Raw genomic sequence first — 57,671 nt, forward strand, 5'->3', positions numbered from 1 at the left:
AGGTGAAGGCTACCTCATACCAGTCTTCACCTTGTCTAACTAATTCCAGGGTTTTCACCCCCGGGGAATATTCTGAGATTTTATCATAATCATATATCAGATCAATCAAAACGCCGGGTTGGCAATTTACGATAAAACTGCCTCGAAATGAACAGCAGGTATCTGCCTGAATGAATTTATAATCAAATTCCTCATCATTGTATGCAGATAGGATTATAGGCAATATTAATGCCAGGATGAGTATTCTAAGGGTTACTTTCACAATAATAAATTATTAAAAATATTTTATGGCATTCATGATTGCTGATGGTTTCAATTTTAATGTCTGATCTATTTCAGCATAACTTAGATACCCGCAATTCTTACATAGTTCAGGGTTTCCGGGAAATCTGCAGCATTGATATATTTTACCTTCCTCATATACACGACAAATATCTAATGGTCTTTTCCAGTCATTTCTAAGAGCTGATTTCAAACCTGCCTGTGAATTTAAGATTTTATACTTCTTTTTATATTTCAATAAGTTCATCAATATTTGGTTTCTTTCCTCATGATCTATATATAAATCATCTAATCCATAATATGGTGTATGAAAATAGAAAAAGATGCCCTGAATTTGTTTAATACTATCTATAAATTTGCAGAAATCCTCTATTTCAGTTTTATTAATATTATTTATCGTGAAATTGATATACAGGGAAGAATGACTTGATTCCTGCACATTTTTTATTATCCTGTCAAATGATTCACCACGTAAGTAATCATGAGTTTTTTGCAAACCATCTATGCTGACAAAAACAGTAGTTGCCGAGGTCTGTAAGGGAAAGGTGCCATTAGTATAGATAATCGTGGTAAAAAAGCCCTTTTTTCGAGAATATTCGATAATATCTTCCAGACTGTAATCCTTATCATGCCAGACAAAAGGTTCGCCACCTTGAATATAGAGTGTCCGCCCTCCTTCATCATAAAAGGAATCAATTGCCCTCATTACTTCAGTAAAACTGAGACTTTTTTCACCTCGGTCTGGTATCCGGCATTGACGACATCGCAGATTACAATTATTAGTTACCACTAAACCACAAATAAGAGGAGTATGTTTGTTAAAGATTAGATGATCAATTATATATTTAGTGCCGTAAAACAGGTATCCCATGATTAGCCTCCCTAATTTATAAAAAATTATATGCAATAAATCTTTACATTTATCTCTATTGAACTTCAATATAAATATCTTCAGGAATATTTTCTGTCAATATAAAAACTTGTAACAATTACTCACATGTCAATTTTGTAATAACACTCATCCCCCCGAAATTAAAATATACTGAACAAAATTAGAGTAAAATAAATATGTAACAAATAGCATAATATACTTGTATAAAAACATAGCTCCTAATAATATGACATCGACTAAAATAAAATATATAAGGAGCTATGCCATGAACATAGTTAAAGAAAAAGAAGTTAAGAAAATTTTGCAAGGAAAATTATATAATCTGACTTATTATTTAGGTAACAATATGTCTAAACCTCTTACAACATTCATACGACAATCTATTACAGGGATTATTAAATCAAAAGGTTGCATTTTAAGACAAATTGCCATTGAGTTAAAAGAAGATATTACTATCAAAAAAACTACAGAAAGACTAAGAAACCATCTGTCAAAACCGGAATTAACTACTCAACTTCGAAGCAGATTATTGGAAAAAGCAGCTCGAAAACTAAACAATGATTCCATTATTGTAATGGATGATAGTGACATAATAAAATCAAGTGCTACTGAGATGGAAGGGTTAACTTACATTAGAGATGGAAGCGGTGAGCACAAAAATGGATTCGGATACAAATTGATCAATGTTGCTGCCGTCAATTCCAGTGAAGAAACCGGGTGTGAAATAATTCCCATGATGTCTGAATTATATAGTGATGATATTGAGATAGATAGTTGCAAAAATATTCTCTTTGATCAAATCAATGAAATACAAATAGCTTCTGGCAACAAGGGAATATATACCTGTGACCGTTATTATGATGATAAAAAGTTATTTAAAGAGTTATCTGATAATGATGCGGATTTTATTATCAGAGCTAAGAAAAACAGGAAACTGATATATCAGTGTAAACCTATAGACTTTATTGATTTAGCAAAGACAGTAAATCTTGATGTAAGTGTGAAATCCAATGATGGTACAGAATTAGAGGTAGGAGCAATTAGAGTAGAAATTCCTGTTGATCCGCATCCTCGTAAAAAACCGAACACAGTGAGTGTATGGCTGATTGTCGGAAGGTATGTTAAGAAACCTCAAAAAAGAAATAAACGAGAATTTGACAGTGCCGATAAAGGAGGTTATTTCTATCTTTATGCAAGTGTCAGACATCTTAATGATGATAGAGATGAAATCATATTTAAGGGATTAAGTGGTTATAGATTACGCTGGAAAATTGAGGAATTTCACAGACATGTTAAGCAAGATTTTGGTTGGGAAAAGATGCAGTTGATGGACTACACAAGATTAAAAAACATGAATTTATTGTTATTGGCAGCACTGTTTCTTATTTATAGTATGTATGATTTGAGAATGACTTTGTTTAGAATATTTCCAAGATTTATGTGTGACAGGAAACGAGATATGAAGAAGATAGTTTTCATATATTATCGTATTACCAAAGTTGTGAATTATTTATTTAGTAACTGGAAACTAATGGTTAGGAAAAAGTATAAGGGATACTATGCTGAATATTTACAAATGAGGATAAAATTCAAATGAAAAACGGGGGGATGCCAGATTTTGTAATAAATATTGACAACAATCAGTAATGAATTAATTAAATATATTAACGCAAAGGAAGAAACTGAAATTATGGATGAATATTGCATTAGGAGAATGAATCGCAGGGAGCTGGATATTGCTCTGAACTGGGCAGCAGAGGAAGGTTGGAATCCTGGGATTTATGATGGTAATTGTTTTTTTGCCGCAGATGCGGGTGGATTTCTTGCCGGATTTCTGGGAGATAAGATGATTGCCAGTATATCGGCAGTTAAATATGGAAAATCCTTTAGTTTCATTGGATTTTATATAGTTCATCCTGAATATCGCGATCAAGGCTTTGGTGTGAAAATCTGGAAAGCTGGACTTGCTGACTTAGCAGGAAGAACTGCTGGTTTGGATGGAGTGGTTTCTCAGATTGCAAATTATCAGAAATCTGGTTTTGTGCTGGCTCATAATAATATCCGGTATCAGGGAATATCCCAAAAAGAATCATCATCCTGTCCAGGAATGAAGCTTCTGGCAGAAATTCCCTTTAAGACTGTGCGTGAATATGATCGTAGATATTTTCCTGAAAAACGGCAATCATTTTTGCAAAATTGGATCAGTCAGCCCGGAACTATTGCCCTGGGAGTAATTCAACAGGATAAATTATCAGGTTATGGCTGTATCCGTCCCTGCCGGAAAGGATATAAGGTGGGGCCATTATTTGCAGAAAAATATGAGGTAGCAGAGTATTTATTGAGTACATTACAGTCAGCGATCCCATCTGGAACGGAGTTCTTTCTTGATATTCCGGCACCCAATACCTCAGCCAGGATTTTAGTGGAGAAATATCAAATGAAACCTGTCTTTGAGACGGCGAGGATGTTTTTGGGTAAATATCCTGAATTGTCATTATCAAAAATTTATGGTATTACCAGCTTTGAATTAGGTTAAATAAGGGAGAGAAAATGCGTGAATTACGAAGAAAAGACCGCTTAATAAATGAGCAGTCAGCAAACAAGATATTAGTAGAAGGAGAATATGGTGTATTATCTACAGTTGATGAACATGGCCAGCCTTATGGTGTGCCTTTGAATTATGCTTATCAGGATAGATGTATCTATTTTCATGCTGCTCACATGGGTCACAAGATTGATAATATTGCCTATAATGATCGAGTTTCTTTTTGCGTAGTGGGCAAAACAAAGGTAATCCAGTCAGAATTTACCACAAAATATGAAAGCGTGATCTGTTTTGGTAAAGCAGGAATCGTGGAAGGAGAAGAAAAGAAAAAGGGTTTAATGGGGCTGATAGAAAAATATTCCCCTGATTATCTGAACGCTGGCCTGAAAGCTATTGAGAAAAGTCTTAAAAATGTGGCAGTGATCAAGTTAGAAATAGAATATATATCAGGTAAGGCAAGCAAATAGTCAGTAATTTATCAAATTACACTTTACGCAGGTTAATAACGAATATCGTACCTTGAGGTTGATTTGATTTCACAGAGATATTTCCCTCAAATTCCTCAATTGTTTTCTGAACGATATATAATCCAATACCAGTATGACCAGTTTTGCCGTAATGATATCCTTTTTCAAAGATTTTGGGCATAACTTCCAGCGGTATGCCCACGCCATTATCAGTAAAAGTTATCTGGCAAAATTCATCTTCTTCCGATATCTCTATTTTGATCTCATCCGCCTTTCCATGTATTACGGCATTACTGATAAGATTATCAAAAACTGAATACATTGCCTCGTCAGCTTGAACATTTTTCTTTTGATCACCAGAAATAATGATTTTGATCTCAGGATGGTTAACTGTAATCTCATCAATCACCATTTTAAGATCAATTTTCTCCTGGAATTTTACATTTTCAAGATTCACTGTCTGTTTCTGCTGGTTTCTGATAGTATTAATGCATCTGTTGACAACTCTACGCATTTCTGTCAGTAGATGATCCTGCGGTTTATCTAGATAAAGTTCCAGAGCACTATCAATTACTGCCAGATCATTGGCAATATCATGTCTGAGGATAGAATTCATTATTCGTAACCGCTCATGTGCGATCTTTAGTTGCTCCTGTGCTTTCTGGCGTTCAGTCACATCTCTGACGGCTGCAATCCGTATATTTTCTCCGGTGTTTTTTACGTTCTTTGATTCCAGCTCCGCTATGAAAGGTGAACCATCTTTACGGATAGCTGTTACCAGATAAGGCTTTACTTCCTGCTTCTTGGCGATATTATAGATGATTTTGGCTTTATCTTTCATTTTGGGAATATAATCAAGCAGATATTTACCTATACACTCTTCTCGGGAGTAACCGCTAATTTTCAAAAAAGAGTCATTGGCATCAATTATTGTCCCCTTTTTATGGACAACAATACCTTCAAAGGTGGCTTTTGTGAGAAATTTAAATCTTTCTTCACTTTCTTTAAGTTTTCTTTCAGCGTTTTTCCTGGCTGTGATATCCTGAACAGTTATTATACCCGCCTGTTTATCATTATAAGTCGTGGAAGTTCCACTGAGCCAGACCCATTTTTCATTACCGGATTTTGTGATGATCTTAAATTCATAACTATTGATAGTATCCAGACTCTTTTGTCTTCTTATTCCGATAGATTTCACTTTTTCCTGATAATCAGGGTGTACAAAATCCCAAAACCTCATCTGCATTAATTCCTGATTTGAATAACCGGAAATAAGGGATGCAGCTTTATTCGCATAAACCCATTTATCATTTTGATAGATCATTATTGCCATGGGAGAAGTCTCTGAGATAATGCGGAATTTTTCTTCACTCTCGTGGGTAGATGGAATAACCTCACTTCGTTCCTGGACATTGATCCTTGTTCCTGAATGTTCATCACTGTAAGAGATTTTCCACTTTAACCCCCCATCAGATTCATATGTTAATTCTCCCTGCAATTGAAATTCCACTATAGCATAAGCTGTTCTTATACCCATGGAATTCAAAGCCAATAAATCCTTATCAGGGTCAATTCCTACCCCATTATCGCTAATTTCCAGAACAACCAGGTTATTTTCATCGCGATCGAGTTTAATTTTTATTATTCCATCTTTCATCCCGATAAAGGCATGCTTAAAGGCATTGGTAATTAGTTCCGCTAGAACGAGTCCTAATGGAACAGCAGAATCAATGGAAACTTTCACTGAGACAAGATCAAGCTCAATTCGATAATTATTTTCTTTAGTATAAATATTCATCATGTGCTCAGAAAATTCTTTGATGTAGTCCTGCAAATCTATTGAAGAGAGATCCTTTTCCTCATAAAGTTTCTGATGTACCAGTGACATGGAATATATCTTATCTGCAATTTCCTGATTTAATTTGATTATATCCTCGTTCTCAGAAAATTCTGCTGACATTATCAACATCGCTTCAATTATCTGCATATTGTTTTTGGTTCTATGGTAAAGTTCTCGCAATAAGCTTTCTTTTTCTCTTAAACTGCCAACTATCTTCTGCTCAGCCTGTTTATGCTTAATAGCCAATGCCACTTCTTCAGAAACAAAATTGAGTAGTTCCATATCTTCTTCAGAATAGCAATGTTCATCATGATAACACTGCACTGAGATAACTCCAATAACGGAATTATCTATTTTTAGCGGAACTCCAAGCCATAATTTGGGCAGCTTTCCAGTCAGCTTGATAATACCCTTGCTCTCCATGTTTTTCAGTTCATTTTGATTGACCAGCTTTGCTTTACCCGTTTCAATCACGTACTGTGTTATACCTTTCGAATCAAAATACTCCATTGGCTGAGGTTTTTGCTCAAGTTCACTTACAAAATAGGGAAATGCTATCTTTTTGGTTTGTTCATCAATTAGTGCAATATAGAAATTTTTTACATTTACGACTTCACTTAATAACCAGCGGATCCTCTTGAAAAGTTCATCTAGGTCATCTGCCTGGTTGATTGCACTTGAGATATTATAAAGCACCTGCTGTTTAATTTCTGATTTGCGCCTTTCAGTAATTTCTGTCAGCGAGCCGGAGATATATTTAACTACACCATCTTCTAAAATTGGGGTTTCATTTACTTCTACCCGGATTTTTTTCCCGACTTTTGTTATCAATTCAAGTTCATAAACCGGTTGTGTTTCGCCTGTTCTTATAGCTTTCATGGTATTCTCAAATCCAATTTCATTAATGGGATTATCAGTCACTAATTCTGTCCAAATGACCAATGCTTCTTCTTGAGTATATCCTAGCATTTTTTCTACCTGTGGGCTTAAATAAACTATCTGATGATCAGCAGTGTGAATATAGAACATATTTATGCTGTGCTTAATCAGCCATTCATGATCAATGCCATAATTTTGCTGAAATTGAAGTTTATCAGTCATCTAAGTTATTTATCGCTGTTAATAGTTCGTAAAGATTTACAGGTTTAAAAAAATATCCAAGTGGATTTAATTTCATTGCTCTATTTTTATATTCTTCATCAGAATACCCGGTAATAAAAATAATAGGTATATATTGAGATTCAATGATTTTCTCTGCAGCATCAAGACCATTTATATCTCCCTTAAGATTTATATCCATGATGATTAGATCAGGGTGGCACTCGAGGGCTTTATCGATTGCTTCTCTGCCGGTAGTCACATATCCCAGAACATCATATCCTTTGGAGCGAAAATAGATCTCAAGCCTCATGGCAATGATGATCTCATCTTCCACTATCAATAATTTTCGTTTATCTTTTGACATTACAATCTCCTATACTCTACTACCCATAATGTAATGAATTTTTAATAATATTGTCAATAAATAATGTCACAAGTGGCAATGTGCACCAGCCAAAACCTTGCGAATGGTCGATAGACCTCCGCAATGGTTGATCAGAGGTCAGAGTTTTTTAAATCTATAGTATTATGCAATTTAGAAAATAATTATCTTGCTCATATCGGTCAATCATTGCGGAGGTTTGCAACCATCCGCAAGGTCTTAGCAAGGTCAATTTCCCAATATTGACAAATTTGATGCATATGCCCATAAAAATTATGGGCACATAATATTTAAGTGATTATAGTTTGAACGATTTCAACCCCCTTTTTTTTCCAGGTTTTAATATTAGGTTTTCTGATTTATGTCCTGCAAAATGCTACTATTGAAAAAGTATATTTGATAATTATGTCAAGCATTGAGTGTACATCAGCTTTAATTAATGATTATCATTCATTTTTTATTCAGAAATAAAACCCTTAGTAAAACAGGCTCTGGGATCAATTGAGAAGACTCATGAATTTTGTCCTGAATTATACACTTGTTTACTTTAAATATTTCCCATTTCTACCATTATCATAAATAGATCAGTTGTTTTATTTGACTCATATTTAAGGCTTTTTCAGCTAATTTATTGATATATATTAAATTACGTGATATTAATGCCCTAAATAACCACCCTGTACCCTCCCTGTGGGTTACCTGTGGGTTACAAGTGTATCATTTCCCAAATTAGCCTCGTAATCCAGTACAGATGATCTCATATTATATTACAACGTTTTTACTCATAATCAGTTAATTATTTAATGTTCACTTCTTTGAGATCAAATCCAGCTCTTCTGCCTTTTTGGTAATTGTTACATAGCTAAATTAATAAATTTTATCTTGATAACACCCACTGTAGATGTAGATATTTTTGTCTGGCATGGAAATTGCTTTATACTATATGAATAAGCTGTAAATGAAAAGGAGTATATATGAAGAATGGAATTGTTATCTTAATAGTAGCACTGTTTAGTGTTTTTCTTTTTGGTGGTAATGTAGAGTATTCCGTGTCAATGGAATATCCAGAACTTAATATGAATGGAGATGTTCTGGAGATAAATTATAATGATTGTATAGAAATCGGATTAGAGGGAGAGCCATCGCTTCCCTGGAAAGGGATAGATATACTTCTTCCGCAGGATGAGGAAGTTACTAGTGTAAACATTGTGGACATACAATATTATCCAATGGAAGAGAGTGGAGTTATAGCACCGGCAGTTCGTCCTTTCCCGATCAGTCAGCCAGCACCTGCAGATTATCAGGCAGTACCTGATCCCGAAATTTATGAAAGAGACAGCGTATTTCCCCAGCGGAGTATTAGCGATGCCTATACAGGATATTTATCCGGTCATGGTATTGCATCCTTACAGTTTTGTCCTGTAGAATATAATCCGGTTCGCGGAAGTGTGAGATTTATAAAATCCGTTACTATTGATCTGGAAACGCAATATAGTAACAGAGCCCAGGATGTGGAAGCAAATTTGAAGATAAATCCTGCAATAGTAAAGAGAATAGAGAAAATAGTTGATAACGCTGAGGCATTATCAAGCTACAATTATACAGAAAATGGCGGAAGACTGATAGATTATGATATGCTTTTGATCACTAATTCAGAATTAGAGCCTTATTTTCAGGATTATGTAGATTTCAAGAAATCAACGGGATTTTCAGTGGCAGTAGAGCTTGTGGATGATATCTATAGTAATTATACAGGAATCGATGAGGCAGCACAGGTGAGAAGCTGCATCATATCATATTATCAAAGCTATGATATCCAATATGTGATCCTGGCAGGAGATGCCGGAAATCCTAATGAAACAGCGATAGTACCTCACAGGGGCTTTTCAGTCGATGATGATCCATCCTTGCCTTCAGATATGTATTTCTCTAATTTAGACGGCACCTGGGATAATGACGGAGATGGTTACTGGGGAGAACAGAATGAAATAGATCCTTATGCAGAGCTGGCAATTGGCAGGATTTGTGTAGATAGTGCCACCGAAGTTAGTAATGCCACAAATAAGCTGATCTCTTATCAAAACAGTCCAGTAATAGAAGATATTGAAAAGGCTGTCATGGTGGGAGAATCATTAAATGATAATCCACAAACCTGGGGCGGAAATTATAAAGACCAGATAGCTGATGGTGGATATTATGATGGTTACAGTACAACCGGGATCAGTGATAATTTCAATGTGAATTATTTTTATGAAAGAGATATGAACTGGAATAAATATGATCTTTTTGATGAATTTTCTGATGTGGGAATTAATCTCTTGAACCATTTAGGTCATTCCAGCAACACATATAACATGAAAATGGATAATGGTGATCTCACAGAGGGCAATTTTACAAATAACGGTTTAACCCGCGGTTTTGTGATTGGATATTCACAGGGATGTTATAACGGTTCATTTGATAACTGGCATTATAATGGATATTATACTGATGATTGCTTCGCAGAGAAATTTTCTGGTGGAATATCAAGTGGTGAAGTTGCCAGTATTTCCAATTCCCGTTACGGATGGTATATGCCCGGAGGAACAAATAGTTCATCACAATATTATGACCGATTGTTCTTTGATGGTATTTTTGGAGAAGAAGTCAGTGAAATTGGATTGGTGAACCAGTATTCTCATGAATATAATGCGAGTATGATGCAAAATAATAGTAATATGCGCTGGGTATGTTATGAAACTAATCTTTTTGGAGATCCATCGATGGACATCTGGACAGCAGAACCGGAAGATATGATAGTCAATCATCCTGTAACACTGCCTATAGGAATAGATCAGATCCAGATAACATCTGATACTGAAAATGCCAGAATAGCATTAGTTCAAGATGGTGAATTAATTGGTAGAGGAATTACGGATGCCGCAGGTACTGCAAATATTGAAACTTTTGAGCCCATCAGTTCACCTGGACTGATCAGTGTATCTGCAATAGCTCATAATAAGAACCGTTTTCAGGGAAATATTGTGATCGCTACAGACCAGGCATATATCGTTATGCAAGCACTTGAGATTGATGATGTGGCAGGAAATGACAATGGACTTCTGGATTATGGAGAGACGGTAAATCTGGATCTTAGTCTGAATAATGTCGGTAATCAGGCAGCCGAAGGTGTTACTGCAACAATTACAACTTTTAGTCAGTATTTGAATATTGTAGATGGAACTGTAGATTGTGGTGATATTAATGGAGAAAGCATAATTGAACTGATTGGAGCCTTTTGTGTAGAAATATCTGATGATATAGTTGACCAGCAGACTGCAATCATTATGCTCGAAATTACTGATTCAAATGATGGCTCCTGGACATCCAATTTCACTCTGACCATGAATGCTCCTATTATGCAAAGCGGTTATGCCCAGATCGATGACAGCACTGGAAATAATGATGGTGTGCTGGATGCTGGTGAAACCGTGATACTCTCATTCCCAACTATGAATACAGGACATGCTGCAACTGGTGAAGTTGAAGCAATCCTGCTGAGTTTTGATCCCTGGGTAAATGTTGATGTGATGACTGATTATCTGGACCCAATCGCTCCAGGTGGTGAAGCAATTGCAGAATTTACAGTGACCATTGATGAAGATACTCCTGAAGGAACCAGCGTTAGCTTTAATTACAATGCTACCTCTGGTAATTATCTCACAACTGCTGATTATAGTTATACCGTAGGATTGGTACTGGAAGATTTTGAGTCTCAGACTTTTGATACCTATGACTGGGAATTTAACGGTCAGGAATGGACGATAGATAATTATGCCTATATGGGACAATATAGTGCCCGTTCAGCTTCTATCGGTGATAACACATCCACCTCGATGTTAATTGAGACCTGGATTCGTGTAGATGGTGAAATCTCATTTTATAAAAAAGTTTCCTGTGAACAGGATCCTTCAAATCATAATTTTGACTGGCTGGCATTTTATATCGATGGCGTTCAGATGGATAGATGGGATGGAGAAGATCCCTGGAGTCTGGAAACCTATGATGTAGATCAGGGACTCCATACATTTGAATGGCGTTACCGCAAAGATCAGGGTGTTTCAAGCGGTTCTGATGCCGGCTGGATTGATTATATTGTATTCCCACCAATGGGACCTCCACCAGCACCTGAATTGCTGATAGACGTGACAGAATTGAATATTGAACTTATGCCCGACAGTGAGACCAGTGAAGAGATAGGGCTGGAAAATCTGGGAGTAGGTGACATCAATTATTCAGTTCAGGTAATAGAAACCGGAACTGCTATGAGGGATTTAACCGGCAGCGGCATTAGCTGTAATGTAGATAATTATACTCCAGGTGAGACAACCGGTTGGGTATTTGAATTGTCAAATCAATCCAATGATAATGAAGCTATCATTGATGTATATCTTGATTTTCCTGAAGGTATCACAGTAAATATCTCCACAGGCTTTTATGGTGGCAGTAATCCTTTAATGCCTGACAATATTTCTGGTAATGGAGTGGAAATACACTGGACAAGTGATGGTGGTTTATTAGCCGGTGAAGATGCAACTGCCGGAGTGAATGTTACAATAGATTCTGATTATACCGGAGAAGTTCAACTTGATTATGAATTAATGGGAAACGATGGCAGTGTGGAATCTGGAACTATTTATCTCTTCAGCCTGGGAATTGGCTGGTGTAATCTGTCACATAATACAGGCACGATAGGCACGTTTGGCAACGATGAGTTTGATGTGTATTTTAATAGTGCCGGATTAAGTGCTGGAGATTATACAGCAGATATTTTGATCAGTGATGAACGTACTACGTTTACTATTCCCGTAGTTTTAACTGTGGTAAATACTCCCGTTACTGATGATTATCTACCAACAACAACAGAATTGATTGGTGCATATCCTAATCCTTTCAATCCTGAAACGAATATAAAGTTCAACCTGGCACAAAGTTGTAATATTATACTTGACATCTTTAATATTAAAGGTCAGTTAGTCACCAGGTTAGCAAAAGGTAATTATAGTGCTGGCGAACATGTGGTTCGCTGGGATGGAAAAGATAATAGTGGTCGTGCAGCATCGAGCGGAATTTATTTCTGCCGATTTAATGCCCGAGGAGTGTCTGGCAGACCTGAAGGAAACGAGGGTATGCCGGAAGATTACACGACCGTAAAAAAGATCGCCCTGATGAAATAATTCGGGGTTGTTACCAGCACCCGGGCAGCCCCGCCCGGGCCTCCTCCTCTAAAAAGGGTCCCCATCCGGGGACCTTCTTTTTTTGTTCAAAAATGTAATATTTGACAATATGACCACATTTGAGATAAATCAAATCTGAAATAAAAGGAGAAAAAAATAGATTATGTTAAAAGTGAAAATTTTTGTGATAGTAGTGTTATCAATTATGACCTTAATGGGTTCTATTGAAAAAGGTAGTTCTTCATCAGCAAATTTAAACTTAACCTTCACATCAGAAGATTATAAATTGCTGGAGATCAATTATAATGGCAAAGAATTCACCAAAATAATTGCACCAGGAATAGAGAGTCTGCAGCCTGGAGCTCCTGATCTGCCCACTCAAGCCGTATGGATAGCAATACCTGCAGGCAAACAGGCGGTACTAAGAGCAACAAGTATGGACACCGAAACAGTTCAGATAAGCAATCTGGCACCTGTCCCTCAGCCTGCACCTGAAACTAAAGGTGCACCGGAACCACAATATCTGATTGATGATACTATTTATGAAAGAGGTGAAATATTTCCTGCAGAACTGGCAGCATTAGAAAAGGAAAGTGATTATCGAGGTCAGAGCTGTGCTATTGTGCGCTTTTATCCCTATCAATACAATCCAGTAAGTGGGGAACTGTTGATTCATCACAGGATCGAGCTGGAAATCTCATTTACCGGAAGCGAAACAGGGATCATGGGTAACATGTATAACTCCCGGATGGAAGACTTCATTTCCAATAATATGATCAATGGTGCAGAAATACTTGCTGATATAGAAATTATAGAAAATAGAGACTGGCGTAATGAAGGCTGCGATTTGCTGGTTATCTGTCCTGGGATATTTATAGACCAGGCAAATGAGCTTGCTGACTGGAAAGCCCGGAAGGGGATAGCAACTGAAGTAGTAAGTACTGCTGTAGCGGGAGAAACCTGCTATGGTATTGGGAATTTCATTAATCAATATTGCGAAACAAGTGATATTTGTCCGCAGTCAATCATGCTTTTTGGTGATGCGGAATTTATTCCTCCCTGGTATGTACATGAATTTCCCGGTGAAGGCATGGTGGGCACAGATATCTATTATGCTGACCTGGAAATTGAATTTGACTATCTGCTGGATTTCAGTTTTGGCAGACTGCCAGTGGATACTGTAGAAGATGCTCAGCGAGCAGTAGATAGAATAATTGCTTATGAACAATTCCCACCCACAGACCCGCAATACTATCAAACAGCCTTAATTGCCGGTGCATTTCAGGATGGTGCCTCTGAACCTCCAGACACTTATGCCAACCGCAGATTTGCCAAAACTTCTGAAGATATCAGAAATTTCCTGGATCAGGAAGGGTACGACCCCCAGAGGGTTTATACCGAATATAATGGATATAACAATAGCGAGATATTTCCTACTTACTGGAATCAAAACACCTATATTTTTGAGAATGACACTCCTGGTGGAGAACTTCCAGAAGAACTTCAGAAACCACAATTCCCCTGGAACGGTACTGATAATGATGTGCAGACTATCTTGAATAATGGCTGCTTTCTGCTTACTCACCGTGATCATGGAGGTCGAACAGGCTGGGGAGAACCAAATTACAATAGCAATGATGTGATGCAGCTTGTCAATGGAGCAGAATTACCGATAATATGGTCGATTAATTGCCTTACCGGATATTTTGATAATGAAACCGATGATAATAGCGGCACAGGAATTACAGATGAGTGCTTTGTAGAGCAATGGTTCCGCAATCCTGATGGTGGAGCAGTGGGAGCAGTGGGTTCTACACGCATCAGTTATTCAGGCAATAATGACCGTTTTGTCTGGGGTATGATGGATGCCATCTGGCCCACCTTCCTGGAATGGTGCGGAGCAGATTATCCCGCTAATAATGCCGTCTATCAAATGGGTGATGTAGTGAATTATGGCAAAACATATCTAAGTTTAAATTGCACATTTGAAGATTATCTGTTTATTTCATTTGAGGAATTTGAATGGTTTGGTGATCCCACCATGGAAATATGGGTACAACAACCCCAGCAGATAATTGCCACCCACGATGCTTCTCTGGAATATGGTGAAGATGAATTCATCGTGAATGCCGGAATGCCAGGAGCAGTGTGCACTCTTTGGGATGGAACTCAGGTGATAACAGAAGCGTTCAGTGGACTGGATAATCTGGCAAATCTGTCTTTGAGTGAATATGATTATATTGATGAGCTGATATTAACCGTGTCAGCAAGTCAATATATACCCTATACTGCTGATATAGAGCTTATGGCTCCCCAGTCAGGATTTCTGGAACTTACAAGCCTGATCCTTGATGATGCAGCCGGAAATGGTGATGGCATGGCTGATTATAGTGAAACGATATCATTAGGCATGAACTTGAATAATATTGGCAATGAAGCTCTTGGCAATTTCGATCTGAATCTAAGTTGTGAGAGTGAATACATAACATTAATAAATGACAATTATGAATTTGAGGGTACAATTGAACCACAGCAAAATCAGCAGATAATGGCTGCTTTCCAGATCAGCATCGCTGATTATTGTCCTGATGGCGAGATAGTAACATTGCAATTTGATTCAGGCAGCAACCAATTCAGTGAAGATATCATACTCCATGCACCTCAACTACTGTCAGGATATTTCAGGATTGATGATATTGCTGGAAATGATAATAATGTAGCTGACCCTGGAGAAGAATTAATTTTGAGCCTGAATATTCAGAATACAGGCAGTTCAGCAATTGAAAACGTATCTGTTTTATTACTTAGCTATAACCCCAGTCTGATAATTTCACCCGCTGAGATCATGATTGATAACCTGTCCGAAGAGCAGATAGTACAGTTTACGGGGACAGTATCAGAAACTGCTCCTATAGGCACTGAATATCAGTTGCAGGTTTTTGTCTATAGTGGTGAATATAATTATGATCTGATAATGAGTGGCGTGTTTGGATATGCAATAGAAGATTTTGAATCAGCAGATTTTTCCCTTTTCAACTGGCAAATGAGTGGAGATGAAAACTGGATAATAGATACTGAAGCTGCAAGTGGGAATTATTCAGCCAGAACTGATCTGATGGGTGTGAATAGTTACGCCAGATTAAGTATTTCAGGGTTTTTATCAGAAGATGGAGTAATTGGTTTTTACCGCAAATTATATGCCAACATCGAGATCCCCAATAATAATGGTGGAGTATTGACTTTTTATATTGATGATGAGGAAATAGACAACTGGGGTGGAAATTCCGACTGGCAGTTTGTCCAGTTTGAGGTAGATGCCGGTCCTCATGAATTTATCTGGGAGTTTGAAAAAGATAATGATCCCACTGATGGAACTGATGGTGCCTGGCTGGATAGAATTGAATTCCCTTCCATGATCGAGCCTCCTCCTCCTGAATTAACTCTTGATCTGCAGGAAATAGTACTGGAAATCCCTGCTGATACGGTTCAGGAAAGCTATTTCAATATTTCAAACAGCGGCGCTGGTCAACTTGAATATTTAATATTTTTTGAGAATGATGAACGAGAACTTACTGGTTCACACTTAAGCTTAAGTTCTTATAGCTATACCCCGGGTCAAAGTTTAGGTTGGTTATTAACTTTGGAAAATAATGGTATTGAAATGGAAGGGATCACTGATTTATTTATTAGTTTCCCTGAACAGATACATGTAAATATCGCTACTCCGTTAAATGGTGGTTCTGGTGGCGGTTTGGTGCCTGATGGAGGCACTGGCAGCGGTATCACTCTTAACTGGCATGGTGAAACCGAAGAAGGATTTGGAGTTCTGCTGCCCGGAGAAACTGGCGTAGGGGCAGTGAATATAACTTTTGCTGAGGATGCTCCGCTTTCTCTTATCCTGAATGCCCAGATAATTGGTGATCAGAGCTCTGAGATCGATCAGCAAATAGAAGTGGGTAATCTTGCTAATGAATGGCTTACGATGGATCACAATCAGGGAGTACTGGGCTATCAGGAAATTGCTCAAATAGGTTTAATGATTGATACCGCTGATATGAATGAGGGTAATTATACTAAGAATCTGAGGATAATAGATAATATGGGAACAGAAACCTTGCTACCGATATTATTAACGGTAACTGCCTCAGATGAAGAACCTGACAATATTACCACAGTCACCGCACTGCAGAATATCTATCCCAATCCCTTCAATCCCCTGACCACGATCAGCTTCAGCCTGAAAGAGGAACAAAAGGTCAATATTTCAGTATATAACATAAAGGGTCAGAAAGTAGCCGTTCTGCTGAATGAAACGCGTCAGCCCGGAAAACACGCCATCCAATGGGAAGCTGATGAATATTCTTCAGGAGTTTATTTCCTCCAGATGAAAACTGTAAATTACCAGAAAATTTCCAAACTTCTCCTGCTTAAATAGTATTCCTCCTCTGATTATTAGGAAATGTCTTAGAGTAGCAACATAGCACGTACTCACATTTTAATGTCACTACGTGCTATGTTGCTTCTCCTTCAGGATACTTTGATGGCTAAATTGCCGTTAATTATATATTTACGTGATAGTGCTTATATTTCTTCGATTTTGGATGTATTATATCATGAAAAGATGAATATGTTCAGATTATTATCTATAATTAACTACTATATCCAAATAAAAACCTATTATATGATACTATAAGAGATATTAACCTATAGATGTGATGTTTATGATTGAATGTATTTACCTACGGGGGCAAGATAGACTGTTATTTCATTTTCGCCATCTACTTCTATGAGTTCATCTATGGGCTTCTGGTCGTAGGCAGCTATACCGCAGGTGCCGGCATTTATTGATTCGCAGGCAAGGTAAAGATTCTGGCAGACATGCCCTGCTTCGATAAGGATGTCCTTTTTGGCTTGCAGGGTGTAGCGCCATTCCATGCGGTAGGGGATGGCAGTCCAGATGAAGCCGACAGCACAGTGTCCCACAAATTTCTGACCGAAAGCATATTTGGCCATTTTATCTTTAAGGTCAGATTCTGATTTGATAAAAAGCAGTTTATGATTAAGTGGCAGATAGCGATAAATGCCCGGTTCAAGAGATTCCACATGATTAATTGCCAGATAAGTTTCAAAGGGATGCCGTGCTCCTCCTGAGGGTACAGTTCGCAGGGATACAGTATCACGGACAACTTTGTGAACTCCCTGAGTTGACCAAAGCAGCCAGGCAAGTTCAATAATGGTAAGGGGCTCTTCCGTGAATTTTCTACGACTTTTACGGTTATTAATGCAATCGAGGATATCCGGATTTGCAATAGCAGCCTTATAGTCAGTGGGCAATTCAATTAAGATGGGGTATGGGGGAAATGGTTTTTGCATGGGAGGGGGAGGAATTTTCAAGTCCTGGTCAGAGATGCTGTATTCGCTGCCAGCCTTAAGGAGTTCTCTATATTTGCGAATGCGATCCTGGTCTTTTTCTCGCTGGATTTTCATTTTTTCCACACCGGCAGGATTGTCTGCGAGGATTTTCTTAATAATATTCTGAGAATTGATAATATCACTCTGCTCATAGGGTTCAAGGCTTTTGAGCTGTTCAGTAAAATACTGTTTATAATGTGCAGGATAGACATTATAAAATTCCTTCAGATCTTCTTCAGAAAGCTCATTCAGCAGGATCAAAAATTCCCGCTCATAAATATCATCTTCACCGAATACATCACCGTAAAATACCTTTTCAGCAAAACCTTTCAGCTTAATTATCTCAGCAAATAAATCATTCATAATATCCTCCATTGCCATAAAGACAGGAAGTGAGACAGAGTGTCAAATGAAAATATATGACAAAAGGTAGAGTATTTTATCTAATTACTGCATCTGCTGTGTCTGCTGAGTCCGCTTCAGAATGGAAGCGCAATGATCCTTTGAGGTAAAATAGCCAAGCAATCTGAAAGATTGCTCTACATGTAGCTTAATCCTCTGGATTAAGTATATATTCTATCTCTTCCGATAATATATTATCTGGCTCGCTACATTGTGATGGGGTGGATAAGTATCAGGATTTTTACCATAATTGCGGTAGGGCATAGGCACGTAATCAAGCCTGAGGGTATCCTGCTCGGTGATATAGGGAGTGAGGTCGATTTCCCAGGGAGACACGACGCTTCCGGGTGCCCAGCCGGCACGACTGAATTTCCAGGTGCCTGCCTGGGGACGGCAGGGATTCAGGTAGCAATCGTCTTTCCAGAGAGTGTTTTCAAATTCATGTCCATTGATTGCAAAGGTACGGGATGCCGGCATGAATTCTGCGGCAATATCTGTATTGGGGCTCATACCATGACCAGTTACCATCAGTTTCACTTTTGCCTGATCACATTCAGGGGGTAGAGTTTTATAAAGTACTGGAAAATCCAGTTCCATAGGGTGCTCAGGATCACCGTATTCAAAATTACCAGTCCAGAGATTTTCTATTTTATAGGGTATGAATTCCAGCTTTCCTGGATAAAAATCCAGCCAGGCAGAAATGTTCCAACCGGCTTGTTCTTCTGGATTTTCTTTAGTTGCCATCCAGGTATCCACGTGCAATTTACCGGGGACGCTTCCCTTGAATAATGGCAGGAAATCCGTTACATCCACTTTCCACTGATATGCCTTAAGATAGGGGGTGATAAAACGGCAAATTTCATATGTACCAGTTTCATCTGTCAGTGTGATACCTGCTCCTTCATCCCAGGGATCCAGTCCACCAGGTGCAGACGCTATGTCCAGGGTGAGAATTACACGCCCGATATCCTCAGGAATAGAGGAAAAATCTGCGGTAAATTCAGAGTCACGATTACCAGCATGCATAATTTCTCCTGCAAAAAGATAGACTGTAACTGGTGGCTGGGGAAGGTTAGTTATATTATCAGCTTTGATTTCCATTTTCCCGATATTAACTGGGGAAGTCTGATCTCCATTATAAGCACCGATCAAGGGAGTGAACTTATAGGGCAGCATTTCAGGGATAAAGTAGTCTTCATAGATATAGTGATCATCGATACTTAAACTAATCTGAGCACCACCACAAACATAATCAATTTCCAGATGCCAGAGGAAGCTGTTTTCACTATCACCGATCTGGCGGAATTCAAAATCTGAGAGTTTTTTGATATATTCCACGCCATTCCAGTGCAGAGAGATTTCGCGTTCAGGATTTCCGTAATAATTGCCATATTCATCAAACCAGTTGCTGGTGGGAGGATCATAAATATCAATTCCGACGGCAAAAACATCTTTGAAACTGGGATTTTCCCACTGGATAGAGTCATTAATGGCTAAAGTATCAGGCAGCAGCAAAATTCCAGCGCCATTGCCACCTTGACGGATGCTAAGATCTATCTCCAGTTCAATATGGCTGTATAATTCGGGAGATTTGATATTCCACTGCAGGCTGTTATTCTGCTGACGACCATACCAGCCATTCACCAGCAGGCAATATCCGTCACTCAGCTCTGGAGCAGGTTTGCCACCATGTTGCCGCAGAATAATATCCTCTTTCTCCTGATCACTCAGCAGATTATTTTCATATTGCCAGTCGCTGCCAGCTATCAAAAGATTTACTGACATAATAAGCAAAATAAAACCGATAATTTTCATAATACACTCCTGAAGAACTTATAAAATATTGGGAAATTTATGTCAAATTAAAGAAAAGGTCAGCGCAGGTGATAGCACTATTCCAGCAGTCCTGTTTATCTTCCAGACACCAGCAGGCGGATAGCACTGATTGGCAGTAAGCCATCATTGCTATCTGCTGAGGATGATAACCCAGGATTTCAGAGAATATTGCCAGCCGGGCTTCAATGATACTGTTCAGTTCATGATATTTCAGGAATTGCATGGGGTTATACATAAAGCAGGCAGTTTCATAGAGCGGATTTCCGATCACGCCTTTAGGATCAATGATGCGCCATTTATCACCATCACTGAGGATATTATAATGATGCAGATCCCCGTGTAATAGTGCATCATGATCCTTTGCGCTTTCCAGCTCTTGGAACATTGAGCTGGCATTATGAAGATAACCGGGCGGGATCAAAGGGTCCGGGGACGAAAGAAAATCTGATAATTTACTAAACCAGCCTTTCAGAGTAGGGAAACTATATTGAGCTTTCTGGGAGGATTTTAAGTCATGGATCAGAGTAGCAGTGATAATATTCTGCTTTTCTTCATCTTCAATGGAATGCAAAGGTTTTCCAGGAAATAATCTGGGAAGCAGAATAGCCCCGTTGGGCTTATCAACCGCCAAAGGCTTCAGCAGATGTTCACTTTTTATTTCACTCAGGGCAGCGATTTCAGAATCGATACCAGACCAGGGACAGCCAATTTTAAGAAAAGCGGATTGGGCATTATTAATCTGGCAAAAAGCAGTAAAATTATAATTAGAATCTGAGAGTGGAATAATATCACTTAATCCCCATAATTCAGCCAGCTCAGAGATTGTTTCAGGCAGTTCATTCAGCCATTTTTTACCCTTTTCACCAAAGCGATCTAACACCCATTTGGTAAAAGCAGCTTGATTTATTGAATTTTTCATTCTAAGTAATTGACATCCAGACCAGTATGTTGATTGATAAGGAATGTCTTCCCACCGGATTTTGTGATAGCTGCTGCCACTTCCTGAGGATTTTCCGGTGCATAAACAAAAAGGCAGCCGCCACCGCCTGAACCATTTATTTTACCACCATAAGCTCCTGCTTCAAGTGCGGCTGAGAGCATTTTGTTGATCTTTTCAGTGCTTATGCCCAGATATTTATCAAGATAATGATGATGTTTATTGAGCAGCTTGCCAACCAGGTGGTGATCGGGATTCTCTCTTGAAAGCAATTGATAGGCATCTCGGGTGATATTGCGATTTATCAGCATTGCCTTTGTTGTTTGATATTCCTGAGCAGTTAATATTTTTCTAAATTCCGCAAGGTGTTCGTGAGAGAAATCAGCAAAACTGAATTGATTCCCGGTTGCTTTTATTTTGCGAGTTGCAGCTAGAGCAGGTTCTTTGGTTCTGGCTAAAATCTGTCTGGTATTTTTGGGTTGACCTGAATCCCCCAGCACAAAAGTTCCCAGTTTAGCAGGCAGAATTTCTATTCGGTTATTATCAGCAAAATCTATATAGATAATATTGCCGAAAGCCGTGGAAAGCTGATCCATCATTCCGCCAGGTTCCTGGAATTCTATCACTTCTGCCTGATAGGAAAAATGCCCTACTGCCTCTGGCTCTTTCCAGGCCGGAAGCACATAATCCCCAATTTCCAGCAGGAATCTGCACCAGGCATTATTCAAAGCTGAGGAAGAAGAAGTTCCCGAATTAATGGGAATATTGCCCTGAACCAGGCAATCATACCCTCTGGTAAAGCGAATTCCCTGGCGAAATAGTACATTATATATGCTGCGGAAATAATCACGTTCACAAGTATAGCAAAACTCCTTACCATCAGAAAAATCAAGTATTTGCTCAGCATTGATATCTGGCAAAAGTATCTTGAAAACCTGATCTTGGCGTGGAGTGCAGGAGATATTTACCCGCAGATCTATAGCCATAGCGATCACAGGCAGTTGCAGATAATCCTGATGTTCACCAAATAAACAGATCCTGCCAGGTGCAGAAACCGTGATTTCTTTTGGCAGCTTGTTTTTTAGTTTAAATTCCACAAATCCCTTATCAAAATTTCAAGTTAGATAACCATTGAGGCAAGTTATCGCTTTTTTCCATCAGTTCTATTATTTCATCAAAGAAACCTGGCCAGATTGATTTTGCATCTGTAAGATTTTCTATCAGAAATTCAGCATACACGTTATAATTGTCTAAAGTTTGGGATTTTAATCCGACGATCAGTAATCCACGGGCAGCAAATAGCTGATCAATAACATTTTTAATTTCTTCTGCTAATTGATAGGATTTGATATAGTAATTCCTGGCTTCAAGATACTCTTTTTCGCGGTAATTGCATTCAGCAATGAAGCTATACATTTTCACTTCACCACCTTTGTCACCAATTTGACTACAAAGTAGAAGGTCTTTTTCAAAGCAATCTTTTGCCTCAAGTATTTCATTGTTTTCCAGGTATAAACGTCCTAAACCGCCCCATGACCTTGCTAATCCAGGTTTATCCATCAGTTCTTCCTTCACTTGAATGCTGTGCAGGAACAGCTCTTCAGCCTGAGCTTTTTCATCAGGGTTTCCATAGGTCAATTTTTCAGCCAGAGAATTTTCAATTCTGGAAAGCAATTCTTTTATTCGCATAGAAGAATCCATTTTTTGAATCGATGAGTAAGCGCTTTTAAGTATGCTAATTATTTCCTCTCTGCGGTTTGGAGGCAGGCTGATTGCTAAAATCTGATTACTTTCTGTTTTCAGAAATTCATCTTGTGTAGTATTTACAATTTGCGAAGCAATAGCAACAGCTTTGGCATAGTATTTTTGATTTTTCTTACTGGCTACTCCAGCGTTATAAAGGCATTTACTGATCAGTAATTTAAAATTGTCATCAATTGAAATATGTGTTTCCATAAATTTCATTGCTTTATTCGCAATCTCTTCTTGTCGCTTGTTAATAACAAATGATTCGGATATCTCCAATTTCAGGAATGCACCTTCCAGTTCACGAATTCTTCCAGATATCTCTGCACATTCTTTTGCCATTGCCAGGTATTTACGAGCATTTTCATGCTGGAATAACCCGGCAGCTGAGTGAGCACCTTTTATGCAATATTCAATTGCTTTATCTGCATGTAATTGTCCTGCAGCATAGAAATGATTGGCAATATCAAATACTGAACTTCCTTTCTTGTTTTTCAACACAGTTGCTAATCGAGCATGACATTCTCTAATAATCTGGGGAATTTGGGGATTTAAGGGTCCATAATTATATATTTTGTAATTTTTTCGGATTACTTCCAACACCGCTGAAGAACGGAAAGCATATATATCATCAAATTCACCTACATCGTATAATAGATCAGTTTTTTCCTCAATTGTGTTGAGAGAGCAGAGTAGTTCCAACCGGTTCATTCCAAGGCTATTAGCAAGAATTTCTACTTCAAACTCTAAACCAACACAGGCAGCACACTCCACGATCATTTTGTGTTCAGGAATACGATGTATTTGTTCTAAAACAGAATCTGAAAAAGATCCAGGTATCGGCAATTGATCAACAGATTTATAGTTTGCACTCAATGTATATCCCGATTTACCTTTAATGAATGCTCCCTCGCGGGATAACTCATTCAGGGCAGATAACAGGAAAAACAATTCCCCTTTTTGGTTGGATATTTTTCCAAAGCTCGCAAAAAGCTGACGGCTAAGATTAGGTTCAAATCCTAATCCATCACTCAAAATCAATTCTTTTTCATTATCCTGCAGTGGATTTAAGATAACAATATCTTCTGACTTCAAACCAATATCTGCCGTTATTGTCTCTGACCTTGATGTTAGTAATAATAAAAATGGCAACTGATCATCATCATCCAATCTCTCAATCAAAAAGGTCAAAAAATCTTTTGTAGCATCATCAATCCATTGAATATCATCTAAAAACAGTATAACCTTTGATTTTTTACATATTTTCACTAAAGAATTATAAATAAGATTATTCAATTGTTCTCGGGATTGCAATCCACTACTGCCTTCACTAGATGGCATCAATATAGAAGAAAAAGGGATCACTGTGTCCATCAGACTATTAAAGATAGAATCAATATTGGAATCATCTCGATTTACTGAGCTGAAATTAACACCGGAAACTTTTCCTAATGCCTGCTGAAGAGGTGCATAAAGATTGAGATGTGCTTCCTGGTTAGGACATTCACCTTTTAATACAATTACATCCTCGGTCATACTGTTATTTAATTCATTTATGAGGGCACCTGCTGTAGCAGTTTTTCCTCTGCCACTAGGTCCCACGAGCGATAAGCGACTCATCGAGCCAGAGAGAAATCTTGATACACGATCAAAGCTATCGGTGAAAGAAGTAAATTTTTGATATTTTGGTTTAACTGCCATTTGCACAAAGTTAGAGGTTTTTGGTTCTAATTCACATATATCCTTGTTAACAGTGCTTTTATTCAATCTAAGATGTACGATAAGGATGGTTGCAAGGGCAAAAATCACAAGTCCAAACATTGCCTCATTGTTCATCATTGCCAAAAGCAACCCAAAAGAACCAGAGATCAGGAGTACTAAAACCATAAACCAGTTAGCTGATTTCTTTGTGCAATCTAACACTGAACCAAGAATGTATCCGACAATAACTACGATCAAGGTTTCGTAAACTACTAATAAAATCAGTGATGTATTATAAATCAAAATTATCTCACCAAAATATGCAGCAAGTCCTAATCCCACACTGATAAGGGCAATATCTGTCCAACCGTCCAGAGCCAATGCTTTATGCAAAAATCTAATGCGTTTACTGATGAGATACCAGGTGAGCATTGTACCACAAATCAACACAATTCCATAAACAATAAGCCACCAGAAAGATAACTTAACCAGATTCTCAGGTACTGGTCGAATACTAAGCAGCAATGGATTTAAGAGCCAGGGAAGAAATCTGCCCCATAAGAAAGCGGTTACAGGCATGATCAAATCATGTAATTTACTGCCAATATTAGTTTTATAAAAAACAAGGAAAATCAGCAGAGACAGAAGAAATAAGACAATATTTGTAGCCCAGACTGGCCAAAATGCCTCACGACGATCACGACAGAAGCTCATTTCTGCCATTTTGAATTTGGGGGTTCCTTCATTATCCCAATACATATCTGACTCCAGAATAAAGAAATAAATGCCTTCAACGATGTCCACCTGGCGGATCGTTACTTTAGCCAGATAGGGATTATTCATCTTCTCACTCAAGTGAGTGATGAGGTCTGTATCAATTTCATTTGCCTTAAATTTTGCTAATTCATCCAGTGTTAAAGCGGAAGCTATTTCCTGGGATGTGTGCACAAAAAATCTAGAGTCTAAGTTAAAAATGTAGCGAACTTCGTTTTCCAGAGCGATGTTAGGAGGATCACTATTTATCACAACCCCGTATTGAGGTGAGTATTTCAAACTGCTGTTAAGGGTTTCTACTACTTTTTCTGCTCCATTCGTTACAGCGATCACATCAGGATCATCAATAATTTCAAAACTACCATAAGCCCCGGGGTCACTGAAGATTGAATTTCCCAATAATCTTGTCAGTGGAAAAACGCCAAAGAAAGTATCATGAGCCATATCTTGCTGATTAAGGATGTCTTCCCGCAGATTCTTAATTTTTTGAGAAAAGAATTCCTCATTTTCTATATCCAAACCGGCTTTTTCCAGACGGGATCCTGCATTCTTAAGATAATCAAGAGCTTTGCTAAATGCTTCCATATCTCCATGCTCACCAATTCCCAGCCAGTAATAAGTGTCAGCATGATGAATGCTTTCACCAATGTCACTATAAAGAAATAAAGTAGTTAAAATAAATATTATTAAAAAAGTAATCTTCATTTTCCCCCGTCCTTTTTGCAAAATTGCACTTTGAATTTATCCCAGATCAAAGATTTATTCTCATTACCATCAAGTTCAGTAAATAACCTATCTGCTATTTTATACTCCCCGAGCTTAGAAATATTGCCCGTATCAAAATTGTAATCCTCAGAAAACCATTGGGGTAAATCATGGTGACTGATTTTATCAATCAATTCTGCAATTGCCTGTTGATACTCTGAGAACTTTTCATCATCTATCTGATCAGGTGCTATAAAATTCTTGATCAATATATATTTAGACTCACCCAATAATTTTCTTAGAATCTGCAGAATCCAAATCGTAAATTGCTTTAACGCTTTCATGTTTTCAAGTTTGGTCAAACTTCTATAGATAAATTTCAATTTCCCCGGTAGCTTAATAATCATCTTATTTAGATAATTATCGTCCAATTTTAGGGAATAGAAATCTTCAAATGCTTTAGAAATTGGATTTAGCCCTGTCATTACAGGAGTAGTAAAGCATAGCTGGTCAATACTGCTCACTCTAAGTAATTTACAATCAAGCTCATTTTCAATTAAAGCATGAATTAGTGGGCTTTGTTCATAGGTATATATTTGGTCATTGTATTCTGCGCCATAGTGATATTGAGCAGCTAATTTATTTACCATTGGATGGATAGCAAGGTCTGTTTGAAGATGGAACAGCCAGCCTAAGGCAAATGCTTTCCAGCTTTCAGAGCTGGTTTCCTGAAATAAATAACGAGCAATTCTGGCAGCCATTAAATAATGAGCCAGATCACTTATTATACTTTTTTCTCCAGGAAAATATCCAGCATCTGGATAGCAGCTTCCCAGTAAAAAACAGCCATGGTATTCTTTTGCAACCAGTTTTTGCTTTTTCAGAAAATTACTTCCGGCTATCAGGTGAGTAATAACTCCTGCCAATATCCCTCCTAATTGATCTTTTTCCCTTGACTAATTAAAAAATCAAACAAGTCTTTAACCGCTTTACTCAATACTTTTGCCAGATCACCGCATGCTACAGCATCCCGAAAGTATTTATCAATAATCTTCCTTAAAGCAGGAAAATTTGCCAGAACAGAATTACCACCATCACTAATTGTCCAGCTTTGCAGAGTATTGTTAATATATTGCTCCAATGTCTGCTGATCCTGCTGGTCAAATAGAATTGAAGGCTTGTTCCTTGCCTGCCGCACCAGTTCCAGGAAACCCGCAGGGATATTTTTATTATTAACAACAAATAGCTCCACATCAGAGGGATAGCCAACAGAGATTACAGCATAAGCTTCCACAAAAAGCCGCATCATTTCGCGCTCTTCCATTCCTGTTTGGGCTGCTAAATCTGGTATAGATAACAGATAATCATAACTCTTTAGTGCCGAAAGATGTGCAAAAACCCGCTGTGAAAATGTGTCCAGACTAAATAGAGATGTTCGCAGGTATGATTTCAATAATCCCGAATGTCCTTCCTGGGCTTTGGTTAACATTGGTTTTACCAGATTGTTAATTAAATCCTGTCCCATTCTGACTGTAGCCTGGGAAAATATACCAAAACTGCTGTTTGGTATTCCTTCGATTATTTCTGCTTTAGAAAATATCTCAGGGTCTTCTTCCAAAAGAATCAAATACCAGGAATACAATTTTTCATAAACTGGTGTGAGAAGCTGGGGATCATCAAACTTTGGATAATTGAGCTGAAGGGCAAAATTCACTCCACTATAAGTAAAAAATCGGGTTGCCCTGCCTTTATCATGCAAATTCCTGGATTCCATAAAAGTATTATCATAAATAGCTATTGTCGCCTGGGGATCATGATTTATGGCAGCTACGCAGGCTGGAATACCAAAATATGCTGCAATAGTAGAGCACATTCTATTCTGCTGATTTTCATTCAAGGTATTATGACCATACTTCAACATTATCTCAGTCACTTCATTTATTGCTTCTGAACCTGGATTCCAGGCATCAAGTAAGGTCAAAATCGCCAGTATTTCATCTTCTCTAAATGCGTTGTCACCTTTTCCAAAAGATACTCCATGCTTCTTAAAAAGCCTGTTACCAAACAATTGTATGGCGTTTACTAAAGCAAGTTTAACTGATTTACTCAATAACTCATTGAATATTCCTTTTTTACCTAATCTCAGATTCTGAGTTATCAACTTTATCCAGAAATCTCCTAAAGCAGTAACAATTTCCTCTTTATGATGAAGAACTCCCAAAGTTTTAAAGGTTACTTCCAGTAAAACACTAAAAAGACTAAATTGTTGTTTGATGAAATTACCAAGCGATATTTGCTGACGTAATTTCTCCATTAAATCCACTGCACGCGCAGGATCATTACGCCAAATTAAATACAATGCCCGAGACAAAGCCTGGCTAATTACTTCATTGCCTTCTTTTTGGGGGATTTCTTTAAGCAATGCTGCATCTGCTGTTTCAGTTATTTCCACGGCTGCATTTATGGCAATTACCCGTTCAGGCACAGAACCTTCTATCAGTTTCTGGATTAACTGGCTGACTTTACCTTCTTCGGCACTCTGATTCATTCCTAAGATAATACTTTCAGCCATATCCATTAGCCCCTGGTCTTCAGATTCCGCCAGCTTCAAAATGATCGATTCCCAGTTTTCACACATTCTTACTGCCAGTTTAATGGCTTCTAATAAGATCGGAGTTTCTCCCTGATGTGCAAATATAACTAATTTCCTGATCACATCTATATCCAGGGGAGCAAATTTCTTTAATATCCAGCAGGATGTCCTATATTCATAATATCGGTCATATACAAAGCGAATTGCTATATCATCTGCCTGGAAATCCTCAGTAATTATACCCTCATCCAAGAGTCTTTCATAGGTGGTTCTCCAGTCATTAGGTACTGGTTTCATAGACATGGAATCGCAATCAGGGCATGGGTCATCAGCCTCAAAGCCCTGGTCTCCAATTTTGAAGATGCTGCTGCAGTTTGAACATTGATAGGTTGAGCCTGGCGGGAGATTTACTGGAGTGGAATAGACTATTTCCTGGAGCTCATTGTGGCTTCGAATCACATTTCCTGAAAGCATACTATGATGATGATCCCACATACATTCAATCAGGTTTGCCAAAAATGGTTCATCACGCAGTACATCTATTTGAGCTTTTGTATCATAATTCTTGAATATTGTAGAAATATCCAGTTGACGCGGTATTATGCCTTTTTCAGATTCAGTCCCACAATAGGCTTCTGCTGCCATCCTAAGCATTAACGGGTCTTTAATCAGGTTCATTGAACCAGGTGAAATTTGCTCAAGTTTCGTCTCTATATGAAATTTGTCACAGTAGTTATCATAAGCTGCTTTCAGTTCGTCCTCGGAATATTCAGCTAAAGTAGGATAACGCTTCTCGCTTTCTTCCAGATAACTAAATACCAGCTCTTCCTGTTGATTGCTGAGTGTGACCAGAATTCTTGACCAGCTTATAGTCCGGCAGGATACCACAAAGCGCAGATCAATCAAAGATTCAGCCGGATAGCAATCCAGTATCTCACGCATTAATAATGCCGGGTTAGTAAATTCATTGATGGCATCAATAAAGATAATAACTTCTTTTTCAGCTAATTTGGGACTTTTGTCTTTCATCATTTGCACCAGAGAAGACAGAGTGTTTACAAGATCAAAGTTTTGATCCAGCTCTTGCTTTAGTCCCATTGGGTCTATATTACGTGCTTCATAGAAAAATTTAGCCAGATAACCTTTCTTTTCCCGTAATAAACGATGGGTTGAAAGTTTCCACAAAGTATTTGTTTTTCCATGCCCGGAATCACCTAATAACACCAGACAGCGGGTTTTCTTTGACTGCAGGAACTGCTCAAAAAAACCAGCTTCTCCTTCAATCTTTGATCTATTTACGTAAAGCAATGGGATAACTTTGCCGGAATCCTCCAGGTTTTGACGATTTGCTTTCATTAGTCCCTTGCTTATACTATTTATATAATTCCAGTTAAGTTCTGCTACTTCAACTATATCTTCTTTCTGCTCTATGCGCAAGAGCTTCTGTGCTTCATTAGCTAAATCAAGATAGAGTCGCTCATCAAATCCCCATTGATTACCTAAGATAAATTTTATCAGTCTTACAGACTTCTGTTTATTGATTCGGGCAGTTTCAAATAACATGAATTGAAGCTCATCACCAGAACTGTTGCTCTGTAGTTCAATAAGAAAATTCAATGGAGTTGGTTTTTCGTTTCCGGTTTCAATAAATAACTGTCTTTCGCCTGAATTAAGTTTTGCCACTTCACTTTCTGTCCAGCCAAAGCTCACATCTCCCATTAGTTCATGTTTTTCTTCTCCCAGATAATGAAATAGAGGATAATGTTCCAGAAACTTCAGGTGTTCCAGCATTTCTTCGATTTTTGTTTCTATCTTCGTTAACAAGCCTGGAGCATTGTTTTCATCTGGATCCAGCCCCGGATGAAACCATTCATTACGGATTGAGATCAATTCATTAAATATCACTGCCAGTTTTCCTGGTGATGTTTTATGACGTTTCTTAAAATATGCCCCATCCAGATCATAGAATAAACCAGAATCTTCCTCTAATTCTCGTTTACGGCGAAACACCAGTGAATCTCTTAAAAAATGATTCCAATGACCTAATGATGGCCGAAACAGGTTGGTATACAAGAGATTGGTCAATTGTAATTCCGGTTCTCCACCTGCTTCCAGATACTGAAGATAATCTGCTATCGCAACTATGGAACAGTACTTTAAAACGGAGGTAAATAGACGCATACCAGACCGGAATTTTTCAGTACCAGTTCTGGAAGAAGCATATTCCTTATGTGCCGTAAAAATAGGAAGTGGAAATTGATTATAATCCATTATTGTCTCTCTAACTTCAAGAAGTTCTTGCTTATAAAATAAATTAATACTGAAAGACCAATTCCTGTTGGAATGTCAATCCAGTAGTGCTGCCCAACCAAAACCGTACTGAGGCAAACCAGCAGAGTCAATAGCAAAGTTCCACCTTTTAGCCAGCGGGGCGCATTACTTATCTGAGTTCCAATATAGCCCAGGGTTGCCAGAGCACAATGATTGGAGGGAAAGCAATTTGCAGCATCATCCATCCCCACTATCCCGCGCATCATAACATCTGCAAAAAGTGTACCGGTATATTCACGACGCAACATATAAACTGGATAGAAATAATAAATTGCAAACATCATAATGCTCACAGAAATATAAAGCAAAAGCAAAGGATAAAACTTCTTTGATTTAAAGTTGCAGGCAAAAGGTAAAATAACCAGTATCAGCATCCCAAAAACATAGGGATAAACCATAACGGGTATATATATATCAGGTGATTTCCAGTGAATACCCGCCTGAAAACCTCTGGCGTTTAGCCAGGCATAAATCCAGAACCAGACCAGCCAAAATCCCGCAGTTACAATAACTTTTATTATATTTATAATATACTTCTTTTTCAAGATAAAATCCTCACTTTCCTATTTTTTAAACCTAACTTCAATTAACGAATTAAGTTCTGAATGTCAAGTGTCTTTTATGAAGATTTTTCTAGTAAAATATTTGATTTACGTGCCATACGCCTTGCTTTATCAGAGAAGATGATAATACCGGCAATGATAATCGTGATACCAATGATTTCTAATTTTCCTGGTAGATAACCAGGAAGAATGATCATCTGGATAAAAATAGGCATGGCAATGAAAGTGGCATTAAAATGGGGAATAAATTGCGAAGCATTAACTCTACGGCTGTAGGCATGCTGAGTGATCAGCAACGATGCAGTGGAAGCAGCAAAACTTAAGAGAAATAAGACCCAGCCCGTTGTATGCATGGGAAATACACCACTATGAAAAGAGAAATTTTGTCCCGTAGCTTTCAAAATGGGATCAAGGCAGGCGATTAAACCCGCAATCAGACCAGAGATCATAGCATCAATAAAGATATGTTTACTTCTGACTGCTATTTTTAAAAGTATCGGAGTTAGAATAATTACTGCCAGCAGAAGATAGATAAGATTTGTCAGTTTCACCATTTCCATTACAACAGGTTTTGAATCCCGGGCAGCAATTCCCAGTAAGCAACTGCCGATTATGATTATAATGATTCCCAGCCAGTTATGCAATGAAGTTTTTTCATGCATCACATATCGAGTGAATAGCAGCATGGGCAGCATCCCAATACCATACATGGCAGTGAAATAAGAAATTGTACCATATCTGGCTGCCAGAATCACAAATACCACACAGGCATTGGATAGAACGATACCAAGGATATAGACAAAATCATTACGGGAAAGCCTTTCATGAGGGGTTTTACCCGAAATATTCACTAGCAGTCGATCATAGGAGTGAATACCTAATCTTTGCAGACTACGGGCAAAATGGAGAATAATTGAATATATTATTCCCAGACTGATAACGATTAAGTTATTACTCAATAAAACACCTCTTACTAATAAACTTAGAGAAATTAATGATTTACAAAACCAATGATTTTCTGCTGAAAACGTTGAACAGATACGAGGGATCGTAGTAATGCGTCAAGGATTTTGAGAAGTTAGTAAAACTGATGGTTTATTCCTGAAAAGTGTTCGGTGCTGAACGCGCAGGTGTTCGCTGGCGTACAGTATTAATTGAGAGCTAATTCCTAAGATACTAATTATCAGTCATTTATGGTTTGGCACGGTTATTGCATTAAGATATAGTATAATGTGATGGAGGCAGAAAGATGAAAAAGATGAAAAAGAGTATTTTAGCTAGATGGAATGAAAGAAAAGCAAGATTTGGAGGTACACGATGAAGCACACTAAACTCGTAAGTAAGTGGAATGAGCGTCGTAATCGTTATGTAGGAAGGCGGTAATGAGACGGGCTCAGAAAATCCCCTAATCCGGTAAAAATTCTAATTTTTACCGGTTTTTTATTTCCTAAATAATATTCCAAGATAAGTGCAATTTCATTTAGAGGCAACCTCCCAGTTCTCCTTATCAATTTCAATGATTTTCAAATTCATGTAATTTAATTATTCTGTAGAAATAAGAAAGAGATGTAATAACAATTCAAAGATTTTGAGTGATTAGTAAATTATGCCGGATAATCCCATAAAAGTGTTCGGTGCTGAACGAGCAGGTGTACGCTGGCGTACAGTATTAATTTTGGGTAAAATCTTAAGATACTAATTATCAGCAGCTTATGGTTTGGCACGGTTCTTGCATTAAGATATAGTATAATGTGATGGAGGCAGAAAGATGAAAAAGATGAAAAAGAGTATTTTAGCTAGATGGAATGAAAGAAAAGCAAGATTTGGAGGTACACGATGAAGCACACTAAACTAGTAAGCAAGTGGAATGAGCGTCGTAATCGTTATGTAGGAAGGCGGTAATGAGACGGGCTCAGAAAATCCCCTAATCCGGTAAAAATTCTAATTTTTACCGGATTTTTTATGGTCATATTCTGAGAATATGTGCTTCTAATTTGCCGGCAGATATTGATATTGCGCAGGTTTGATCTTTAGCTCAATTGTCGCTTCCCGGTTCACTTTATTAATTTCAATGATTTTTACAAACTAATTTCTCAATTTATCATTATTATTGGATACAGCATTTGAGAAAAAACATGAAAAGTCAAGCTCAGCCAGCAAAAAAATAAGCAATTCAAACAATATCCACTTACTCGATGAGATACATCTATTCATGTTATTGAAATATTCTGAAGAAATAAGAAAGAGATCGTAATGACAGATCAAGGGTTTGAGCGGTAAGACAATTATGACAGTTTATTCCCCTAAAGTGTTCGGTGTTGAACGAGCAGGTGTACGCAGGCGCACAGTATTAATTGATGGAAAATCTCTAAGACACTAATTAACAATAACTTATGGTTTGGCACGGTTCTTGCATTAGTATATAGTATAATGTGATGGAGGCAAAAAGATGAAAAAGATGAAAAAGAGTATTTTAGCTAGATGGAATGAAAGAAAAGCAAGATTTGGAGGTACACGATGAAGCACACTAAACTTGTAAGCAAGTGGAATGAGCGTCGTAATCGTTATGCCGGAAAGCGGTAATGAGACGGCCCAGAAAAATCCCTAATCCGGTAAAAATCAATAGTTTTTACCGGATTTTTTTTTGGATAATATGCTGAAATAATATAGTATCTTAATGTGCTGCTGATGAAAAATATCTGAAATTTATTCAATGTTTATTGACTTATGCCATATAATTTATTCAATTTGCCTGATTAATTACGGAGGAAAAGAAATATGAAAATTAGCTGGATTTTAATAATATCAATACTGATAAACTGGGGAGTGGTTATGGCTGATACAGCAGAAATATTGCCTGGAAGCGGACCAGGAAGTTATGAGATAAAATCAGATACTTCTGAAGTACGACTGAATTTTGAATATTTTGGTGAAAATATATTGATTCGCGGGAAAATGCAGGGCAAAGAAGTAAAATTTCTGATTGATAACGGTTCCTTGTGGGATCAAGTCTGGTTTTATGCTGGTGAGGATGAGACAATTGGCTTGCGGTATAAGGACGATGAGGAGCATTCTGTGACCGGTATCGGAAAAGATGGTGGTTCTTCAATCTATGATGGTGAAGATATAGATATAGATTTTGGTGAGATCATCTTCCATGAGCAACCCTGCCTGATATCTCCACCCGAATCAGGATTTGGAGATTATTTTCCCGGTGTCGCTGGACAGGTATGTTCATTGTTTTTTAAACATTTTGTCGTAAAATTTGATTTTGAGAATATGAAAATTATTCTCACAAAACCAGAGGAATTTGAATTTTCCGGCACTGGTGCTGCTCTGCCCATGAGTCCTGTTGGAGGTGATTCATATAGCGTACCATTTAGAATAACTACTGCTGAGGACGTGGAGATAGATATCAATCTTGATATTGATCTGGGTACTATTTATAATTTCTACCTGATTGAAAATGAATCTTATGGGATCAAAATACCAGTGGGAGTAGAAAAAACCTTGATCGGTTATGGAGCCTCAGGAGCATTATATGGTTACCAGGGAGTGCTCAAAAAAGTGCAGCTCGGAGATTTTACGCTGCAGGATATTCCGGCAGAATTTGTGCAAGCCGATGCTAGTTTAGATAACTCTATAGTTAAGTTAGGCACATTTGGCCTACCATTGATGAAGAGATTTAATATCACTTTTGATTATTTCAATAAAGTGATGTATTTTGAGAAAAGACCAGAATAATAAACTATTATTTGAAAATATTATCCCTCAATATACCGATAAATATACCCTTATGCTATTAACTGAAATGTTAAGATCATTATCTGAAGCAAGCAGAAAATCTTCAGGTGGAACAACAAAGCACATAGTGACATTAAAATGTGAGTACGTGCTTTGTTGTTCAGGTTCATTGCCGCTTGAGTCTATTATGTGATTCTAACTTACTATTATTATAGTAGTTAAGTGTGGTTTGAAGGATGATCATAGTGAAACAATTATCTTTTAGGTTATTTATTTGGCATAATTAACTATTCAGATAAATTTATCTTGACTAATTAGTTAATTTTTCTATTTGTTGTCTCAGATGAATTAAGGAGGCAAATATGGAAGTATTCAGTAAAGTAAACAAAGTTAAATTACCAGAGATGAAGGTTGTGTCATCGCACAGAGTGAGTGAAAATCCTGAGGAAGAGGTGATAGAATTTTTGTGCAGCTGGATGCAGTCAAAAGGATTTGATCTGGAAAAGCAGCGTGGGTTTGGATTTGATATTCCAGTATCGGATGAGGAATTATCAGCAGGTAAGAGAGGTTATGAATATTTGATAACCGTTGATAAGGAAGTGGAATGTGATCCGGGAATAGAGTTTAAGACTATAGCAGCAGATAATTATGCTTTGATGCGGATATCTGAGCCATTTGAGGCACCTTTTGAAAGGATCGGCAATGGCTGGCGGATACTTGTGGGAGAAGCGAGTAAACTAAAAAATGAAGATAACAGTTGTGATTGCGATGGCAGGTATTGTCTGGAAGAGGTGATCATTGAGGGTGATGCCACCTATATGGATCTATATTTGCCAATTTAGGAGAAGGAATCAACGAATATCGTTAATAATAAGCTGAGTGAAGAAAAACCGCTAATATTTAAGTTTATTGGGATAGTTAAATAACTCTCTTATTAACCACCAGTTTCAACTGGTGGACTAGCTGAGCAATCACAGAAATTAGTGGCTTCAGCCACTTTGTATGAATTACAGCAATGAAGTTATAATATGTCTTATAATTATATATATCATAACGAGAAGTCACTGAAGTGATTAATTATTAGTAAATTACATCTACCACCAATTGAAATTGATGGTTAATGAGATAAAACAGTACTTGACTTTTCATTTAGCAGTTTGAAATAAAGCTTAATGAAAAAGTTTGCAGATTTTATAGCGTTGAGGTATTTGAAGGGACACGGCAGGTTTGTATTGAGTTTTTCAAATTTGTTGAGCTTGATAGGGATTTGTTTGGGGGTTTTTTCGTTACTTACTGTGATCAGCGTAATGAATGGTTTTGATAGCGATATTCGGCAGCGGATAACCGCTTTCAGGAGCGATGTGAAAATCAGCCGAACCGGTGGAGAACCACTTTCAAACTATAATGAACTGGCAAAAAAAGTTGAACAATATGATTATATCAGTCATGCTACCCCAATCATCAGTAATGAACTTCTTATTCAGAGCCAGGATGGCATTTATGGTGGAGTGTGTATGGGTATAGATTTTGAGAGCTATTCAGCAGGGACGAATCTGAAAGACCGGATCATGATAGGCAATCCAGACAGCGAAAGCCTGAATGATAATGGGATAATATTAGGTTTTGATCTGGCAATGAACCTGAATGTATCAGTTCGAGACTATATTCAATTATCCGCGCCAGTAGGCACAGAGGCAACGCCTTTTGGTCTGCTTCCACGCAGTCGTCGATTCAAGGTGGTGGGGATCTTCAGTTCGGGAATACCGGATTATGATCTACATTACTGTTATTACAGTCTGGGAGCTGGACAATACTTTAGCGGGTCTGGAGATATAGTTGATATGCTTGAAGTGCGGACAGAGAATGCAGACAGGGCATGGTATTACCGCAAGATGCTGGCAAAGGAACTGGGAGATGAGTATCGGGTGGAAGACTGGAGTGATTATGAGGCAAACCTATTTAATGCCATCAAGATGGAGAAGGTTTTAATGATCCTGGTATTATCACTGATCATTATTCTGGCAGGATTTAATATGGCAGGAAATCTGAATCGCCTGGTAACAGAAAAGAAGCGCGATATTGGGATATTGCAGGCATTTGGAGTAAATGGCAAAGTGATCAGGCAAATATTTATTAGTTCCAGTTTTTATATTGGGGTTTCCGGAATATTGCTCGGACTTGGCATCGCTTATGCTTTTTTGCAATCTCAAATGAAATGGGAATTTATCAAGATCCCGATAAGTGGATTTCCGATCCAGGAATTGCCGGTTGATATCCGGCTGGCAGATTTCATTATTATCCCGATTCTGGCATTAGTCATCACGCTATTATCAGCCATGGTACCGGCGGCACGTAGCAGGGAAGTATCAACTATAGAAATAATCAGGAACAGGGGATAAATGATGAACGAAGCAGGATTAAAAGCCCGGGAACTTGGCAGTGATTATTATTTGAAATATGGGATATGTTCGCAGTGCGTGATCGCATCTGTAATGGAAGTGATGGATATAGATCTGGGAGAATTGCTGAAATCAGCACATTTTCTGGCTGGAGGCGGCTGTCTGATGGGAGATGGCAACTGTGGAGCCCTGGCAGCAGGAGAACTTGTATTGGGAGCTTTTCTGGGAAGGACACGGGAAGAATTTGAATTGGGTAAGTTTAAGGAACGTCTATTGCCTGGAAAGCAGCTTGTGGAGAAATTTCAGCAGAAATACGGTGGTGTAAGCTGTAATTGGTTCAGGCAGAAGTTTGCTGGAAACGAATTTGATATGTGGCAGGATGCTCATGTTGATATATATAAGAAAAAGATGAAAGAATCCTGTGCAGAGATAACCGGGACAGTAGCTGAATGGGTTGTGGAGATCATTACTGATCTGGAATAAGATATTTTTACTGGTTTCAGAGGACTGAGTGGACATAATGTTGAGATGGAAGCGCGAATAGTTAAGGAGATAATATGAAAATACAGGTTTTATATGATAATACAATTTCCGAGAGCGGTTATCTGCCGGGTTGGGGCTTCAGTTGCCTGATTGACGGAAGGATACTTTTTGATACCGGTGAGCATTCAGAGATACTGTTTCATAATATGGAGATGATGAAGATAAGTGTTGAACAGATCGAGAAGGTGGTGATTTCGCATGATCACTATGACCATCGGGATGGATTGTGGCAATTGCTGAAACTTAAGAATGGATTGCCAGTTTATATTTGTGAGGGATTCAGCGATGTAACTAAAGCGAAGATCGAAATTCATGGCGGCATATTGCATATATTGAATGATAACCTGAGACTGGGTCAGGAAAAGGATATTTTCTTGTTTGGTGGATTTGAATTTGAATATAAGGGTGAGAAAATGGTTGAACAATGCCTGGTATTAACAACACAAAATGGTGTCACCGTAATAGCTGGCTGTTCTCATCCCGGAATTGTCAAAATGGTCAAGCGTGTTCATCGATTAATGGGAGGAAAGCCCCTGTATCTGGCAGCGGGAGGATTCCATCTGAAAGACAGCAGTGAACAGGAGATAGAGGAAATAGTGAAAGAGCTGCAAGCTATCGGCATCCAGAAAATGGCTCCTACTCATTGCACTGGAGCGATGGCTCAGGACATCTTCAAGTATTATTTTCAGGAAAACTGCTTGAGTCTGGGAGCTGGTAAAGAGCTAATAATTTAGGAAAACAGGATCATGGAAGCAGAATTTAAATCTCTAAACAGCCAAATAGTCAAGTGCGATAGATGCCATCTGGCAGAAACCAGGCAGCATGCTCTTGCAGGTGAAGGAGATATAAATTCAAGGTTCTTTCTGGTAGCGCTATCACCGGGAGAGCAGGAAGATATCGAAGGCAGAATGTTTATTGGACCTTCCGGCAGGATGCTGGACAGGCTATTGAATGAGGTGGGAATAAAGCGTGAAATTCTTTATATTTCAAATCTGGTAAAATGCAATTTGCCGCAAAACCGTAAGCCAAAGATGCTGGAAATAGAAGCATGCTCCAAATATCTGGATGAAGAGCTGGAAATGATCAAACCAGAATTCATTATACCTTTAGGATTTTATGCTACCCGTTATATTTTAGAGAAATACAGGGCAGATCCGCCAAGTGCAAAAGCTGATTATAAAACCTTATATGGTAAACTTATTTATGCAATGGGGCAAAAGATATATCCACTCACGCATCCTGCAGCTCTGCTATATAATCCCGATTACTATTCAAAGACTCGGGAAAAATATGGTAAACTGAAAACCTTTCAATTTACCTGCAAATGGTATAATTGCTGCCCCATGAAGCGCTTTTATGAGCAGGGAAAATTAGACAGGAAGTGGATAGAACTGTATTGCAGGGGCGACTGGCAAATCTGCAAGCGCTACCAGATGGAGGAGAGTAATCAATACCATCCTGATAATATGCTTCCTGATGGCAGTTTGGCGAGGACACTAGAATAAAAATATTTCAATATCCCCGCCAAATATCAAAGTTTACTATTTAACCGGGATATAAACATCAAGCTCAGAATCGGGAGAATTGAAATTGAAACGATGATCATACCATTCAATTTCAGCAGAGGGAGAGAATTCATATTCAGAGTTTTTGAGCTATTCTGCATAGAGATAGTGATAGGCCTCATGTAGTTTATCGAGAGTTCCTTTATGGTTATCAAATTTGGAGAGATGAACTGTCCAGCCATTTCAAAGGTCTATCGACCATTTGAAAGGTTTTATCGCCTGGAAATAGTGATTATTTAATAGGCACCTTTTCCCGTGATAACGGCGGGAATGGTTTTAAGCAGAATTTTTATATCTTCCCAGAGTGATTGTGAATAGATGTATTGTTTATCGAGTTCAACCTGTTTATTGAAGGGGATATCGCTTCTGCCTTCCACCTGCCAGATACAGGTAATGCCAGGTTTGATGTGTAGTCTTTTTCTATCTTCCAGAGTATATTGATTTACTTCTTTGGGCAGTGGTGGTCTGGGACCAACCAGACTCATTTCACCTTTTAGTACATTGATGAACTGGGGTAATTCATCAATACTGAATCTCCTGATGAAATGCCCTACATGGGTAATGCGGGGATCATGTTTCATTTTGAATATTACGCCACCTTCAGATTCATTTTCAGGAAGTAATTGATCTTTTAATTTCTCTGCCCCCACGACCATGGAACGAAATTTGTAGAAATAAAAGGGTTTTCCGTCTTTACCCACTCTTTGCTGAGAATAAATCACTGGACCAGGATTTTCCAGAAAGATAGCAACTCCAGTTAACAAAAATAAGGGTGAAAGTAAAATAATAGCAATTAAAGAGAGTGTGAAATCAAGAACTCTTTTTAAACCGTAAGAGAAATTGATAAAGGACTGCCAGAAAAGAATTTTGTGTATATGGGAAGATTTTTCATGCTTCAGGTTCTCTTCCGAAAATCTGCTGATGATCTTTTCTGTTTCCTTATCCCTTTTTTTCATTTAATCCTCATTTCACTCACGAATTCACTAAATACAATAAATCAAGATTGAGAGTTGTTTTGTCAATTATAATGATTTTATTCGAGGATATTAATATTAATGAATTCATTGATAAAGCGTTTATCAATCAAGCAGATAGCACTTATGCCAGTTTGCTTGAGAGCATTTATCTGTTCAGGATCAAGTCTTTCTGCTATGATCAGATAGAAAGAATTATTATCTATAGGAAAACCACAAATAAAATTGATTCGGGGAAAGATGCGTGAAAGGTTTTGAGTGCAGTTTTCTGACTTAGTCGGATTTTCAGTGATCAGAGATACAGTAATCTGCTTAGAGGAACAATAATCTGCTATAAGCGGGAACATATCCACAAGACCAGTGTTCCTTTTTCTGATCATTTCGAGAGTATTAAGATCGATGATCTGCAGATTCTGGTGTTTTTGAGTCTGTATAATTCTGTGAATCAGCCAGGCAGCAGTTTTTTGGATTTTTCTTACCCGTTTCAGAAAGAGAGGATTCCCGATTATATAGCGTTTAAACATGCGGCGAGGTTCCATTAGTAGCCTGAAACCCCATTCCAGACCAATATCTCTCAGCCAGCGGGGAGCTCTTTTAATTCTGCCGGAATAAAAATCAAATAAACCTCCAACTCCAATTACCAGTGAGCAATTCAAATGAGGGAACCATTTTTCTATCCAACGCTCCTGGTTCGGAGCACCAAAAGCCACCAGCAGTATATCCACCTGGAGATCATTTATCTTTTGAACAATATCAGCACTTTGTGTATCCCAATTAAAATAACCATGCTGAGTACCTTTGATTTGCAGATTGGGATATTGGCTAATCAGATTTTCTTTCATTTTATCAGCAACTCCCTGCTTTGCACCTAAGAGGAAAAAAGAGAAATCATTTGCAGCAGCCAGTTCAACAAGCCGCGGAAGTAGATCAGTACCATTTACATTTTCATTTTTGGGGTAACCCAGCATATCCACTGCGATATTTATACCAATACCATCAGCAAATATCCAGTCATCAGGGTTAGATTCAGCCAGGATGACTTTATAATCTGATTCAGCAGGAGAAAAGGTTTTATTGAAGCAGTCAGGATTAACAAAATATATTTTGCGTCTGGAGGTTGCGTTGCTATCATTTGAGTTATTGATTGTGGATTTGATCAGGTTCAGAGTCTGCTGCATAGAAACATTTCGCAGTCTCGTATTAAAAAGAAATATCGGATCCATCATACCAGGCAAATACTTAATTTTTTGAAAAATACGGAATGTACCAGCAACCAGAAACCTGACCATAAGCAGAAATTCTGCCTTGATAAGTTTGAGGAAACTGATAATGCCAGGATAAAGTTCTGCTTTTAGCAATAGGCTACTGACGAATTCCTTATCTGTTTCTTTAATACCTTCATAGGCTGTTCGAGAAGCAGATCGGATATACCAGAGATTGATAACCCCGGGGGCATAGTCATAAATAAAGGAGTCACCAATTTCTCTTAAAGTATTAAGACTGTAGCCAATAAGATTTAATTTTCCGCTGAGAACATGATAAAACAGAGCAAAATTGCTTCCGATATTTGAATTAAAATATTTTATGATGATCAAGTTTCCCTTTTTACCATAACATTCCTGAGTATTGAACACAGGTTTACCAGTAAATAAAAAGCGGAAAATCAGAATTATATGCAGTATCCAGATAAATGGCAAAAAAGGCAGTATAAATAAAATATGCCATAAACGGTGAAAGATATGGAAAAGTGGTAAACGTATATTGTGCGCAAACTGATTGGGTTTTTTATCAGCAGTCGCTAATTTTTTCAATAATTTTTGAGAGAGTTCTTCCCTTTCATTATTCTTGTTTTTGGGCACTGGAATTTATTTCCTCAAATGACTTGATGATCATCCGGGCATGCTTTTCCCAACTGAACTGTTTTACTTGTCTGTAGCCATTTTCTATCATGGCTTTTTGCATCTTATCGCTGCTTATTACCCGCCATATAGTTTCCCTGATCGATAATACGGAATATGGATCAAAAAGGGCTACTGCTTCACCACCAATTTCAGGTAATGAAGATGTGTTTGAGCACACAACCGGTGCACCGCAAGCCATAGCTTCAATGAGTGGGATCCCAAAACCTTCATAGAGTGAGGGAAAAATGTATAAGCTGCATTGCTGGTATAATTTCGGTAATATCTCACTATCCACAAATCCCGTGAGATGAATACGCTCTTTATCAGGAGAATTTTCGAGGTGCTCCATTATCTTTTCACTTCCTGACCAGCTTTTTCCCGGAAGCACTAGATCATATCTGTCTCTTAAATCCTGGGGAAGGTCTTCATAAGCCTTGATCAGTCTTAGATGGTTTTTGCCCGGGTGCTCAATTCTGGCAATATAGAGGAAGTATTTCTTTTGAATACCCAACGGTTTGAGACTTGTTTTGGGAGTCGGTACAAAGCGCTGACTGTCATAGCCATTATAATTAACTTCAATTGCTTCAGGAGGTAATTTATAATATTTGATAAGGTCTTCTTTGGTATTTTTACTTATAGCCAGAATTTTATCTACTTTCTTTACAAAATAAGGGATCACTTTTTTGATATAAAACATGCGAAGAGCATCATACTTAGCAGGAATATGGAATTGAGATAGATCATGAAAAGTTACTATTGCAGGTACTGGTAAATTTGCAATAAGCCGACGGTTTGCAGCAGGTAGAAAAACAAAATCGTAAGATTTCAGATCAAATTTCCGGGGAAGAGTATAGAGATGCCAGAGCATGTTACGAACCGGATTTTTTAATTTATCAGAGATAGGGATCAAATTAAGATTAGAGCTGGAAACAGGGAATCTATCAATATCGCTTTCCAGAATGATCAGATCAATTTTATGATCTTGAGAAAGGACCTTAATGACATTATTCAGATAATCCGAAACTCCGGATTTTCCTTCATCATAAGCCATTCCGCTGACAAAGATACGGTAGCTGTGTGATTTATTTTTCATAACGCGAGAGCACATTGCTTTGACCAATACTGGTATCACTACTGCCAGTTTTTTGCCTTAGATTGCCCAGTTTCAGTCCTTTATAATAAGCATAGTTATAGATGAAACTGCGGGGAAAGGAACCCATGGATTCTCTAAAATTCAATTTTGGTAAAAGATATAATAAATCTCGCAGTGTTTGCCTGATCATACCGGAAATCATACCGATTATAGAAGGTTTTCGGTAATATATAAAGGAGTCTGCTTCCCCTTCCACAAATTTTCTGCCATAGATTTGCTTGAGTGTATAGTTATGTGAATGCATAATAATAGCATCCGGCACATATTTGATCTGCATACCGTTTTTTACAGCCCATTCACCCCATTCAGTGTCTTCTGAAGCCCAGGCATCAGTATAAAAATGATGCTTCTCCCAGGCACTCTTACGCATAGCAGCCATAGGTAATGAGAGCCTGATCCATTCTGGAGTTCGTTCAGCATCAGGAAAACTAAGGTTATAATCACGACGAACCCAGTCGAAAGCCTCTGGTCTGGGAATTTGGCGTGTGAGAGCAGCGTCAATGGACGGGTCATCAAAAGCATCTACGAGTCTCTGCAATGTGTGAAGACTGAGTGGAACTCCATCTGAATTCTGAAATACTATAATATCTGCTTTCGCTTGTTCAATTGCCATATTAAGTACGGATCCGGGATAATATGCTTTGGATTCTATCTGGATAAGACGGCAGGGAAACTGGTTAACAATTTCCAGAGTTCTATCCGTCGAGCCGGAATCAACCACCAGCAATTCAAAATCCTGAAATGTTTGAGAATACAAAGCTGCCAAAGCCTGAGCGATCACCCAGTCTGAGTTTTTGCTCCTCATTATAACAGTCACTTGTGGTTGATTTTCTGGCATAAGTTATTTATCCTGCATGGGCAGCAATTCACTCATAAATACAGTTTTATGATCTGCCAGCCAGGGCAGCAATTTATCTTTAAAGGAATGAAATTTATCACTTAAATAAAGTGTAATGGGGTGGATGATCATATTGGATATTACTCCATTTGCCTCATTATGCTTCAATCCAGCCAGAACAATGTCTGTCCATTCTTCGACATAATAGGAATCGGGACCAAAATCATCGCTCCAGTTATAGCGTTTTTGCCACCACTCAATCCACTGGGGAGTTCGTTCTGCATGGATAAGATGTTCATGATCAGGAATGATATTCAAGGGGAAATTATATATCCCGCTGGGATGTGCGATCAACCCATTGGAATTCTTTTTTACCCCATCAGAACATATCCTGATGCCTAAATCAGCTAATACTTTTTCAGTATTGGGCCCGTGCATATACATGTGATTACGCCAGACCGCTATTTTTTTACCAGTTTTTTGCTGGATGATCTCAATAGTTTTTTGAGCATCTCTCTTTTGACAGATATAGGGTCCATTATAATTACCAGTAAATTTATTCCAGACACGATGGCCAAAAGAGGGTTTAAAGGCATTAAAATTATGACCTCCAATCTCTACGGAACTGCTTCTGCAAATAGGTTCAAGATCATGCCATTCTTCTGCAAATGACCTGCCGGTAATAAAAAACGTGACCTTTATCCCTGCTTCTTCCAGCAGTTTGAGATAAATTTCTGCTATCTGGATCTCAGGAATATCACTGTGTTTCTGATTCCCGGTTCCCAGCGTCATATGATGGAGATCACCACTAAGACAAATCATCTTTACCTTTATTATTTCAGTTTGATCTGAAATTTCTTCAATAGGTGTGAGAAATTAGTATCCATATATTCTCCCCATTTTTTGAGGTAGGCACTGCGCAGATCTTCAAAATTAAAATTCTGCACCTGCAAAAATCCTCTGGCGATCTTTCGGTAGTCCTGGTTTCTTAAATTATAAGCTATCAGGGGATATATCAGTGGTAATACACCTTTATCTCCTAAAAATTTATAACCCATTCTTATACTCATCGGTGCCTTTCCCGGAAATTCAGACTGCATATTTGAATAGTTAAGCAACCGCTTTCCCCAGGCTTTAATACCCAGTCCTGCTTCACTCATGCCATGGGCTAAAGCAAAATTAATATAATTATCCCAATTAAGTTTTTTGCGGTGCAGGCGTCTTGATTCGCAGGAAAGATTAATTTTCTGTAATAATTGTTTAACTTCTTTCATCCATTGAGTAAGGTCCTTAATCAGGAATGGCTCATAATCAGGTTGAAATCTGAAATTCATGGCATCATCATAGAGTTTCTTAAATTCAGGGTCCAAATCCCTTCGATCCTGCATCCTTTTCTGCTTCTCAATATAGCTCCAGTCATATTCACCTAAGAAAAATAGCAGGCAATCACCATAGCCAATGATACTTTTAACAGTATGCCTGATAATCACTTTCTTTAGCTCAATATCAAGGGTGCTCTGCTGCTTGATAATCAGGTCATTGATGATCAATAATGTACCGCGGTTAACCAGCAGATTTCGCGCATCCCAGGCAGGAATTTTTTTCATCACGAATTGTGAGCAAGACATGATAATATCTGTATTTCCCAGCAGCACTTTATGCCCAAATTTCATATCATACCAGATCATCCGGCAGGAAGAACTTTTGAGCTTACTGGCATTGATCACACTGGTATCAATGCCCACCCCAATCCTTTCAATCAATTGTTGCAGAGCTTCATCGATCTTGACTTTCATCTCATCTGCTTTATCTGCCTTGACATCATTAGCCACAAGCATCAGATCAAAATTGTTATGTGGTCGCTCCTGTCCATTTACAATTACCACTCCACCTTCTCCACGTCCATAACCACCGAGCATATAAAGACATTTATAATGTTTCTCTGGAATTGTATCAGCAATTACGGTGACTATTTCTTCCACCATGCGAGTAATGAGCACTTCTACTTTCTGACTACCCTTAGCAGTGAATCTACCCCAATTTTTACTGTCTATCATAGTTTGCTCCCTTTAACAAATTCTTTAAAATATGTCTGCAGAGATCCGAGGTGCTCTGCAGCAGTAAATTTTTCTTTATAAATTTCATTACCCGTTTCTCCCATTCTGGCAGCTTTCTGCCTATCAGAAAGGAGTTTATCAATTTTTGCCGCCAGTTTGTTTGCCTGATTGGATGGAACCAGATAGCCATTCACTCCATCGGTTAACCATTGACTGATCCCTCCCACGTTTGAGGCAATAACCGGTTTTGACCAGCTCATAGCTTCCAAACCTGATAATCCAAAGGTCTCAGGTACTCTACTGGGCATTATCACGCATGTGCAATTACTGTACAGGTTTTTTAATTTCTGCTGCTCGACAAATCCTAAAAAGGTAACTTTTTTTTCCAAACCCAGTTTAAAAGCCAATTTCTTAAATTTTTCTGCCTGCCTGCCACTGCCGGCGATCATAAGAGAAATATCATGTTCTAACAAAGTCATTGCTTTCAATAAAATATCAATCCCTTTTCCCCGCACAAGTTGACCTGTAAATAGGAGATAGTTATCATCTGCTGGATCATAGTTTTCTGTATGCTTCCAGGAATATAACGGATTCACGAGTATCTTACTGGTGCTAAAGCCATGATCGATAAGATGCGATTTCATATATTCTGAAGCAACCACAAAGCCATTAAGTTTTTTATTAATATTCTGCTCAGCACGCAGCTTATTCAGGCTGGATATTTTTACAGGGAATATTCCCCTGCCCCTGCCAATGAATCCCAGACAGGGATAACATCTTATACCACTTGGTTTGGTGCAGGTTCTGTGACTGATAGTTTTATATTTATGTTCTCTCAAGCAGAATAATTTATGATCATGAAAGAAGCGTACCACTGGTTTACCGGTACTAATCAAGTCTTTTATTGCTTCTTTTCCTTCAAGACGATGCACATAGATAATATCGGGATCGATTTCCTTCACCTGTCTAGATAGCACAACACGCGGAAATGCAGCATCAAAGGCGTTTGTAAAAACAGGTTCAGTCCATCCATCAACATCATAAATAAGAGTATTGGAATAACCTGTTTTTGAAAGCTGACGGGCAGTATGATAGATATAGCTTTCACAACCTCCCGTAAAATCTGCTCTAGAATTTATCCACAATATTTTTATCTTATTCATGATACTTTTTCCACCAGTTTTCCAGCATTACCTTCAAAGTAGTGCTGACATTATTATCCAGGTACAGTTCCCGGCACTTAAAATGCAGTTTCTGACCCAGGCTTTCTCTAAGTAATTCATTATTAAGCAGTAAATTAAATTCTTCTGCCAGTTTCTCTGCGTCTTTTTCAATAATTATCTCTTCACCAGTTAACTGGAAGCCCTCCATGCCAATAGGAGTGGTTATTACTGCCTTATACTGGTTTGCCACTTCCAATATTCGCGTTCTGGTTCCAGAGGCTATTCTTAGAGGCAGGAATATAAAAAGACTATTGGCAATTTCCTCCTGTATATCTTCAACTTCACCGATATAACGCAATCTTCCTTTATTTGCAAAGTACTCCTTAAAGCGATCATGCCAACCTCTTCCGGCAATATCCAGAAAAAGATCCCTTCTTTCAAGTTCTTGTTCTATCAAAGGGTATATATCCTGACTGATATATTTCAGAGCATCTGCATTGGCTGCTGAGGTGAGAGTGCCAAAAAATAATATCCGATCCTGTTTCTGACTGGATAATGCTTCTCTGGTTTCCATCACATTGGGCAATACTGCAAAATTATCTGCCTTTTCCAGTTTCAATCTATGCTGTACCATCTCTTTTTCCAGATAATTAGTGAATAAGAATAGATATTTTCTCTGGAAGAACTTCTGCTCAAACCACCTTTGTTTGGTGCTTTCTATCAGATAATAGCGGTTTTTAAGAACAGGAGCCTGCTTCCAGGACAAATGTGAAAGTCGACTCAGCAGCATATCAATATCAAACACAATTGCAGAGCAGTAAGGTTCTGCCAATTTAGCCAATTTTGCAGGAGAGGCAAACCTGATAAATATCAGATCATATTTATTATTCTTAATGATTTCGATAAATTTTGCTTTTACTTTATCAGAGAAACGGAAGATCATCACGGGGTGAAATGCACGACGATCAATTTCAGCCTGAATCTGATAATGATCATTCATATTTCCAGGCAAGCCTTTAGCTTCTGGAATGCCGGTTCGAATCAGTTCCAGCCAGTCTACCTCATATTGACTTATCAGAGTATTCCAGATGAATTTACTCCGGTTTGCTCCTCCATCATTTATTCCCACAAAAGGGATATCAATATATAAGATCTTTTTCATACTCAATACTTGAAATTCTCTATGATTTCACCATAATAATCCAAAAGTTTCGCTGTCACTGAAGTCCATGAATATTCTGCTTTCACCTCAGTCAAAGCATTTTGCTTCAATTCTTTCATTAATCCCGGATTATCTACAAGCTGCCGATATTTCTTTTCCAGATCATCGAGACTTCCATCAAATACCAGTCCTGTTCTTTCATTCTGCACAAGGCGCTTCAATCCTCCCACACCGGAAGTGATAACGGGCAATCCGCTTGCCCAGGCTTCCAAAACTACAATCCCAAAAGGCTCATGAATGGATGGCAGGATAAACACGTTTGCTGCCTGATATGCTTTTACAAGGTCTTTTGAATCAGATTCAAGACCGGGGATTATAGTTACCTGCTTATCCAAAGAATATGTTTTGATCAAATCCTTGAGTTTCTCATAATAAGTTTCTGAAGTTACTGGTCCCAATAATACCAAATAGACTTTTTCTTCTTTGCCACGCAGACGTTCAATAAGCTCAATTAAAATAGCCTGATTTTTCTGATAGTCAATTCTGGAAAGACAGAGGATCATCTTAGCATCTTCAGCTATCTGGTATTTCTCCCTAAAATCATTTTCGGCAAGGGGTTTGAATTTTTCTATATCAACGCCATTTGGCAGATAATAAACAAGTTTTTCAGGATATTTATTCCTGGTGATCTCATATTCATTATAGCCCACACAAATGATAGCGTCAGCATCAGTGAGATACCTGTCCTTCTGGATCATCAGATCAATCAATTTCCCATAATTGAAAGTATTTTTATAAGGCTCAATCATCAGCTTCATTTCCTCAGCCGGCACGTCAAAATGCCCTCCATGAAATGAAACCAGATATGGTATCTTTCTCTTCCGTGCTGCCAGACGCACACTGGCTGCTATTCTATTCATGGTATGGCAGTGGATAATATCCAGATCCTTCTTGTCCCGCATATATTTATATAAACACCAGGAATAAGGATTTCCACCTTTTTTATCAAGAGTCTTTTTCTTAATACTGGTAAGGTTCAAATAAGGATAAAAATAATTAAATCTGCGGATTGGTATTTCATTTCTAACCTCATTATGCTTCTGGGCTAGCGCCTGGGTAGCTAATATTTCCACGGGATTGCCTGTCCGATTTAATTCCTGAGAAGTATTCCAGACCACGGTTTCCGTACCACCCCATTCACAAAAAGCAAAACGCCTGATCACCTGCAGACTATTGATCATGATTCAGATCTCTCAAAATTCATAATGAATTTGGTTTCATTCACACCTACGATTCGTTTTTGAACTATCTCATCTGCCAGTTGGTGAATTACATATATAGAATTCTCTTCATTATCCATTTTCTGGCTAAAATCTATTTCTGTTACCTGCCTGGGCAATTCCCATACTGATCCTTTATCCCAGAAGGTTAATTCAAGTTTATTTTCATAAATCCTTAAACGAATAACAATAACGCTTTCTCTACCCTTCTCTGAGATATGAGCCAGGATTTTATTTAGAAATTCATTTACCAGCAGTTCAGTAGGGAATGCCAGATCATCAAGGTCTCTGGCTTTCAGAAATTCTTCACATCGTTTTCCCACTTCTCCACTATTTACTTTTACGGGATTGATTATATAGTAACGGATTTTGTCATTCTGGTCACGTCTGAGATTCAAGGAAAGTATCGTAAAATCATCAGTACTGATATCAAATCCATTTTCCTCGATTATATTCTTCAATACATAGGGCACCATCACAGTACTATTATCAGGAGTAACTTTGGTAAGCATCTTTGTAATACCATCAATTCCCAGTTCTTCCTGCTCCTTATTTTCACACTCAAACATCCCATCCGTATAAAAAAGATAGCTTGTATGCTCATCAAGTTTAAGGATATCTTCTTCTTCTTTGGTATATTCAAAATCAGCTACCCAGCCAATAGGGATTGATCCGTTAGAATTTATTATTGCCACGTCTCCATTTGATTTATTAAAACTGATAATAGGAGGATGCCCGGCATTATAATAGATAAATTCCTTTTTGTCAGGATCCACCACTCCCAGTAGCAGAGTAAGATAATTGTTTTGAAAAACGTCTCTGGATAATAAAAGATTAAGCTGATTGACGATCTCACTGGGATGCAGATAAGCCACTACGTTATCCACCAGCATTTTAATTGTAGCCTTCACTGCTGTCATCATCAGAGCGCTCTGCACTCCATGACCGGAAATGTCTCCTATATAGATCACATATCTGCCATCTTTCAGGGGGATTAAATCAAAAAGATCTCCACCTACATTGGTTGATGGAGTATAATTATTGGAAAAAAGCAGCTTCTCTTCAACACAAAGCCAGTCTGGTAAAAAAAATGTCTGAACTGATGCAGCTGTCTCCAATTCGCTTATCAGTGAATTATACAGATGGTCTCGATCTCTTTGTGATTCCACCCTGTCATTGATATCATTAATCACTACAATGAATTTGGATACCTGGTTTTCTGTTGATAAGATCATGGATACTGAAATTTCTGCCCAGAATTTCTTTCCTCCCGGCAGAAATATCTCTTCCTCTGATCGGAAACTTAATTCTGATCCATCATGATAGGCTTCGGTTGAAACCTTAAGATGATTGATCGTAAAGCTGTCATCAGCAAAATATTCATTAAAATAATGCGATAAAACTGTAAATTCTTCCTCATCAAACATGGACGCAAGCGCTTGATTGGAAAATATTATCCGCAGATCAGTATCTATAATTCCCATGCCCACAACCACATTCTCAAATAATGCCTGCAATTGCACCTGGCTTTCACGCAGGTTGCGTTCTGCCACTTGACGGCGTGCCGCTTCTTCTATTGCTTTCTGCTGCAAATGCATCTGCTCATATATCTTACTCACAATAGCAAATAGATCGCGATTATCCACCGGTTTTAGGACAAATTTATCTACACCAATATCAATTGCTTTTAAAAAATATTCTGACTCGCTATGGGCGGAAGTAATAATGATCTGAACATCTGAATTCAATCTCTTGATATTTGAGATCATTTCCAGACCATCCATGTGAGGCATTCTAATATCTGAGATCACTAAATCTGGCTTATGCTCTTGAAAAACAGCTAAACCTTCCCTACCGTCTGATGCTACATAAACATCTGTAATCCTGCGTCTTAGCATCTCATAGATAGTGTTGCGTACTACGTCTTCATCTTCAACGTAAAGTACACATAGTTTCAACTTCTCAAATTTAGCACTCAAAATTAATTTCGCCCCTCATAAATTTACGTAATTAACACACTGCTATTATTAAAGTCAATCACTTTTTTTATTAGCCTTTTTGTTTTACCCGCATTTTTATTACTCTTATGCCTCGATTAATATTATTTCCTTGACCGACATTTACCTTCTTTTAGTTTATGAATTTAAGAATATCTTAATTGGTGGTAGCAATGTTTTCTTTTAAAATCAGATTTTTTGCTTTGATCAGTATGGCAGCGCTATGTCTTATATCTGCCTGCACTCCCTATAAGCTCATTGAGAAGATTCCGGCAGGTACCCACAGAAAAAGGATCGTTTTCCGTTCTGAACCAACACCTACGGACATTTTCATCAATGATAATTACCTCGGGAGAACCCCCATAAAGACGGATATCTGGTATATTGGCGAGAGATTTCTGAATGTGAAAGCTCAACCCTTATATCCCTCTCAATATCCCCAGAATATCGTTCTCAAGGTTCCTCGAGTTCCTGATAAAATGACTATCTTTATGGATTATAACCCCACGAAAGATTTTGAGTTTAAACAAAAAGAAGGCGGTATTGCTGGAGTGGATGCTGGTGAAGATCCCTATGCTGTGGAAGAATTTTCTGTTGCCAGCTTTAAAGATACTATTATTATCAAAGAACCAATACCCCTGCCTATTATTTATTTTGATTTTGATAAAAAATATGTTCCTGAAAAGGAAAAGGATAAATTGTATCCAATTGTAGAACTTCTGCTAAAAAATCCTGATTATAAGATTTCCATCCATGGACATGCTGATGAACGTGGAACTGTGGTGTATAATAAAGTGCTCTCCACTGATAGAGCTCTATCTGTATTTGAATTTCTGAAGGATTCTGATATTGATCCTGACCGGATGAGGATCTATGGGCATGGTGAACTCACTATTATTGAAAGAGAAGGCTACAGACTGGAATATCAGAATGATCGCGTAGTCACATTCCGTCTGCATTATAAGGTATTTGAAGAGCCCAGTATGGATGATTAAAGCCGGTTATTTGCGCACTACGCTATAGCCGCGCTCCCGCAGCAGATTCACAATACCATCTTCGCCCAGATAATGACCTGAGCCAACTACTATAAAGTACTCTTTTTTATTATCTCCAGTTAAATACTGCTCTATCTTATCAGTCATATTAAGGTTACGCTCAGTGAACAGCTTATCATAATATCCAGTTAACTCAGGATTCTCTTTTATTTCTTCATTCATCAGGCGATACATGGTGCTGTCATCTCCAGCTATCCAGCTTTGCATCAGTTCTTCCACTTCCTGGTTAAATTCTTCCCGCTTATCGATCAGTTCCTTCAAATATTCTATCTGAATGTGCTCATCCATGCCGCTTAACATCTCAAACTGAGCTTCGGCGGTTTCCAACTGCTGTATTTCCTTATGTCCCTTTGCCTTCTGAGCAAAATAAAGGTCTGTCCCACCTTCAGCGGTATAGCCCAGTTCACTCACCCGCACACTGGAAAGCGTCATCGTCATATACCAGGGTTTCTGGTTTTTCACCGATTCCACGGTGTATTTATATTCAGCCAGTTCAGAACCTAATTTCTCATAATATTCTTCACCTAAATCCGTCTTCAGACTATCTCCCTCTGGATATAAACCCCTGGTATTGATGAGTTCCTGGATTTTGTTCATATCTATTTTATTGATATCAAATTCCAGCACCAATATTTCAGACTCCTCAAATGCCTGCTCGATCTCTTCCCGCAGAGGATAGTAATCCGGTCTCATCAAATGAACTGAACCGCACAAATTAACGGTTATATCTCCCTTTTCCACCTGCCAGAAAAAATTACTGTACTCCCCTGAATAAGCAAACGTAGCTATCATCAATATGATAATTATGAATATTATCCCTGATCTTCTCATGCTACCTCCTAATTTCTCCCCACATTCATTATCCACTTCCAAATGTCAATTCCTTTCAAAAAATGAACAACCCCGCCAAGTCAGATGTGCACCGCTGGCGTATTCCGCAAGTGGGGCGCAGATGACGACCGCAATCAACCAATCCATGAAAATAGCTAAGGTGGAAAATATAGATTGCTGCTGAAAACTGCCCGTAGTTCTCGCCCCACTTCCGGAGTACCGTTAGCGGTGCAGGTCCTATTAATTTTGGAAATTATCAAATGTTCGCTCTAATCAAAGATGTTTTTGTGAAACATGCTCCCCCAAATCAGACATTTTCAGCTAAAATCCATCAAAATATGACCTTTAGGGCATTTAAGACCTATAACTACTATAAATAATATTCACTTAGCCCCTAAAGTGGATTTGAGGAGGAACAACAAAGAACATAGTGACATTTTTTTGTGAGATAGTGCTTTGTTGTTACACATTAAGGGTGGGTAATGGGCGGGTGTGGTACAGGTGTTTTAGGGGATAATAGCTGAAAATTGGTGAGAATTGGGGTGGGAAAATGGACTTTATAGACATGATGGATGAAGTGGACGTAAGGTTATGATTTTATCCTAAAATGAGATTTCGGGTGTACGCTGGCGAACAGTGTTCTGTTCACAGGCGTACAGTCCGGGGGATAGTGAAAATATGATAAATTTATGTATATCAGGCGTTTATGAGAGTGGTACGCAAATTGCATTAGAATTAAGTAAAAAAAGCACTGTGGGGAAATTTCATGGATAGAAAAATTGAGAAGAAGAAATGGACGACAAAGAAGATAATTCTGCTGGTTGTGGCAGTGGTAGTTATTGGCTTAGTGTTATACAGCGCAATCTGGGGAGATCATCGGAGTAAATTCAATGTTCAGACTGACCGTATAACTATTGAAGAAGTAGTGGAAGATTATTTTCAGGATTATATCACAGTAACCGGTCGGGTGGTACCGAGCCGGACAGTTTATCTTGATGCCATGGAAGGTGGCAGGGTAGAAGAAGTGTTTTTGGAAGAAGGCTCATTAGTAGAAGAAGGTGATATAATATTGCGGTTAAGCAATGCGAATCTATATTTGAGCATAATGAACCGTGAAGCAGATCTGGCAGATCAGATCAATAATCTGCGTAGCACACGATTATCTATGGAACAGAACAAACTGAGCCTGCGTCAGCAGCTTTTGGAAGTAAATTATCAGCTTGAGCAGCAGCAGCGAGATTATGCCCAGAAGCAGAAGCTATATGAGCAGGAATTCATTTCAGAAGAGGATTATTTACGCTCCCAGGAAGCATATCAATATTCTTTACAGCGTCAAAGTCTGGTGGTTGAGAGCCAGAAAACGGATTCCTTATTCCGGGCAATTCAGATCGAGCAGCTTGAGAATTCAGTTACCAATATGGAAGAGAATCTGGGCATGGTCCGAGATAAACTGGAGAATTTGAATGTACGCGCACCTATTAGTGGACAGCTTGTATCTTTGAATGCAGAGATAGGAGAAGCTAAATCCCAGGGACAGAGATTGGGTGAAATTAATGTAGTAGGATCTTATAAGATCAATATGGATGTAGATGAGCATTATATTTCACGGATAAATCGAGATTTAATGGGTGAATTTGAATTTGCAGGAGGTACCTATCAATTAAAGGTAAGCAAGATCTATCCAGAAGTTCAGAACGGCAGGTTTAGTGTGGATCTGGAATTTTCTGGTGAAGAATACCCCGAGAATTTACGAACGGGCCAGACTTTTAGAATTAAATTGGAATTAGGCGAATCGAGTATGGCACTATTATTACCTCGAGGTGGTTTTTATCAAAGTACTGGAGGGCAGTATGTGTTTGTGATCAATCCCGATGGCAAGAGTGCGGATCAGCGGGAGATAAGATTAGGCAGAATGAATCCGCGCTATTATGAAGTTCTGGAAGGACTGGAAGCTGGAGAAAGAGTTATCATATCAAGTTATACAAATTTTGGCAGAGCCGAAAAATTAATATTAAAATAAAACTGGAGGAACAATGATCAAGACAAACAATTTAATGAAGGTGTATCGTACAGACGAAGTGGAAACCCTGGCATTGAATAACGTGAATATTCACGTGGAAGCAGGAGAATTTGTGGCAATAATGGGACCCTCAGGTTGTGGGAAATCCACATTACTGAATGTGATCGGACTTTTGGATAATCCCACAGACGGTGAGTATTTCTTTAATAGTACCGATGTGGCAAAGTTCAAGGAACGTCAGCGTACTAATATGCGTAAATCAAATGTAGGCTTTATCTTTCAGAGTTTTAATCTGATTGATGAGCTTACTGTTTATGAGAATGTGGAGCTGCCTTTATTATATCTTAAGATGGCGGCAAGTGAACGTAAGGCAAGAGTAAATGAGGTATTGGATAGAATGAAGATAGCTCATAGAGCCAAGCATTTTCCGCAGCAGCTTTCTGGTGGACAGCAGCAGCGCGTGGCAGTTGCCCGTGCCGTGATCACTAATCCCAAGCTGATACTTGCAGATGAGCCTACTGGAAATCTGGATAGTGCCAATGGAGAAGAAGTGATGGATATGCTTACACAGTTAAATGAAGCCGGAACTACCATTGTGATGGTAACTCACTCACCTACAGATGCAGAATATGCACACCGGATCATCCAATTATTTGATGGTCACATAGTAACCGAGAATATCAAAAAAGAATTTCATTTATAAAAACCGATCGGGAGAGTAGAAATAAGGAGAATCTAATGTTCTGGAATTATCTCAAAATAGCAGTACGCAATTTAATGCGTAAGAAATTTTATACCATAATCAACATTGCCGGGCTGGCAATAGGGATTTGCTGTGCTATCATGATCGGGCTTTATGTACAGAATGAGCTTTCTTATGATAAGTATAACGAAGATTATGAGCGCATTTACCGGTTGGAATCACATTTCACGATCAATGAAACGGATGATCTTTTTGCGGTAACAGCAATACCTTTGGCTCCGGCAATCAAGCTCGAATTTCCCGAAGATGTTGAGCAATATTGCCGTTACCGTGCTATGGACAACAATCTTTTTCAGATTGATAACAAGAAGTATTTTGAAGACAATGTTCACTATGCTGATTCTACGGTATTTGAGATATTTTCCTATGAATTTTTACGCGGTGAACCATCAGAAGCGCTTGATGACCCCAATGAAATCGTGCTTACTGAAAGCTTTGCCAGACGCATTTTTGGTACACAAGATCCATTAGGCGAATATCTGGAGACAGGATACGGTTTTG

Annotated in this window: 39 protein-coding genes (1 of these 39 running past the window's edge); 15 read left to right on the top strand and 24 right to left on the bottom strand. The window is 38.3% G+C overall.

Annotated elements, in window-relative coordinates:
* A partial coding sequence (locus RAO94_10175; protein MDP8322704.1) for a hypothetical protein occupies nt 1-262 on the bottom strand: 262 nt, incomplete at its 3' end.
* 12 nt (nt 263-274) lie between these two features.
* Nucleotides 275-1,153 (bottom strand): radical SAM protein, encoded by an 879-nt coding sequence (locus RAO94_10180; GenBank protein MDP8322705.1) that lies wholly within the window; start codon nt 1,151-1,153, stop codon nt 275-277.
* 286 nt (nt 1,154-1,439) lie between these two features.
* On the opposite strand from RAO94_10180, the gene RAO94_10185 reads away from it, so the two are divergent.
* From RAO94_10185 to RAO94_10195, 3 genes are all read left to right on the top strand, one after another.
* A complete protein-coding gene (locus RAO94_10185; GenBank protein ID MDP8322706.1) occupies nt 1,440-2,771 on the top strand; it encodes a transposase in 1,332 nt (443 codons plus the stop codon).
* Nucleotides 2,772-2,888: 117 nt separating this feature from the next.
* Nucleotides 2,889-3,710, top strand: coding sequence for a GNAT family N-acetyltransferase (locus tag RAO94_10190; protein MDP8322707.1), 822 nt, complete (start codon nt 2,889-2,891; stop codon nt 3,708-3,710).
* 14 nt (nt 3,711-3,724) lie between these two features.
* A complete protein-coding gene (locus RAO94_10195) occupies nt 3,725-4,186 on the top strand; it encodes a pyridoxamine 5'-phosphate oxidase family protein (GenBank protein ID MDP8322708.1) in 462 nt (153 codons plus the stop codon).
* 16 nt (nt 4,187-4,202) lie between these two features.
* Here RAO94_10195 and RAO94_10200 read toward each other — a convergent pair whose 3' ends face one another.
* Nucleotides 4,203-7,127 (bottom strand): PAS domain S-box protein, encoded by a 2,925-nt coding sequence (locus RAO94_10200; GenBank protein ID MDP8322709.1) that lies wholly within the window; start codon nt 7,125-7,127, stop codon nt 4,203-4,205.
* Nucleotides 7,120-7,491 carry a response regulator gene (locus tag RAO94_10205; protein ID MDP8322710.1) on the bottom strand — a complete coding sequence of 124 codons (372 nt, stop codon included), beginning with the start codon at nt 7,489-7,491 and terminating at the stop codon, nt 7,120-7,122. Before RAO94_10205 ends, RAO94_10200 begins: the two co-directional genes overlap by 8 nt.
* Before the next feature lie 992 nt (nt 7,492-8,483).
* Between RAO94_10205 and RAO94_10210 the strand changes: the two genes are divergently transcribed.
* Together RAO94_10210 and RAO94_10215 are read left to right on the top strand one after the other, a co-directional pair.
* A complete protein-coding gene (locus tag RAO94_10210; GenBank protein ID MDP8322711.1) occupies nt 8,484-12,725 on the top strand; it encodes a C25 family cysteine peptidase in 4,242 nt (1,413 codons plus the stop codon).
* A gap of 163 nt (nt 12,726-12,888) precedes the next feature.
* On the top strand, nt 12,889-17,160 hold the full coding sequence (locus RAO94_10215; protein ID MDP8322712.1) for a C25 family cysteine peptidase: 4,272 nt from the start codon (nt 12,889-12,891) through the stop codon (nt 17,158-17,160).
* Between the two features lie 284 nt (nt 17,161-17,444).
* Here RAO94_10215 and RAO94_10220 read toward each other — a convergent pair whose 3' ends face one another.
* The 9 genes from RAO94_10220 to RAO94_10260 all read right to left on the bottom strand — a co-directional run bounded on the left by RAO94_10220 (nt 17,445) and on the right by RAO94_10260 (nt 32,684).
* Nucleotides 17,445-18,500: a SagB/ThcOx family dehydrogenase gene (locus RAO94_10220; protein ID MDP8322713.1), complete on the bottom strand. Its 1,056-nt coding sequence runs from the start codon at nt 18,498-18,500 to the stop codon at nt 17,445-17,447.
* 213 nt (nt 18,501-18,713) lie between these two features.
* Nucleotides 18,714-20,354 (bottom strand): peptide-N-glycosidase F-related protein, encoded by a 1,641-nt coding sequence (locus tag RAO94_10225; protein MDP8322714.1) that lies wholly within the window; start codon nt 20,352-20,354, stop codon nt 18,714-18,716.
* A 37-nt stretch (nt 20,355-20,391) separates the two neighbouring features.
* Nucleotides 20,392-21,294, bottom strand: coding sequence for an aminoglycoside phosphotransferase family protein (locus RAO94_10230; protein ID MDP8322715.1), 903 nt, complete (start codon nt 21,292-21,294; stop codon nt 20,392-20,394).
* Nucleotides 21,291-22,409 carry a galactokinase family protein gene (locus RAO94_10235; protein MDP8322716.1) on the bottom strand — a complete coding sequence of 373 codons (1,119 nt, stop codon included), beginning with the start codon at nt 22,407-22,409 and terminating at the stop codon, nt 21,291-21,293. Before RAO94_10235 ends, RAO94_10230 begins: the two co-directional genes overlap by 4 nt.
* Nucleotides 22,410-22,419: 10 nt before the next feature.
* Nucleotides 22,420-26,238 (bottom strand): AAA family ATPase, encoded by a 3,819-nt coding sequence (locus RAO94_10240; protein MDP8322717.1) that lies wholly within the window; start codon nt 26,236-26,238, stop codon nt 22,420-22,422.
* On the bottom strand, nt 26,235-27,164 hold the full coding sequence (locus RAO94_10245; protein MDP8322718.1) for a zinc dependent phospholipase C family protein: 930 nt from the start codon (nt 27,162-27,164) through the stop codon (nt 26,235-26,237). The genes RAO94_10240 and RAO94_10245 overlap by 4 nt, the downstream gene beginning before the upstream one ends.
* A gap of 8 nt (nt 27,165-27,172) precedes the next feature.
* The gene (locus RAO94_10250; GenBank protein ID MDP8322719.1) at nt 27,173-31,102 is read right to left on the bottom strand and encodes a hypothetical protein; all 3,930 of its coding nucleotides are present in this window, start codon (nt 31,100-31,102) and stop codon (nt 27,173-27,175) included.
* The gene (locus RAO94_10255) at nt 31,102-31,707 is read right to left on the bottom strand and encodes a phosphatase PAP2 family protein (protein ID MDP8322720.1); all 606 of its coding nucleotides are present in this window, start codon (nt 31,705-31,707) and stop codon (nt 31,102-31,104) included. Before RAO94_10255 ends, RAO94_10250 begins: the two co-directional genes overlap by 1 nt.
* A gap of 74 nt (nt 31,708-31,781) precedes the next feature.
* A complete protein-coding gene (locus RAO94_10260; protein ID MDP8322721.1) occupies nt 31,782-32,684 on the bottom strand; it encodes a hypothetical protein in 903 nt (300 codons plus the stop codon).
* Nucleotides 32,685-34,503: 1,819 nt separating this feature from the next.
* Between RAO94_10260 and RAO94_10265 the strand changes: the two genes are divergently transcribed.
* The 6 genes from RAO94_10265 to RAO94_10290 all read left to right on the top strand — a co-directional run bounded on the left by RAO94_10265 (nt 34,504) and on the right by RAO94_10290 (nt 39,916).
* Nucleotides 34,504-35,469, top strand: coding sequence for a hypothetical protein (locus RAO94_10265; protein MDP8322722.1), 966 nt, complete (start codon nt 34,504-34,506; stop codon nt 35,467-35,469).
* Nucleotides 35,470-35,831: 362 nt separating this feature from the next.
* Nucleotides 35,832-36,311 (top strand): effector binding domain-containing protein, encoded by a 480-nt coding sequence (locus RAO94_10270; protein ID MDP8322723.1) that lies wholly within the window; start codon nt 35,832-35,834, stop codon nt 36,309-36,311.
* Nucleotides 36,312-36,641: 330 nt separating this feature from the next.
* A complete protein-coding gene (locus RAO94_10275; GenBank protein ID MDP8322724.1) occupies nt 36,642-37,868 on the top strand; it encodes an ABC transporter permease in 1,227 nt (408 codons plus the stop codon).
* Nucleotides 37,869-38,351, top strand: coding sequence for a C-GCAxxG-C-C family protein (locus RAO94_10280; GenBank protein MDP8322725.1), 483 nt, complete (start codon nt 37,869-37,871; stop codon nt 38,349-38,351). It begins immediately after the preceding gene.
* Nucleotides 38,352-38,425: 74 nt separating this feature from the next.
* Complete coding sequence (locus tag RAO94_10285) at nt 38,426-39,145, top strand: MBL fold metallo-hydrolase (protein ID MDP8322726.1); 720 nt, start codon at nt 38,426-38,428, stop codon at nt 39,143-39,145.
* Between the two features lie 12 nt (nt 39,146-39,157).
* On the top strand, nt 39,158-39,916 hold the full coding sequence (locus RAO94_10290) for a uracil-DNA glycosylase (protein ID MDP8322727.1): 759 nt from the start codon (nt 39,158-39,160) through the stop codon (nt 39,914-39,916).
* Nucleotides 39,917-40,212: 296 nt separating this feature from the next.
* Here RAO94_10290 and RAO94_10295 read toward each other — a convergent pair whose 3' ends face one another.
* From RAO94_10295 to RAO94_10340, 10 genes are all read right to left on the bottom strand, one after another.
* Nucleotides 40,213-40,932 (bottom strand): sugar transferase, encoded by a 720-nt coding sequence (locus tag RAO94_10295; GenBank protein MDP8322728.1) that lies wholly within the window; start codon nt 40,930-40,932, stop codon nt 40,213-40,215.
* 77 nt (nt 40,933-41,009) lie between these two features.
* On the bottom strand, nt 41,010-42,761 hold the full coding sequence (locus RAO94_10300; GenBank protein MDP8322729.1) for a WecB/TagA/CpsF family glycosyltransferase: 1,752 nt from the start codon (nt 42,759-42,761) through the stop codon (nt 41,010-41,012).
* 28 nt (nt 42,762-42,789) lie between these two features.
* Nucleotides 42,790-43,944, bottom strand: a complete 1,155-nt coding sequence (locus tag RAO94_10305) for a glycosyltransferase family 1 protein (protein MDP8322730.1) — start codon at nt 43,942-43,944, stop codon at nt 42,790-42,792.
* A complete protein-coding gene (locus RAO94_10310) occupies nt 43,934-44,842 on the bottom strand; it encodes a glycosyltransferase family A protein (protein ID MDP8322731.1) in 909 nt (302 codons plus the stop codon). The genes RAO94_10305 and RAO94_10310 overlap by 11 nt, the downstream gene beginning before the upstream one ends.
* Nucleotides 44,843-44,845: 3 nt before the next feature.
* Nucleotides 44,846-45,664, bottom strand: coding sequence for a polysaccharide deacetylase family protein (locus RAO94_10315; protein MDP8322732.1), 819 nt, complete (start codon nt 45,662-45,664; stop codon nt 44,846-44,848).
* Between the two features lie 11 nt (nt 45,665-45,675).
* Complete coding sequence (locus RAO94_10320; GenBank protein ID MDP8322733.1) at nt 45,676-46,899, bottom strand: hypothetical protein; 1,224 nt, start codon at nt 46,897-46,899, stop codon at nt 45,676-45,678.
* Entirely contained in the window at nt 46,896-48,062 is a 1,167-nt protein-coding gene (locus RAO94_10325; protein MDP8322734.1) for a glycosyltransferase family 4 protein, read from the bottom strand. Before RAO94_10325 ends, RAO94_10320 begins: the two co-directional genes overlap by 4 nt.
* Entirely contained in the window at nt 48,055-49,224 is a 1,170-nt protein-coding gene (locus RAO94_10330) for a glycosyltransferase family 4 protein (protein MDP8322735.1), read from the bottom strand. The genes RAO94_10325 and RAO94_10330 overlap by 8 nt, the downstream gene beginning before the upstream one ends.
* 2 nt (nt 49,225-49,226) lie before the next feature.
* Complete coding sequence (locus RAO94_10335; GenBank protein MDP8322736.1) at nt 49,227-50,465, bottom strand: glycosyltransferase family 4 protein; 1,239 nt, start codon at nt 50,463-50,465, stop codon at nt 49,227-49,229.
* Nucleotides 50,462-52,483 carry a SpoIIE family protein phosphatase gene (locus RAO94_10340; GenBank protein ID MDP8322737.1) on the bottom strand — a complete coding sequence of 674 codons (2,022 nt, stop codon included), beginning with the start codon at nt 52,481-52,483 and terminating at the stop codon, nt 50,462-50,464. Before RAO94_10340 ends, RAO94_10335 begins: the two co-directional genes overlap by 4 nt.
* A 191-nt stretch (nt 52,484-52,674) precedes the next feature.
* Here RAO94_10340 and RAO94_10345 point away from each other — a divergent pair, with 191 nt between their 5' ends.
* On the top strand, nt 52,675-53,496 hold the full coding sequence (locus tag RAO94_10345; GenBank protein MDP8322738.1) for an OmpA family protein: 822 nt from the start codon (nt 52,675-52,677) through the stop codon (nt 53,494-53,496).
* Between the two features lie 6 nt (nt 53,497-53,502).
* On the opposite strand, the gene RAO94_10350 is transcribed toward RAO94_10345, so the two are convergent.
* The gene (locus tag RAO94_10350) at nt 53,503-54,387 is read right to left on the bottom strand and encodes a TraB/GumN family protein (protein MDP8322739.1); all 885 of its coding nucleotides are present in this window, start codon (nt 54,385-54,387) and stop codon (nt 53,503-53,505) included.
* Between the two features lie 766 nt (nt 54,388-55,153).
* Here RAO94_10350 and RAO94_10355 point away from each other — a divergent pair.
* The 3 genes in view from RAO94_10355 to RAO94_10365 are tightly spaced (at most 35 nt apart) and all read left to right on the top strand, a layout consistent with a single transcriptional unit that may run on beyond the window.
* Nucleotides 55,154-56,407: an efflux RND transporter periplasmic adaptor subunit gene (locus RAO94_10355; GenBank protein MDP8322740.1), complete on the top strand. Its 1,254-nt coding sequence runs from the start codon at nt 55,154-55,156 to the stop codon at nt 56,405-56,407.
* Nucleotides 56,408-56,420: 13 nt separating this feature from the next.
* Complete coding sequence (locus tag RAO94_10360; GenBank protein MDP8322741.1) at nt 56,421-57,110, top strand: ABC transporter ATP-binding protein; 690 nt, start codon at nt 56,421-56,423, stop codon at nt 57,108-57,110.
* Nucleotides 57,111-57,145: 35 nt separating this feature from the next.
* Nucleotides 57,146-57,671, top strand: partial view of an ABC transporter permease gene (locus RAO94_10365; protein ID MDP8322742.1) — the beginning only. 1,895 nt of this gene lie beyond the right edge of the window; 526 of the gene's 2,421 nt are visible here — the first part of the coding sequence; its start codon is at nt 57,146-57,148; its stop codon lies off the right edge, out of view.

This window comes from Candidatus Stygibacter australis, assembly GCA_030765845.1.
GTDB classification, from domain to species: domain Bacteria; phylum Cloacimonadota; class Cloacimonadia; order Cloacimonadales; family TCS61; genus Stygibacter; species Stygibacter australis.

Excerpts from the sequence above, each read along its gene's own strand:
- RAO94_10280 (MDP8322725.1), top strand. The coding sequence starts at position 37,869 with ATGATGAACGAAGCAGGATTAAAAGCCCGGGAACTTGGCAGTGATTAT.
- RAO94_10210 (MDP8322711.1), top strand. The coding sequence starts at position 8,484 with ATGAAGAATGGAATTGTTATCTTAATAGTAGCACTGTTTAGTGTTTTT.
- RAO94_10240 (MDP8322717.1), bottom strand. The coding sequence starts at position 26,238 with ATGAAGATTACTTTTTTAATAATATTTATTTTAACTACTTTATTTCTT.
- RAO94_10335 (MDP8322736.1), bottom strand. The coding sequence starts at position 50,465 with ATGATCAATAGTCTGCAGGTGATCAGGCGTTTTGCTTTTTGTGAATGG.
- RAO94_10295 (MDP8322728.1), bottom strand. The coding sequence starts at position 40,932 with ATGAAAAAAAGGGATAAGGAAACAGAAAAGATCATCAGCAGATTTTCG.
- RAO94_10305 (MDP8322730.1), bottom strand. The coding sequence starts at position 43,944 with ATGAAAAATAAATCACACAGCTACCGTATCTTTGTCAGCGGAATGGCT.
- RAO94_10195 (MDP8322708.1), top strand. The coding sequence starts at position 3,725 with ATGCGTGAATTACGAAGAAAAGACCGCTTAATAAATGAGCAGTCAGCA.
- RAO94_10310 (MDP8322731.1), bottom strand. The coding sequence starts at position 44,842 with ATGCCAGAAAATCAACCACAAGTGACTGTTATAATGAGGAGCAAAAAC.
- RAO94_10270 (MDP8322723.1), top strand. The coding sequence starts at position 35,832 with ATGGAAGTATTCAGTAAAGTAAACAAAGTTAAATTACCAGAGATGAAG.
- RAO94_10185 (MDP8322706.1), top strand. The coding sequence starts at position 1,440 with ATGAACATAGTTAAAGAAAAAGAAGTTAAGAAAATTTTGCAAGGAAAA.
- RAO94_10220 (MDP8322713.1), bottom strand. The coding sequence starts at position 18,500 with ATGAATGATTTATTTGCTGAGATAATTAAGCTGAAAGGTTTTGCTGAA.
- RAO94_10285 (MDP8322726.1), top strand. The coding sequence starts at position 38,426 with ATGAAAATACAGGTTTTATATGATAATACAATTTCCGAGAGCGGTTAT.
- RAO94_10205 (MDP8322710.1), bottom strand. The coding sequence starts at position 7,491 with ATGTCAAAAGATAAACGAAAATTATTGATAGTGGAAGATGAGATCATC.
- RAO94_10330 (MDP8322735.1), bottom strand. The coding sequence starts at position 49,224 with ATGAAAAAGATCTTATATATTGATATCCCTTTTGTGGGAATAAATGAT.
- RAO94_10190 (MDP8322707.1), top strand. The coding sequence starts at position 2,889 with ATGAATCGCAGGGAGCTGGATATTGCTCTGAACTGGGCAGCAGAGGAA.
- RAO94_10200 (MDP8322709.1), bottom strand. The coding sequence starts at position 7,127 with ATGACTGATAAACTTCAATTTCAGCAAAATTATGGCATTGATCATGAA.
- RAO94_10345 (MDP8322738.1), top strand. The coding sequence starts at position 52,675 with ATGTTTTCTTTTAAAATCAGATTTTTTGCTTTGATCAGTATGGCAGCG.
- RAO94_10290 (MDP8322727.1), top strand. The coding sequence starts at position 39,158 with ATGGAAGCAGAATTTAAATCTCTAAACAGCCAAATAGTCAAGTGCGAT.
- RAO94_10265 (MDP8322722.1), top strand. The coding sequence starts at position 34,504 with ATGAAAATTAGCTGGATTTTAATAATATCAATACTGATAAACTGGGGA.
- RAO94_10360 (MDP8322741.1), top strand. The coding sequence starts at position 56,421 with ATGATCAAGACAAACAATTTAATGAAGGTGTATCGTACAGACGAAGTG.
- RAO94_10225 (MDP8322714.1), bottom strand. The coding sequence starts at position 20,354 with ATGAAAATTATCGGTTTTATTTTGCTTATTATGTCAGTAAATCTTTTG.
- RAO94_10325 (MDP8322734.1), bottom strand. The coding sequence starts at position 48,062 with ATGAATAAGATAAAAATATTGTGGATAAATTCTAGAGCAGATTTTACG.
- RAO94_10315 (MDP8322732.1), bottom strand. The coding sequence starts at position 45,664 with ATGATTTGTCTTAGTGGTGATCTCCATCATATGACGCTGGGAACCGGG.
- RAO94_10355 (MDP8322740.1), top strand. The coding sequence starts at position 55,154 with ATGGATAGAAAAATTGAGAAGAAGAAATGGACGACAAAGAAGATAATT.
- RAO94_10320 (MDP8322733.1), bottom strand. The coding sequence starts at position 46,899 with ATGATAGACAGTAAAAATTGGGGTAGATTCACTGCTAAGGGTAGTCAG.
- RAO94_10180 (MDP8322705.1), bottom strand. The coding sequence starts at position 1,153 with ATGGGATACCTGTTTTACGGCACTAAATATATAATTGATCATCTAATC.
- RAO94_10350 (MDP8322739.1), bottom strand. The coding sequence starts at position 54,387 with ATGAGAAGATCAGGGATAATATTCATAATTATCATATTGATGATAGCT.
- RAO94_10230 (MDP8322715.1), bottom strand. The coding sequence starts at position 21,294 with ATGAAAAATTCAATAAATCAAGCTGCTTTTACCAAATGGGTGTTAGAT.
- RAO94_10215 (MDP8322712.1), top strand. The coding sequence starts at position 12,889 with ATGTTAAAAGTGAAAATTTTTGTGATAGTAGTGTTATCAATTATGACC.
- RAO94_10275 (MDP8322724.1), top strand. The coding sequence starts at position 36,642 with ATGAAAAAGTTTGCAGATTTTATAGCGTTGAGGTATTTGAAGGGACAC.
- RAO94_10250 (MDP8322719.1), bottom strand. The coding sequence starts at position 31,102 with ATGGATTATAATCAATTTCCACTTCCTATTTTTACGGCACATAAGGAA.